The 57,671-nt window shown below is 52.0% G+C and carries 52 protein-coding genes, 1 tRNA gene and 1 pseudogene (1 of these 54 only partly in view); 32 read left to right on the forward strand and 22 right to left on the reverse strand.

The window, feature by feature from the left end; all coding sequences use genetic code 11:
• Positions 1-64 precede the first annotated feature (64 nt).
• Positions 65-1,006 carry a malate dehydrogenase gene (gene mdh / locus IEV97_RS16040; protein ID WP_188502511.1) on the reverse strand — a complete coding sequence of 314 codons (942 nt, stop codon included), beginning with the start codon at positions 1,004-1,006 and terminating at the stop codon, positions 65-67.
• A 185-nt stretch (positions 1,007-1,191) separates the two neighbouring features.
• Positions 1,192-2,523, reverse strand: a complete 1,332-nt coding sequence (tilS, locus tag IEV97_RS16045; protein WP_188502512.1) for a tRNA lysidine(34) synthetase TilS — start codon at positions 2,521-2,523, stop codon at positions 1,192-1,194.
• Between the two features lie 121 nt (positions 2,524-2,644).
• Here tilS and IEV97_RS16050 point away from each other — a divergent pair, with 121 nt between their 5' ends.
• From IEV97_RS16050 to IEV97_RS16085, 9 genes are all read left to right on the forward strand, one after another.
• Positions 2,645-4,489 carry an OstA-like protein gene (locus IEV97_RS16050; RefSeq protein WP_188502513.1) on the forward strand — a complete coding sequence of 615 codons (1,845 nt, stop codon included), beginning with the start codon at positions 2,645-2,647 and terminating at the stop codon, positions 4,487-4,489.
• Between the two features lie 85 nt (positions 4,490-4,574).
• Positions 4,575-5,369 carry an outer membrane protein assembly factor BamD gene (locus IEV97_RS16055; protein ID WP_188502569.1) on the forward strand — a complete coding sequence of 265 codons (795 nt, stop codon included), beginning with the start codon at positions 4,575-4,577 and terminating at the stop codon, positions 5,367-5,369.
• 11 nt (positions 5,370-5,380) lie between these two features.
• Positions 5,381-5,707, forward strand: a complete 327-nt coding sequence (locus IEV97_RS16060; RefSeq protein ID WP_188502514.1) for a DNA-directed RNA polymerase subunit omega — start codon at positions 5,381-5,383, stop codon at positions 5,705-5,707.
• A 5-nt stretch (positions 5,708-5,712) separates the two neighbouring features.
• Positions 5,713-6,273 (forward strand): flavoprotein, encoded by a 561-nt coding sequence (locus IEV97_RS20185; RefSeq protein WP_505802214.1) that lies wholly within the window; start codon positions 5,713-5,715, stop codon positions 6,271-6,273.
• Positions 6,257-6,916, forward strand: coding sequence for a bifunctional phosphopantothenoylcysteine decarboxylase/phosphopantothenate--cysteine ligase CoaBC (coaBC, locus tag IEV97_RS20190; protein ID WP_308419859.1), 660 nt, complete (start codon positions 6,257-6,259; stop codon positions 6,914-6,916). Before IEV97_RS20185 ends, coaBC begins: the two co-directional genes overlap by 17 nt.
• Positions 6,909-7,814, forward strand: a complete 906-nt coding sequence (porD, locus tag IEV97_RS16070; protein ID WP_188502515.1) for a type IX secretion system protein PorD — start codon at positions 6,909-6,911, stop codon at positions 7,812-7,814. Before coaBC ends, porD begins: the two co-directional genes overlap by 8 nt.
• A 69-nt stretch (positions 7,815-7,883) precedes the next feature.
• Positions 7,884-8,114 carry a hypothetical protein gene (locus tag IEV97_RS16075; RefSeq protein WP_188502516.1) on the forward strand — a complete coding sequence of 77 codons (231 nt, stop codon included), beginning with the start codon at positions 7,884-7,886 and terminating at the stop codon, positions 8,112-8,114.
• Between the two features lie 75 nt (positions 8,115-8,189).
• Positions 8,190-9,869 (forward strand): DNA repair protein RecN, encoded by a 1,680-nt coding sequence (gene recN, locus IEV97_RS16080; RefSeq protein ID WP_188502517.1) that lies wholly within the window; start codon positions 8,190-8,192, stop codon positions 9,867-9,869.
• Between the two features lie 198 nt (positions 9,870-10,067).
• Complete coding sequence (locus IEV97_RS16085; protein WP_188502518.1) at positions 10,068-10,886, forward strand: enoyl-ACP reductase FabI; 819 nt, start codon at positions 10,068-10,070, stop codon at positions 10,884-10,886.
• Between the two features lie 260 nt (positions 10,887-11,146).
• On the opposite strand, the gene IEV97_RS16090 is transcribed toward IEV97_RS16085, so the two are convergent.
• Positions 11,147-11,518, reverse strand: coding sequence for a cupin domain-containing protein (locus IEV97_RS16090; RefSeq protein WP_188502519.1), 372 nt, complete (start codon positions 11,516-11,518; stop codon positions 11,147-11,149).
• Positions 11,519-11,535: 17 nt separating this feature from the next.
• Entirely contained in the window at positions 11,536-11,766 is a 231-nt protein-coding gene (locus IEV97_RS16095; protein WP_188502520.1) for a Kazal-type serine protease inhibitor family protein, read from the reverse strand.
• Between the two features lie 179 nt (positions 11,767-11,945).
• Between IEV97_RS16095 and IEV97_RS16100 the strand changes: the two genes are divergently transcribed.
• The 3 genes from IEV97_RS16100 to IEV97_RS16110 all read left to right on the forward strand — a co-directional run bounded on the left by IEV97_RS16100 (position 11,946) and on the right by IEV97_RS16110 (position 13,598).
• Positions 11,946-12,347, forward strand: a complete 402-nt coding sequence (locus IEV97_RS16100; RefSeq protein WP_188502521.1) for a CsbD family protein — start codon at positions 11,946-11,948, stop codon at positions 12,345-12,347.
• 179 nt (positions 12,348-12,526) lie between these two features.
• Positions 12,527-12,856, forward strand: a complete 330-nt coding sequence (locus IEV97_RS16105; protein ID WP_188502522.1) for a YtxH domain-containing protein — start codon at positions 12,527-12,529, stop codon at positions 12,854-12,856.
• Positions 12,857-13,091: 235 nt separating this feature from the next.
• A complete protein-coding gene (locus IEV97_RS16110) occupies positions 13,092-13,598 on the forward strand; it encodes a YtxH domain-containing protein (protein WP_188502523.1) in 507 nt (168 codons plus the stop codon).
• Positions 13,599-13,687: 89 nt separating this feature from the next.
• Here IEV97_RS16110 and lysS read toward each other — a convergent pair whose 3' ends face one another.
• Both lysS and IEV97_RS16120 read right to left on the reverse strand, forming a co-directional pair.
• Entirely contained in the window at positions 13,688-15,214 is a 1,527-nt protein-coding gene (gene lysS, locus IEV97_RS16115; protein WP_188502524.1) for a lysine--tRNA ligase, read from the reverse strand.
• Positions 15,215-16,076: 862 nt separating this feature from the next.
• Positions 16,077-17,105: a hypothetical protein gene (locus IEV97_RS16120; protein WP_188502525.1), complete on the reverse strand. Its 1,029-nt coding sequence runs from the start codon at positions 17,103-17,105 to the stop codon at positions 16,077-16,079.
• 265 nt (positions 17,106-17,370) lie between these two features.
• On the opposite strand from IEV97_RS16120, the gene IEV97_RS16125 reads away from it, so the two are divergent.
• The 3 genes from IEV97_RS16125 to IEV97_RS16135 all read left to right on the forward strand — a co-directional run bounded on the left by IEV97_RS16125 (position 17,371) and on the right by IEV97_RS16135 (position 22,672).
• Entirely contained in the window at positions 17,371-18,531 is a 1,161-nt protein-coding gene (locus tag IEV97_RS16125) for a trans-sulfuration enzyme family protein (RefSeq protein WP_188502526.1), read from the forward strand.
• A 181-nt stretch (positions 18,532-18,712) separates the two neighbouring features.
• Positions 18,713-22,120, forward strand: a complete 3,408-nt coding sequence (locus IEV97_RS16130; RefSeq protein ID WP_188502527.1) for a choice-of-anchor J domain-containing protein — start codon at positions 18,713-18,715, stop codon at positions 22,118-22,120.
• A gap of 165 nt (positions 22,121-22,285) precedes the next feature.
• Positions 22,286-22,672 (forward strand): hypothetical protein, encoded by a 387-nt coding sequence (locus IEV97_RS16135; RefSeq protein ID WP_188502528.1) that lies wholly within the window; start codon positions 22,286-22,288, stop codon positions 22,670-22,672.
• 118 nt (positions 22,673-22,790) lie between these two features.
• Here IEV97_RS16135 and ggt read toward each other — a convergent pair whose 3' ends face one another.
• Positions 22,791-24,530 (reverse strand): gamma-glutamyltransferase, encoded by a 1,740-nt coding sequence (gene ggt / locus IEV97_RS16140; RefSeq protein WP_229733983.1) that lies wholly within the window; start codon positions 24,528-24,530, stop codon positions 22,791-22,793.
• Between the two features lie 88 nt (positions 24,531-24,618).
• Positions 24,619-26,733 (reverse strand): carboxy terminal-processing peptidase, encoded by a 2,115-nt coding sequence (locus tag IEV97_RS16145; RefSeq protein WP_188502529.1) that lies wholly within the window; start codon positions 26,731-26,733, stop codon positions 24,619-24,621.
• Positions 26,734-27,077: 344 nt separating this feature from the next.
• Here IEV97_RS16145 and IEV97_RS16150 point away from each other — a divergent pair, with 344 nt between their 5' ends.
• A complete protein-coding gene (locus tag IEV97_RS16150; protein WP_188502530.1) occupies positions 27,078-27,641 on the forward strand; it encodes an arylesterase in 564 nt (187 codons plus the stop codon).
• A 41-nt stretch (positions 27,642-27,682) separates the two neighbouring features.
• Here IEV97_RS16150 and IEV97_RS16155 read toward each other — a convergent pair whose 3' ends face one another.
• The 5 genes from IEV97_RS16155 to IEV97_RS16175 all read right to left on the reverse strand — a co-directional run bounded on the left by IEV97_RS16155 (position 27,683) and on the right by IEV97_RS16175 (position 31,763).
• Positions 27,683-28,267, reverse strand: coding sequence for a DUF4142 domain-containing protein (locus tag IEV97_RS16155; protein ID WP_188502531.1), 585 nt, complete (start codon positions 28,265-28,267; stop codon positions 27,683-27,685).
• 188 nt (positions 28,268-28,455) lie between these two features.
• The gene (locus tag IEV97_RS16160; RefSeq protein ID WP_188502532.1) at positions 28,456-28,992 is read right to left on the reverse strand and encodes a hypothetical protein; all 537 of its coding nucleotides are present in this window, start codon (positions 28,990-28,992) and stop codon (positions 28,456-28,458) included.
• A 207-nt stretch (positions 28,993-29,199) separates the two neighbouring features.
• Entirely contained in the window at positions 29,200-29,874 is a 675-nt protein-coding gene (locus IEV97_RS16165) for a fasciclin domain-containing protein (RefSeq protein WP_229733984.1), read from the reverse strand.
• Positions 29,875-30,042: 168 nt separating this feature from the next.
• Entirely contained in the window at positions 30,043-31,140 is a 1,098-nt protein-coding gene (locus IEV97_RS16170; RefSeq protein ID WP_188502533.1) for a S1 family peptidase, read from the reverse strand.
• 50 nt (positions 31,141-31,190) lie between these two features.
• Positions 31,191-31,763 carry an RNA polymerase sigma factor gene (locus IEV97_RS16175; RefSeq protein ID WP_188502534.1) on the reverse strand — a complete coding sequence of 191 codons (573 nt, stop codon included), beginning with the start codon at positions 31,761-31,763 and terminating at the stop codon, positions 31,191-31,193.
• 144 nt (positions 31,764-31,907) lie between these two features.
• On the opposite strand from IEV97_RS16175, the gene IEV97_RS16180 reads away from it, so the two are divergent.
• A complete protein-coding gene (locus IEV97_RS16180) occupies positions 31,908-32,111 on the forward strand; it encodes a hypothetical protein (protein WP_188502535.1) in 204 nt (67 codons plus the stop codon).
• 148 nt (positions 32,112-32,259) lie between these two features.
• Here the strand turns inward: IEV97_RS16180 and IEV97_RS20250 are convergent, their stop codons facing one another.
• Together IEV97_RS20250 and IEV97_RS16185 are read right to left on the reverse strand one after the other, a co-directional pair.
• Entirely contained in the window at positions 32,260-32,706 is a 447-nt protein-coding gene (locus tag IEV97_RS20250; RefSeq protein WP_373283837.1) for an immunoglobulin-like domain-containing protein, read from the reverse strand.
• 76 nt (positions 32,707-32,782) lie between these two features.
• Entirely contained in the window at positions 32,783-33,970 is a 1,188-nt protein-coding gene (locus tag IEV97_RS16185; protein ID WP_188502536.1) for a proline dehydrogenase family protein, read from the reverse strand.
• A 172-nt stretch (positions 33,971-34,142) separates the two neighbouring features.
• Between IEV97_RS16185 and IEV97_RS16190 the strand changes: the two genes are divergently transcribed.
• The 4 genes from IEV97_RS16190 to IEV97_RS16205 all read left to right on the forward strand — a co-directional run bounded on the left by IEV97_RS16190 (position 34,143) and on the right by IEV97_RS16205 (position 38,129).
• Positions 34,143-35,273, forward strand: a complete 1,131-nt coding sequence (locus tag IEV97_RS16190) for a bifunctional 3-deoxy-7-phosphoheptulonate synthase/chorismate mutase type II (protein WP_188502537.1) — start codon at positions 34,143-34,145, stop codon at positions 35,271-35,273.
• A gap of 67 nt (positions 35,274-35,340) precedes the next feature.
• Positions 35,341-36,378, forward strand: coding sequence for a 3-dehydroquinate synthase (aroB, locus tag IEV97_RS16195; protein WP_188502538.1), 1,038 nt, complete (start codon positions 35,341-35,343; stop codon positions 36,376-36,378).
• A complete protein-coding gene (locus tag IEV97_RS16200; protein ID WP_188502539.1) occupies positions 36,375-37,604 on the forward strand; it encodes a 3-phosphoshikimate 1-carboxyvinyltransferase in 1,230 nt (409 codons plus the stop codon). Before aroB ends, IEV97_RS16200 begins: the two co-directional genes overlap by 4 nt.
• A gap of 6 nt (positions 37,605-37,610) precedes the next feature.
• Positions 37,611-38,129 carry a hypothetical protein gene (locus IEV97_RS16205; protein WP_188502540.1) on the forward strand — a complete coding sequence of 173 codons (519 nt, stop codon included), beginning with the start codon at positions 37,611-37,613 and terminating at the stop codon, positions 38,127-38,129.
• Here IEV97_RS16205 and IEV97_RS16210 read toward each other — a convergent pair.
• The 5 genes from IEV97_RS16210 to IEV97_RS16230 all read right to left on the reverse strand — a co-directional run bounded on the left by IEV97_RS16210 (position 38,126) and on the right by IEV97_RS16230 (position 45,202).
• Positions 38,126-38,935, reverse strand: a complete 810-nt coding sequence (locus IEV97_RS16210; RefSeq protein ID WP_229733992.1) for an ABC transporter substrate-binding protein — start codon at positions 38,933-38,935, stop codon at positions 38,126-38,128. The two genes, IEV97_RS16205 and IEV97_RS16210, sit on opposite strands and share 4 nt — an antisense overlap.
• A gap of 92 nt (positions 38,936-39,027) precedes the next feature.
• The gene (locus IEV97_RS16215) at positions 39,028-40,098 is read right to left on the reverse strand and encodes a M42 family metallopeptidase (protein ID WP_188502541.1); all 1,071 of its coding nucleotides are present in this window, start codon (positions 40,096-40,098) and stop codon (positions 39,028-39,030) included.
• Positions 40,099-40,196: 98 nt separating this feature from the next.
• A complete protein-coding gene (locus IEV97_RS16220) occupies positions 40,197-41,756 on the reverse strand; it encodes an acyl-CoA carboxylase subunit beta (RefSeq protein WP_188502542.1) in 1,560 nt (519 codons plus the stop codon).
• A gap of 141 nt (positions 41,757-41,897) precedes the next feature.
• The gene (locus IEV97_RS16225) at positions 41,898-44,501 is read right to left on the reverse strand and encodes an ATP-dependent Clp protease ATP-binding subunit (protein ID WP_188502543.1); all 2,604 of its coding nucleotides are present in this window, start codon (positions 44,499-44,501) and stop codon (positions 41,898-41,900) included.
• 116 nt (positions 44,502-44,617) lie between these two features.
• Entirely contained in the window at positions 44,618-45,202 is a 585-nt protein-coding gene (locus tag IEV97_RS16230) for a WbqC family protein (protein ID WP_188502544.1), read from the reverse strand.
• 217 nt (positions 45,203-45,419) lie between these two features.
• Here IEV97_RS16230 and IEV97_RS16235 point away from each other — a divergent pair, with 217 nt between their 5' ends.
• Positions 45,420-46,310, forward strand: coding sequence for a lysophospholipid acyltransferase family protein (locus IEV97_RS16235; RefSeq protein ID WP_229733985.1), 891 nt, complete (start codon positions 45,420-45,422; stop codon positions 46,308-46,310).
• 164 nt (positions 46,311-46,474) lie between these two features.
• On the opposite strand, the gene IEV97_RS16240 is transcribed toward IEV97_RS16235, so the two are convergent.
• Positions 46,475-47,101, reverse strand: coding sequence for an L-threonylcarbamoyladenylate synthase (locus tag IEV97_RS16240; protein WP_188502545.1), 627 nt, complete (start codon positions 47,099-47,101; stop codon positions 46,475-46,477).
• A 210-nt stretch (positions 47,102-47,311) separates the two neighbouring features.
• Here IEV97_RS16240 and mltG point away from each other — a divergent pair, with 210 nt between their 5' ends.
• The 6 genes from mltG to IEV97_RS16270 all read left to right on the forward strand — a co-directional run bounded on the left by mltG (position 47,312) and on the right by IEV97_RS16270 (position 51,349).
• The gene (gene mltG, locus IEV97_RS16245; RefSeq protein WP_229733986.1) at positions 47,312-48,382 is read left to right on the forward strand and encodes an endolytic transglycosylase MltG; all 1,071 of its coding nucleotides are present in this window, start codon (positions 47,312-47,314) and stop codon (positions 48,380-48,382) included.
• Between the two features lie 102 nt (positions 48,383-48,484).
• Positions 48,485-48,898, forward strand: coding sequence for an acyl-CoA thioesterase (locus IEV97_RS16250; RefSeq protein ID WP_188502546.1), 414 nt, complete (start codon positions 48,485-48,487; stop codon positions 48,896-48,898).
• Positions 48,895-49,869, forward strand: a complete 975-nt coding sequence (locus IEV97_RS16255) for a YihY/virulence factor BrkB family protein (protein WP_188502547.1) — start codon at positions 48,895-48,897, stop codon at positions 49,867-49,869. The genes IEV97_RS16250 and IEV97_RS16255 overlap by 4 nt, the downstream gene beginning before the upstream one ends.
• Before the next feature lie 174 nt (positions 49,870-50,043).
• Positions 50,044-50,128, forward strand: a tRNA-Ser gene (locus tag IEV97_RS16260).
• A 252-nt stretch (positions 50,129-50,380) separates the two neighbouring features.
• On the forward strand, positions 50,381-50,719 hold the full coding sequence (locus IEV97_RS16265; protein ID WP_188502548.1) for an Arm DNA-binding domain-containing protein: 339 nt from the start codon (positions 50,381-50,383) through the stop codon (positions 50,717-50,719).
• Between the two features lie 168 nt (positions 50,720-50,887).
• Positions 50,888-51,349, forward strand: a complete 462-nt coding sequence (locus tag IEV97_RS16270; protein WP_188502549.1) for a DUF1016 N-terminal domain-containing protein — start codon at positions 50,888-50,890, stop codon at positions 51,347-51,349.
• On the opposite strand, the pseudogene IEV97_RS20255 reads toward IEV97_RS16270, so the two are convergent.
• A pseudogene (locus tag IEV97_RS20255) lies at positions 51,333-51,608 on the reverse strand (hypothetical protein); the annotation flags it as partial. The gene IEV97_RS16270 and the pseudogene IEV97_RS20255 sit on opposite strands and share 17 nt — an antisense overlap.
• Positions 51,609-51,722: 114 nt before the next feature.
• Here IEV97_RS20255 and IEV97_RS16280 point away from each other — a divergent pair.
• The 4 genes from IEV97_RS16280 to IEV97_RS16295 form a co-directional block, all read left to right on the forward strand.
• Positions 51,723-52,325 carry an RNA polymerase sigma-70 factor gene (locus IEV97_RS16280; protein ID WP_188502551.1) on the forward strand — a complete coding sequence of 201 codons (603 nt, stop codon included), beginning with the start codon at positions 51,723-51,725 and terminating at the stop codon, positions 52,323-52,325.
• A 72-nt stretch (positions 52,326-52,397) separates the two neighbouring features.
• Positions 52,398-53,342, forward strand: a complete 945-nt coding sequence (locus IEV97_RS16285; RefSeq protein ID WP_188502552.1) for a FecR family protein — start codon at positions 52,398-52,400, stop codon at positions 53,340-53,342.
• Positions 53,343-53,462: 120 nt separating this feature from the next.
• A complete protein-coding gene (locus IEV97_RS16290; protein WP_229733987.1) occupies positions 53,463-56,870 on the forward strand; it encodes a SusC/RagA family TonB-linked outer membrane protein in 3,408 nt (1,135 codons plus the stop codon).
• A gap of 10 nt (positions 56,871-56,880) precedes the next feature.
• Positions 56,881-57,671, forward strand: partial view of a SusD/RagB family nutrient-binding outer membrane lipoprotein gene (locus IEV97_RS16295; RefSeq protein ID WP_188502553.1) — the 5' portion only. It continues 799 nt past the right edge of the window; the window shows 791 of its 1,590 coding nt (coding positions 1-791); the start codon lies at positions 56,881-56,883; the stop codon falls past the right edge of the window.

A 57,671-nucleotide genomic window follows, 5' to 3' on the forward strand; every position in this document is an offset into this window, starting at 1 on the left:
AGACAAAAAAAACGCCGCTCCTTTGCAGAAGCGGCGCTTTCTTATCAATAAGCAGGTATAGCGATTAAGCTTTGGAAGCGTTGATGTTATCGAGCGCGTCCATTACTTCTTTCACGTGACCGCGTGACGTTTCGAGCAGTTGCTTTTCGTCTTCGTTCAGCTGCAGTTCGATGATCTTCTCGATGCCGTTCTTGCCCAGGATTACCGGAACACCCAGGTATACGCCGTCGATGCCGTACTCGCCTTCCAGCTTCACGCAAACAGGGAACACACGGCGCTGGTCGCGCACGATGGCTTCCACCATTTGAGCGGCTGCAGAACCCGGTGCATACCAGGCAGAAGTACCCATCAGTTTCACCAACTCGCCACCACCGTTCTTGGTGCGGTCCACAATCGCGTTCAAAGTTTCTTCGTCGATCAGCTCCGTAACCGGGATGCCGCCAACCGTTGTATAGCGTGGAAGTGGAACCATGGTATCGCCGTGACCACCCATCAATACTGCCTGGATGTCTTTTGGAGATACGTTCAGTGCCTCAGCCAGGAATGCACGGTAACGCGCAGTATCCAGGATACCGGCCATACCCATTACGCGGGTGCGTGGCAGTTTGGAAGTGATGTGCGCTGCGTACGTCATCACGTCGAGTGGGTTAGAAACCACGATGATGATGGCGTCAGGCGAGTGCTTTACGATATTCTCAGTTACCGACTGCACGATACCGGCGTTGGTAGAAATGAGGTCATCGCGCGTCATGCCTGGCTTGCGTGGCAGACCAGAGGTAATCACTACCACGTCAGAACCAGCAGTCTTGGTATAATCGTTGGTTACGCCGACAGTGCGCGTGTCGTATAGGTTGATGGGGGCTTTCTGCCAGATATCAAGCGCTTTGCCCTCAGCAAAACCTTCTTTAATATCCACTAAAACTACTTCGTTCGCGATTTCGCGGTAAGCCAATACATCGGCGCACGTTGCACCCACGTTACCAGCTCCAACTACGGTTACTTTCATTGTAGGATATACTTTAATTATGGTTTGAGATTCGGTTTACTTCCGTAAAATTAGAAAAATCTATTGTAAAAACTTCGTTTTGTATCAAGTATCACGACACACGTAGCACGACTTCTTAAATTAACAATTGCTACCTTAAAGGTAATCTTGCTACTTGATACGTGCTACGTGATACGGAAAAAATGCTACGAGATACGCTTTAAAGATATCTCCAGCACCTGCTCTGTCTTCTCCGTCACTTTAAAGCGGTTGTCGAGCCGCTGGCCCACAATCCAGGCGATGGACTGGTCTGATACCAATACCAGTGTTTTGGCCTTAAGGTTGGCCGGAACCTTCTTGTCGATCAGGAAATCGCTGATCTTCTTTTTGCCGTTCATGCCCAGCGGCACAAACCAGTCGCCCTCCTGCCACGGGCGCAGTTTCATCGGAAACTTGAGCAGGCCGGCGTCCAGGGCGGCCACATGGGGTTTGGTGTTGAGCTTGTATTCGCTGGCCGGTACATAGCGCAAAGTCAGCTGCACGTGCTCCTCGCTTACTTCGGTCTGGCCTTCTGCTATGGTGACACTTCCGAAGCGACTCAGGTTGCGGGACGTGATCACGAGCTGGTCGCGATCCTTCACTAAGGTATGGCTCGGTGATTCGAATTGCTTGCCCGAAAGTCCCTCCAGCGCCTCGACTAACTCCAGCACCACACTGTAGCTGAAGTTGAAGGGTCGCAGCAGCTCATGCAGCACCACCGGCAGGCCGGTGGCGTTTTGCAGCGGCACCAGCGACAGGTATACCGCGTCTTCCGCCTCCTTTATACTTTGCTGGCGCAGATTGTCGATGTAGGCGTGCACAATGGCCTCGGCCTGGCTCACCCGCTCTGCCGTGTGCTGCATGGTTTCTTCCAGATTCGGGTTGATTTCCTTGAGCACCGGAATTACCTCGTGCCTGATTTTGTTGCGCTGGTACTTGGTCGTCTCGTTGGAGGTGTCTTCGCGCCAGATCAGGCGCTGCTCGGTCACGAAGTCAAAAATATCATCTTTGGTGACAGTGAGCATCGGGCGGATGATGTGGCCGTTTTTGGCAGGTATACCGTGCAGCCCCGCTATACCTGTGCCCTTGGTCAGGTGAAGCAATATGGTCTCTGTCAGGTCGTTGCTATGGTGCGCTGTGGCAATATAATCGTAACCTTCCTGCTGGCGCACCTGTTCAAACCAGGTATAGCGCAGGGTGCGGGCGGCCATCTGAGTGGAGAGTTTCTCCTGCGCAGCAAAAGCACGGGTATCGAAATTTTCGGTAAAGAAGGGCACCTCGTACTTTTTGGCCAGCTTTTTGGCGAAGAGCTGGTCGGCCTCTGCGTCTTCGGCGCGCAATCCGAAGTTACAGTGCGCGATGGCAAACGTATACTTGAGTTGGTGCAGCACTTCGCAAAGCACCACCGAATCGATGCCGCCGCTCACGGCCGCCAGTATTTTGCTCTCGGGCTCGCAAAGGGAATGGGATTGGATGAAACCGGAAACTTTCTGTAGCATAAGGCAGCGGCTGGTATATTTTTTATAATTTTGAAGTTAAGAACAGGCAGAGGCTGCAGGTATAGGAACGTTGGAATGAAACGTCATCTCTGATCAAGCCCTTGTCTTTTGTCCATAAAGCATGAACATCACAAAATTAGTCTATTCTATTCTCTTTACGCTATTCTCGCTGACAGTTTTGGCGCAGGAGCAGAAGCCTCCGGTGAATCCGCGACAGGCGGCGCAGCAGGTACGGCCGCCGCAGCCGCCCAAGATCGTGCCGCTGCAACAGCCACCACGGCCGCGCATTAACCAGCCGCAGCAGGCACCCCAGCAACCCCGCACCAAACCACAGCAGGATACGGCGCGTCCGGTCCAGACGCCGGCGCAGGCCCAGCAAGGCCCGCAGCAGCAGGATCGGGTGCAACTGGAAAGCGCGGATGACCTGATCGGTACCACAATCAACGGGAAGCGGGTAAACAAACTGATTGGCAACGTGATCTTTAAGCAGAAGGAGACATTCCTGTATGCCGATTCCGTGTATCAATACCGCGACAGTGAGATATTGGAGGCTTTTGGCAACGTGCGCATCAACCAGGCCGATACCGTAACGATGACCGGCACGAAGGCGATTTACGATGGCGCCAAACGCACCGCCAAAATGAGCGGCGGTGTGACCATGCAGGACCCCAACATGACGCTTACGACTCCAACCCTGGATTATAACCTGGATTCACGCACGGCAGTTTATACCGAAGGTGGCACCATCGTGCAGCCCGAAAACCGCCTGCAGAGCCAGCGCGGTACATATGACACGAACTCCAAAGTCTTCACCTTCCAGCAAAATGTGAAGGTGTTCTCGCCAGACTATGAGATCACGGCGCAGAACATGCGTTACAACACGGAAAGCAAGGTGGTTTACTTCCAGGGGCCAACTTTTATCAAAGGCCAGAATGGTGACCTTTATGCGGAGCAGGGTACTTACAATACCGTCACCAAGGTGTCGCGCTTTGGCCGCAATGCTTATATATTAACACCGGAGTACCGTTTGGGAGGCGATGACCTGTACTATGACGAAGCCCGCGGCTACGGGGAGGCGAAAGTGAACATGACCATGCGCTCCCTCAAAGACGATGTGACCATACGGGGGCAGGTCGGTCGCTATTGGCGCGATCAGGGCGTGGCCAAGGTATGGGGCAGCCCGGTGATGGAGTCGATCATGGATGGCGACACGCTGTACATGGCCGCTGATTCGCTCATCTCCCGCGAGGCAAAGGCAGACGGACAGCCGAGTATGCTGTTCGCTTTCAACAACGTAAAAATCTACAAGTCGGACCTGCAGGGCACGTGCGATTCCCTCAGCTACAACCGTACTGACTCGCTCATGTACATGCACCGTAACCCGACGCTCTGGAGCGAGCAGAGCCAGATTGTGGGGGATACCATTCGCATCCACATGCGCAACAAGACCATCGACAAGATGTACGTCTTCAGCAACTCCTTTATCACCTCCGAAGACTCACTCCAGAACTACAACCAGGTGAAAGGCCGCAACATGGTGGCGCACTTCCAGGATGGCCGAATGCGACGGGTGAACGTGAACGGCAACGGCGAGAGCATTTATTTTGCGCTGGAGGGCGATTCCGTGCTGACAGGTATGAACCGGGCCGTGTGCAGCGACATGGTTTTAAACTTTGCAGAAAATAAACTCAAATCTATTTCGTTTCTTGTAAATCCGGACGCCAAGTTCATACCGCCGCACGAGTTGCAGGCCTCTGACCGAAGGCTGGAGGGTTTTGCCTGGCTGGAGGAACTCAGACCCGATAAGAAAGAAGTGTTGACCCCGCGTACACCGGTAAAAGCACCGACTACGCCCTCAAAAGCCGCTACGCCTGCCAAAGGCAAGGCATCGGGCACCAAGTCAAGTCAGTCCAAAGGCAAAAAGCCTGCTGCCGGCGCTGCCAAACCGACGCCGGTCCGCCAGTAAACACTGTATATTCACGCTTGTAAATCACAGGGATATTGTATAATTTTGCCCGTTCATGAACAGAGGAATCCTGCATACCGTCGTAATGTTGTGCCTGTTGGTTTTTGCAACCAGCTGCAGCAACTTTCAAAAGCTATTGAAAAGCAACGACGTTGACCTGAAATACAAAGCCGCGCTCGAATACTACGAGAAAGGAGACTACTACCGCGCCAACCAGCTGCTGGAGCAGGTGATGCCTCTGATGACGGGTAGGGAAGAGGCCGAGAAAGCCCGTTTTTACTACGCCAACACGCACTACCAGCAACGCGAGTACATGCTGAGCGCCTTCCAGTTCCGCACTTTCTACGAAACATACCCGCGCAGCGAGCTCGCTGAAGAGGCCATGTTCCTGCAGGCCAAGTCACTCTACAACGACTCGCCGGATTTTGAGCAGGACCAGACCAGCACCGTAACGGCCATGGAGTCGATCCAGGAGTTTCTGGTGCGCTACCCAACAAGCCAGTACGCGGCAGAGGCCAACACCATGTTCGATGATCTGAGCGCCAAACTGGATCGTAAGTCCTTTGAAAGCGCCCGTCTGTACCATAAGCTGCGTTACTACAAGTCAGCCGTGGTGGCGTTCACGAACTTCCTGCGCGAGAATCCGTCTTCCCCTTACAGCGAGGAGGCTTCTTATTTGAGAATAGACTCGCAGTACCGTTATGCGCTGGAAAGTGTGCCGGACAAGCAGCAGGAGCGTTTCACGGAGGCAATCGACTTCTACCAAGCCTTCATCGACCAGTATCCGGACAGCCGCTTCCTGCGTAGTGCCGAGCAGGTATTCGCCAGCACGCAGTCAGAGCTCGAGAAAATAAAGAAAACTAACCCAAGCAATTCATAAATTAAGTATATATGGCAATCGTTCCATCATCAATCGTTACCCGTAACATGGCCGACTTCGCTAAGCAGACTGGCAATGTGTACAAGTCTGTTTCGGTGATCTCTAAAAGAGCAAACCAGATCTCTGTGAAGCTGAAGGAAGAGTTGAACTCCAAGCTGGCTGAGTTTGCGACAACAGTGGATAATCTGGAGGAGGTATTCGAGAACCGTGAGCAGATCGAAATTTCTAAATACTACGAGCGCCTGCCAAAGCCAACTAACCTGGCGATCGAGGAATTCCTGGAAGGCAATGTTTACGTTCGTACACCAGACGTAGAGACTGACGAAATATCGCTGTAAGGCGCATGCTCCGGAATCGGAAAATAGTATTGGGAGTTTGCGGAAGTATAGCTGCGTATAAAGCAGCCATGCTGGTACGCCTACTCGTAAAAGCAGAAGCAGAAGTACAGGTGATCCTGACCACTTCTGCTTCTGCCTTTATAACCCCGCTCACACTGGCTACCCTTTCCAAGCGGCCTGTGCTCACGGAGTTTGTGCTCAACGAGCAGGGCGTCTGGAACAATCACGTGGAGCTTGGTCTTTGGGCCGATGCCATGGTGGTAGCGCCCGCGAGTGCCAACACGGTGGCCAAATTCGCCAATGGCTTTTGCGATAACCTGCTTTCGGCCACTTATCTGTCAGCACGTTGCCCGGTGTTTGTGGCCCCGGCCATGGACCTGGACATGTACCAGCACCCGGCCGTGCAGGCCAACTTTACCAAACTGCGCGGCTATGGCAACTTCATCATCGAAGCAGGGTATGGCGAACTGGCCAGCGGCCTGGTAGGGCAGGGGCGGATGGCAGAGCCCGAGGAAATTATTCGCGGACTAGAAAACCACTTTTCAGGCATTGGAAAAACTGTTTAAGGGTAAGACGGTTATCCTGACCGCCGGCCCGACATACGAACCCATTGATCCGGTGCGCTTTATCGGGAACCATTCGACAGGCAAAATGGGCTATGCGCTGGCCGAATGCTTTGCCCAGCGTGGCGCTCAGGTAAAGCTGGTGGCAGGCCCCACCAACCTGCAGGCGCAGCACGAAGGTATAGCGGTTATACCTGTCACGACGGCCGACGAGATGTATGCGGCCGTCAAGCAGCTGGCTCCCGCGGCTGACATCTGGGTGTTTGCCGCCGCCGTAGCCGATTACAAACCCAAAGTGGTGGCCGACCGCAAAATAAAAAAAGCCGGTGACGAACTGACCATCGAGCTCGTTAAGAACGTTGATATAGCAGCGGCACTTGGTAAGGAGAAGCGGGAAGATCAGTTTGCCGTAGGCTTTGCCCTGGAGACGGATAACGAGGCCAGCAACGCCCGCGAAAAACTGCAGAAAAAGAACCTGAACATGATCGTGCTGAATTCGCTCAACGATCCGGGCGCTGGTTTTAAGCACGATACAAATAAAATCACTATTATTGAGAAGGATACGGCCACCGCTTTTGAGCTGAAGCACAAGAGCGAAGTGGCGCAGGATATCGTCAACCTGATCTGGGAGAGACTCTATGTTTAAGCGACTGTTTGTTTTGCTGTGTGTGATGGTGATGGCCTTGGGAGCGCGTGCCCAGGAACTGCAGTGTGATGTGGTGGTTAACAGCGAACAGGTAGCGTTTACAGATCGGCAACTGTTCACCGAGATGCAAAACCGCATTTTCGAGTTTATGAACAACCGTCGCTGGACGAACCAGTCCTACCGGGTGGATGAGCGCATCAAGTGCCGCATCCTGATCAACCTGACCGAAATGCCCGAGGTGGGTACTTTCCGCGCCAACGTGCAGGTCGTGTCCGTAAGGCCGGCCTATGGCACGGGCTACGAGTCCACGCTGTTCTCCTTCATCGACCGCGACTGGCTGTTCCAGTTCAACGAGGCGCAGCCACTCGACTTTGCCGAAAACAACTTTACCGGCAACCTGTCGGCCATGCTCGCTTACTACGCCTACATGATCATCGGGATGGACAACGACAGCTTTGCCAAACTGGGCGGTTCTCCCGCTTTTGACCGTGCACGTGGCATCCTGAACCTGGCAGCCTCACAGAACTCCATCTTTCCGGGCTGGCGACCGTTTGAGGGCAACCGAAACCGCTACTGGATGATCGACAACATGCAGGACCCGGTATTTGTGCCTTTTCGGGAGGGCATCTATACCATGCACCGCCAGGGGATGGACCTGATGGTGCAGGATCCGGAAAAGGCCCGCAAGGCGACGCTCGACGTGTTACGAAACATCCAGAAGATATCGCAGCAGAAGCCCGGTGCGGCGGTGATCCGCTCTTTCTTTGAAGCCAAATCCGATGAGTTGGTGAATATTTTCAAAACCGCCGCTCCCGCCGACAAGCAAGCCGCCTATACCTTGCTCACGCAGGTAGACCCTACCAACAACACCAAATACGAAGTACTTCTCCAGCGCTAAGCCTTTTCCAAATTTCACAGAAAGCGCGTATCTTCACGGGGCGGATGGCTATACCTGTGCGCTATACCTATGGGCAAACGCCAGATCAGAATCAATCGAAACCAATTGGCCGACCACCTGCCCGACCTTTTGCAGCAGCAGACGGTGCAAGTGGTACTGAGAACCCGTGTGGTGGTGCAGGGCGTGCTGCAGCATGTCTTAGCCGAAGAACTGGAGTTGCTGGACGGCCGACGGCACAAGCATACCATACCTGTGGCGGAGGTAGAGGAAGTGATTTACGACATAGAAGCACCTTATTAAAATACACCCAAATTATCGAACTAAGTCCGGGCGTTAAGTCTTATACCTTGTGACGAACGTCTTGCATCCTGATATATGCTGATTGATCTTAAAATAAAAAACTACGCACTGATAGAGCAGTTGGAAATGAATCCATCGCCGGTGCTCAATATTATTACAGGCGAGACCGGTGCCGGTAAGTCCATTATGCTGGGTGCCATCGGGCTGCTGCTCGGTAACCGTGCCGACTCCAAGTTGCTTTTCAACCAGGAGCAAAAGTGCGTGATCGAGGGGGTGTTTGATATTTCGCAGTACAACCTCAAAGAGGTGTTTGTAGCCGAAGACCTGGACTTTGACGAGCAGTGCATCCTGCGCCGTGAGATCAGCCCGAGCGGAAAGTCGCGCGCCTTCGTGAACGACACACCCGTGACGCTCGACGTACTGCGCAAGATAGGGGAGAACCTGATGGACATCCACTCGCAGCACGACACGCTTCAATTGGGCGACACCAGTTTCCAGCTCAACATCCTCGACATCTATGCTGGTAACACCTCACTGGACATCTACGCGGGTAACCTCTCATACCTGAAAGACTACAACGAGACCTACCGCAGGTATAAGAAACTCGAAGGCGACTACAAAAAACTGACCGACCAACTGGCACAAGCCCAGAAGGAGTTGGACTACAATACGTTCCTGCTCAATGAACTCGAGGAGATCAACCTGCAACAGGACGAGCAGGAGCAACTCGAGACTGAACTGAAGGAACTGGAAAATGCCGAAGACATCAAGCTGAAGCTGACCCAGGCCGTGCAGTACCTGACTGAGTCCGAGTTCAACATCACCTCCGCCCTGAAAGACACCGTGCAGCTGATCAACCAGTTGGCGGCCTTCTCACCGAAGTACGAAGAGCTGCGCACGCGCACCGAGAGCTGTATGATCGAGCTGAACGACGTGGCCGGTGAGTTGGAAGACGCTGAGCGCAGAACGGAAGCCGACCCGGCCCGCACCACGGAGGTGCAGGAGCGCCTGAACACCATCTATACCTTGCAGCGCAAGCACCAGGTACAAACCATTGCGGAACTCCTCGAAATACAGCGCGAACTTGAAAACAAAGTAGGCAGCGTGCTTAACCTGGACAATGCTCTTTCCAGCACAGAGAAAGCCATGAAAGAAGCGGAGAAGGAAATGCTGGAGAAGGCTGCTGTGCTTTCAGAGCGTCGCAGAGCTTCGTTTGGACAGTTCGAGAAGGAGCTCTATACCTTGCTGGCCGAACTCGGCATGCCGAATGCCCGCATCGTTATTCAGCACAAAGCCGCCGCGCCAACCGCTACCGGCACCGACGAGATCAGTATTCTGTTCAGCGCCAACAAGGGAGCGCAGCCGCAGAGTTTAGTTAAAGCGGCCTCTGGTGGTGAATTCTCCCGCCTGATGCTGAGCATCAAGTACATGCTGGCCGACAAGACCGCCCTACCAACCATCGTGTTCGACGAGATCGACACCGGTATATCAGGTGAGGTAGCCGTGAAAGTGGGTAAGATGATGCAGCAGATGGCGCAGAAGCACCAGATCATTGCCATATCGCACCTGCCACAGATAGCAGCGCAGGGCAACTCACATTACTTTGTGTACAAGCACGACACCGAAGACCGCACGATCAGCCGTATCAAAAAGCTGAGCGAGAAAGAGCGTGTGGATGAAATTGCCCACATGATTGCGGGCGCCAACCCAAGTGCGAGCGCCTACAAGAGCGCCAAAGAATTGCTATCGTTATAAGTTCACCCGAGTTGCTCCTATACCGGGAATCCTACACCAGAAACAGGAAAGGGATGAACGGAGGAGCAGGCTTATGTGAATGATGGCTGCTTTGAACTTGAGTTATACCTAGTTATTGCTATATTGCTGCCTGATTTCCGCGGGCTATATCTAACTGGCGGAAATCATGAAATTTTAAAACATTAACCTGACAAATACATGTCTTATAATCTGCTTAAAGGAAAGAAAGGAATCATTTTCGGAGCGCTTGACGAAAAGTCTATTGCCTGGAAAGTAGCGATGCGTGCCAAGGAAGAGGGCGCTGAGTTTGTGTTGACCAACGCCCCGATCGCGATGCGTATGGGTGAGATCAACAAATTGGCTGAAGCCTGCAACGCGCAGATCATTCCTGCTGATGCTACCTCTGTGGAAGACCTGGAAAACCTGTTTGCCAAAGCGCAGGAGATTTTAGGCGGTAAGCTCGATTTCGTACTGCACTCCATCGGCATGAGCCCGAACATCCGCAAAGGCAAGTCTTACGGCGATCTGAACTACGAGTGGTTCCAGAAGACGCTGGACATCTCGGCGCTGTCTTTCCACAAAGTGATGCACGTGGCTGAGAAGCAGGACGCGATGAACGAGTGGGGTTCGATTGTTGCCCTTTCTTACATAGCAGCCCAGCGTGTATTCCCTGATTATACTGACATGTCGCATGCCAAGGCATTGCTCGAGTCGATTGCCCGCAACTACGGTCACCGTTTCGGTAACCTGAAGAAAGTGCGCGTAAACACGGTATCGCAGTCGCCAACTAAAACAACGGCCGGTACCGGCGTGGGTGGTTTCGACGCGTTCTATGACTATGCTGATAAGATGTCGCCGCTCGGCAACGCTTCTGCTGAGTCTTGCGCCGATTACTGCATCACCCTGTTCTCGGACCTGACCCGTATGGTGACTATGCAGAACCTGATGCACGACGGCGGCTTCTCTTACATGGGTATCTCTGAGGATGTGGTAGAGATGCTCAATAAGCAGTCTTAGTCCTTAAGATTTGGAGATTTGAAAATGTGAAGATTTGAAAATGAATCTCGCAAGTCCTTAAAATATGAAAAGCCCCTAGTGCTATATGCATCAGGGGCTTTTTTTTGATCTTTTGCTCATTTGAATTAAGTGGAAAGTAAGTAAAACCCAAAGTCACTTCTAGCTTTGCTTTAAAGCACGGCTATAAATCTCTATATCATTATACCTCCAAACTTTTGAATCTTCCCATCTTCAAATCTCCAAATCCACTCATCTCCAGATTAACCCTCCTCCCGGTGTACTTTGGTGAAATCGAACGCAGGGACGCAGACCGACCAGTACTCTGTTTCCTCGTCGTAAGGGTTGGAATAGCGGATGCGTGACCCGGCTTTGATCAGGATGGACTCGCCTGCTTCTACCACCACTTCCTCGCCATCAATCTCAATTAGCTTGCGGCCGCGCAGCACAATGGTGATCTCGTCGAACTCCGGCGTCTGATGTGGCTCTCCCCAGTGCGGAGGCGCTACCATGTGGGCCACGCTGAAGGTGTCGGTGTGGGTGGAGGCTTTGCCGAAGTGCTCCTCTATTAACTTGCCATCGGTGGTCGGCACCCGGAAGGGCTTGGTCTGTTTAAAGTATCTTTTCTCAGTCATAGGCTGGCAGGTATCGCTTAGGATTTAGTGGCGCACTCGCCTTTGGTATAGGAAGTCACACCTGAGCGGTCAGCTGTGCAGGCATTGCCATAGGTTTTCCCGTCGCAGCCGCACACCGGGTCGTACTGCATGGTACACATCCGGTCAGGGTCGATCTTCGCTTGATCGATGCAGGGTATTTCGCTGTTTTTGCAGGAGTAGAAGACACTCAGAGCCAGAAAGGCGGTTACGAACGCTGTTTTTTTCATGGTGTTTTATTTGTTGTGGTTTATACGCACTTATTGGCGGTCAGAGGGGAGTGATATGTTGCAAACTAAGTATGCACGGCCTCGTATGTAATGGAACGTAAAATAAATCGAATATAAGTATAAGGACGATACTTTCTATTTTAAGAAACCAAGCCTTATCAAATAAACAGCACCAGAACATGATAAACAACATGAACGACGAAAAAGGAAAGATTTTGCTGGCCACGCTGGCCGGTATTGGAATAGGCGTAGCGGCAGGTATACTGCTGGCCCCCAACAATGGCCCGGACACACGCGACAGTCTGAAAAGAACATTGAGCAAAGCCGGTGATGACCTGGAGCGCACCGTGAAAAATCTGATGGACAAGCTTGAGCGCAACAAGGTGACAGACGATGGCAGCAGCCTGGTAATGCGCGGCTCGTGGGACGACGTAAAAGGCCAGCTGAAGCAGAACTACGCAGAGCTCACCGAAGATGACCTGACCTATGTGGAAGGACAAGAGGATGAACTCTGGGGCCGTCTGCAGCAGAAATTAGGCAAAACCAAAAACGAGATCATGAAGGTGATCAGAGACTTGTAATAACCTCTGATCGTAATTAAAAGCTCAGCAAAGTGTTTTGCTGAGCTTTTTTTCGTTAATTAGGTGCAGTATAGTATAAAACTGTAGTATAGTTATAACTTAATACATGGCTTCCTCGTTATTAGGTCAACAGTTGAAATTAAAGAAACCAAATCCAACAATTTATAATAAACAGAACTATGAAAGATAATAGCGGAAAAGTAATGCTTGCCCTGTTGGCAGGCGCTAGCGCTGGCGTAATTGCAGGTCTACTGATGGCTCCGGACACAGGTGAGCAGACCAGAACTGGCATCAAAAAGTGGGCGAACAAACTGAGCAAAGACCTGGAGAAAAACCTTCAGACTGGCCTTGACGAAATCAAGAACATGAGCAGCGAAGCTATGAACAAAATGGGTGGTGCTAACAAAAACGGTGGCACTACCGGTGGCAACGCATCTTCTTCATCAACTGGCTCTACTGGTTCATCTGCTGGTACAAACGCAGGTGGCTCTTCAGTAACTAACGTTTAGTACATAGCCCCTTCAGGAACTATACGAAAAGCTTAGCTTAGGTCCCGGGCATGCGTGCCCGCTGAGGCGAAGACTAGCTTTGTAAAGATGAATGGCCTGTCCCTAACCGGGGCAGGCCTTTGTTTTTGGGGCCTTTTGAGCTGAATTGCGCTAACCTTCGGACTTTACTCCCGTTATTATTTTAGAGCATACCAGAAGTTGGCAAGAAAGAATTCACACAAAACCAAAGAAGACTATGAGAACGAAAATGGATTACAGCAGCCTGGGAGAGGCTAAAAGCACATACAGCAACACCCCGCGATCTTCCTCCACCCACAGCTACGTGGGCAGAGAATCGAGCGGAAACGTAACACATTCTTCTATTCGCGAGCCCAAGCACCAGCCGCAACCGCAGCAGCGCACCGTGTATAGCAGCGGCAGCCGCAAGGACTCTTCCTCCGGCTCGCATGGGGAGAGCAGCAGCACCTTGGGGGTCGCCATGGGCCTGCTCGCCGGCGCCAGCGTAGGTGTGCTGGCAGGTATACTGATGGCGCCCGACAGTGGCCGCATTACCCGTCGCCGCCTGTCAGACTCCGCCGCATGGGTAGGCCGCGGCATCAACGAGAAACTAGGCACTGGCAGGGTTAAAACCGAGTCCTGGATCAGCAAGGCAGAAGGAAGCCTGAAAGATGTGACAAATAAGGTGAAAAGCAGCCTGTCAGGCGAAAAAAGAGACAGGTACGAAATTGGAGACAGTTATTAAGAAACGGCTGGCGTTAAGTCGGCACCTATAAAACAGAAATGGCCCGCTAAGGTATAGCGGGCCATTTCTGTTTTATGTGGTGTCGTCTTTTACTCTTCTCTCTTCTCCGGCTTCATCTGTGGGAAGAACAGCACGTCCTGGATGGAGTGCGAGTTCGTCATGATCATGCTCAGACGGTCGATACCGATGCCCAGACCAGCTGTTGGCGGCATACCGTACTCCAGGGCACGCAGGAAGTCTTCGTCCAGTACCATGGCCTCCGTGTCACCGCGCTTGCCCAGTTCCAGTTGCTCCTCAAAACGGGCACGCTGGTCAATCGGGTCGTTCAGTTCGGAGAAGGCGTTGCAGATCTCCTTGCCGTTGCAGATGGCTTCGAAGCGCTCTACCAGACCCGGCTTGTCGCGGTGCTTCTTGGCCAGCGGGCTCATCTCTACCGGGTAGTCCGTGATGAAGGTCGGCTGGATCAGGTATGGCTCGCAGGTCTCACCGAATATTTCGTCGATAATCTTGCCTTTGCCCAGTTTCGGATCCACTTTTATACCTAGCGACTCAGCTGTCTGGCGCAGTTCCGGCTCTTCCATCTCCGAGATATCGATCTTGGTGAAGTGCTCGATAGCCTCAAACATGGTGAAGCGCTTCCATGGTCGCTGGAAGTTAATGATGTTCTCACCCACTTTTACCTCGGTGGTACCGTGCAGGTCCATGGCTACTTTCTCCACCATTTCCTCTACCAGGTCCATCATCCAGTTGTAGTCTTTGTAGGCTACATACAGCTCCACCTGCGTGAACTCCGGGTTGTGGAAACGGCTCATACCTTCGTTGCGGAAGTCTTTGGCGAACTCGAACACACCATCGAAGCCGCCTACGATGAGGCGCTTCAGGTATAGCTCGTTGGCAATTCGCAGGTATAGCGTCATGTCAAGCGTGTTGTGGTGCGTCTTGAACGGACGCGCCGCCGCACCGCCGTACAGTGGCTGCAGGATTGGCGTTTCCACCTCCAGGTAGCCTTTTTCAGTCAGGTACTGGCGCATGGAGTTCACCAGCTGCGTACGCTTGCGGAAAGTCTCACGCACATGCGGGTTCACGATCAGGTCCACGTAACGCTGACGGTAGCGCAGTTCTGGATCGGTGAAGCCGTCGTGTACGATCTCGTTGCCGTTCTCGTCGATCTCGCGCTTCACGATCGGCAGCGGACGAAGCGACTTGGTCAATACTTTCAACTCCGTCACGTGCACGGAGATTTCGCCCACCTGTGTAATGAAAGCGTATCCCTCGATGCCAATGAAGTCACCGATGTCGAGCATTTTCTTGAACACGGTGTTGTACATGTCCTTGTTCTCGCCAGGGGCAATGTCATCGCGGGAAACGTAGATCTGGATACGACCGGTGCTGTCCATTAGCTCAGCAAACGAAGCTTTGCCCATCACGCGGCGGCTCATCAAGCGACCAGCCAAGGTTACTTCCTGGTAGTTGTTCTTGTCCTTATCGAAATTCTCCTTTATCTCTTTGGCCGTGGCCGTCACTTCAAATGTTTCGGATGGATATGGGTTGATGCCCATTTTCTCCAGCTCTTCGCGCTCGTGGCGTCTGCGTAGTTCCTGTTCGCTGAGTTGCATGCGATTTTAGTACTAAAGGTGACTGTTATATATAAACTGCAAAATTGCTAAATAATCAGCAGCTTTTAAAAGGTTAATTGGTGATTGTTAAAGGTTAAGGGTGTTAGGGTAGGGAAATGGGGTAGGGGCTTGCAATTGTGCATGTGCTATGCTTTGTAGCGGCTGCCTGTTGCAGGTATAGCAAATGCTTCGTTTCATCGCTTCGCCTGTGCGGCGGGCAATGTCCTATGGCGCGAGCGTCCTCGCTCGTGACTAATATGGTGGGGCCTCTGGCCCAGGTATAGGCATAGGTATACCTGGCGTGGCTGCGGTTGTCTACACCTTAAGCTGATTTATTCTATAGCTTCGCCTGTGCGGCGGGCACTCACTTTTTTCCTTGATGAAAAAAGTAAGCAAAAAAATCAAGACGTTTTAAACTCGCTGACCGCTCAAACACAAAATCGTCATCAGTGCACCTGGCTAAGCTTTCTGCTTCGTAGGTTCAGTGCAAGTCAACTTTTCTCTATACCTGACAGCGGTGTGTGACGGTAACTACCACGCCTATACCTGTGAATTGGTGGCAGCAGAAAGTTCCCCTCCTGTTTTTAGGAGGGGCTAGGGGAGGTGATTCTCTTTGAAGGGGTAGGAGCCCTCTATAAAGGGAGGGGCAGGTATAATCAGAGGCAGCCCAAACTTCTAAATCTACAATGCTACTATACCTGTGATGGCCTTAGTCGAATAGTCCTCCTTAGGGCAGGGGTGGGTTAATCATGCACAGGAATCCTGTCAATTCTTAAATCCTGTAAATCCTGATTCAGACAAAAAAAGCCCCGGCAAGCAAAACTTACCGGGGCTCCCATATATGTAGTAGAACAAATTGGACTTAAGCAGCTGTGCGGAGTTGCTGCTCGTCGTCCTGCAAAAGCGGTTTTACTTTGTCTTGCAACCTGGCTGCCACAAAGGAGTTTTGCAGATAGGCCGGCAGTTCCTGCACAAAAGCTTCGTACTGCTGCAAACTCATGGCCTGGGCCACATAACACTCGTGTATACCATTCAGGTAGCTCACAATCTGGAGCAGCGAGTCGTGGAACAGCCTGAAGTCGATGTCGGACTGCACGAAACGCTCAATCTCGCGGTGTGAACTGGAGATGCGCAACCTGGCCAGCAAATCGAACAGGGTGGTATAACCCATACGCCAGGTCAGCTGCTGCCAATGCTGCGGACCAAACTTCTGCAACACCTCACCCGTGCGACTGCTGCGGATGGCGGTATTCGGGTTAGCCTGTACCTGCTGGCGCACAGATTTGGCCTTCATGCGACGCGTCGTCTTCAAAAACTGCCCGATCTGCGACTGCGCTTCGAGCTCTTTGCCCGCAATCTGCAAGCCCGGCTTGTAATGCGCCAGCGGCAAACGGTTGATGCGGAAGTCATCGTAATGCCCCGATGCATAAAAGCTCATGGCCTGCGGATAGGCATTCTTCACGATCAGGCGTCCCGCTTCGCGCATCACCAGCGACTCGTTGCTGGTCTTCATCTGGCGGGTATGCAGGAAAGCCTGCAAGCTCGCGAACACGGTATAGTAAGCCTGCGGGAATGTCCAGTGCAGCGCGTTGCGGATATAGTTCTCGTCGCCCAACTCGGCCGTGGTACGCAAAGCATACTCCGTGTTCCAGCTGTTCAGCAACAGTTTCTTCACCGCTTCCAGATCTTCTTCAGACAACGCAGCAGGCACATCCTTAAAATAGGCTAACTGCTGGAGACCCATACCTTCGTAGTGGTCGAGGTGGTAATTGATCGCGAAAAAGTAGTTTAGAAACACCTGCGCCGGGATGGATTTATACCATTCCTTGTCCAGCTGTTTCTGCTCTTCCGGATACATGGATATGATGTTTTCTTCTTCTTTCTCTTTCATGTATTTACAACATTTATAGCCTGCTAACAGTTGCAAATTTCAGTCATAAATGCAGTGTTTTAATGATTTTAATTAATTGAAAATCAATACGTTATAAAGTAATTGTAAAATATTTTTTGAGACAGTAAACAGCTGTTGAACCAGCCACTTTTAAAGGCCGTTTCTGGCTATACCTATACCTGTAAAAGATGGGTAAATGTAAGATGAGGCATTCATAACCTGAAGCTCAGAATAAGAGTACAAAAGGGGACAAAACCCTTGTACCATGGAGCTATCTTACATCCTGAACGAATTGGGCGAAGACCGCGAACTGTATTATAATGCTGTAACGCCCCCCATCCTGCAGACCAGCAATTTTGCCAGTAAAACGGTAGACGAGATGCGGCGCATGCTTCAGAATGAGGCGGAGTCCTACCTGTATACACGCGGCAATAACCCAACTGTGACCATGTTCGAGAAAAAGATGGCGGCACTGGAAGGAGCGGAGCATGCTATTGCTTTTGGAAGCGGTATAGCGGCAGTTTCAGCGGCGGTGCTTTCGCAGCTAAAAGCAGGTGACCATGTAGTGAGCGTCGATAAACCCTACGGCTGGACGAATGTGCTGATGAACCGCTTTTTGCCAAGGTTTGGCGTGGAGGTGACCATGGTGGACGGCACCAACACAGAGAACTACCGCCAGGCCTTGCGGCCCAACACAAAGTTGCTATACCTGGAGAGCCCGAACTCATTCACCTTCGAGCAGCAGGATATAGAGGCCATTGCGGCGCTTGCCAAAGCCCATGGCTGCAGCACCATCATTGACAATAGCTTTGCCTCACCGCTCAATCAGAATCCATTGCAGATGGGTGTGGACTTGGTTGTGCATTCCTGCACCAAGTACATCGGTGGCCACTCCGACACCATGGGCGGCGTGATCTGCGGGAGTCGCGACATGATCAACAGGATATTCCAGGGAGAGTTTATGACGCTTGGTGCCATTCTGGCGCCGCACGATGCCTGGCTGCTCCTGCGTGGCTTGCGCACGCTGCCCGTACGAATGGAACGCGTTGCAGAAACGACCCGAAAGGTGGTGGCCTGGATGGAAAACCAGGAGAAGGTCGAAAAGATTTATTACCCATTTCTGCCTTCGAACCCGCAGTATGAGCTGACCAGAAAACAACTGCGCAACAACACCGGGCAGTTTACGATTGCCCTCAGAACAGACGATATGCAGAAGGTGGAAGACTTCTGCAACAGCTTGCAGCACTTCCTAATGGCGGCTTCCTGGGGTGGACACGAGTCACTGATCTACCCGGCGGCCGCATACTATGACAAGGACTCAAACTACAAAGGGAAACTCCCTTTTAACCTGGTGCGCTTTTACATCGGTCTGGAGGATGCAGACTATCTGATCAAGGATATAGAGCAGGCATTAAGCAAGGTATAGCGCGTCTAAAATATAAAGTTGAAATTATATTAATGATTTGGTAACATTGGATTGGGAGCGTCTGCTTACCTTTGCATCCGATGGATCTTCATGCGCTCCCCTGTGCCCATATCCCATTGCACGTCAGTGCAGTACGCTTTCGTGCCCCCTACACGTCACAAATCAAATCTCTCTTATACCTATGTTTAAACATCTACAAAAAGCCTCTGCTTTTGTGCTGGCCTGTTGTGCCCTTTTGGCCGGCGGCGAAGCCTTAGCGCAGACAAACCCGCAGCCCCAATCGCTGCCCTACACGCAGGACTTCAACGGTCTGCCCCACAGTTCTACCGACTATCCGGAAGGCTGGCAAGGCTGGTTACTGTCTACTAGTCCCGGAGCGAGCTTCAGAACGACTCCGGCAACTGCTGACAGAGCCATGCTGGCTAACAGCACCTCCACCACCACCAATGGCGCCATCCACAACTACAATGGCAGGATAGGTTTGCTGAACAGTGGTTCTCTCGACCTGAGCATCGCCTTTGCCATCAACACCCTGCAAAAGACTGCTGTCAATGTGGCGTTTGATATGATGACGCTGCGCAACCCGTATGACGGCGGGAGCAACACCCGTATCAATGAAATCGTGCTGCAGTACCGCGTTGGTACAAGTGGTGCCTTTACCAGCATTGAGGGCTCACATTATCAAAACAATACGGAGAAGTGGGCTATAAGTGGGAATACCGATCCTCAGAAGGTAGAGTCCTTTACTGTGACGCTACCGGAGGCGGCTGAAAACCAGGAAGTGGTGCAGTTGCGCTGGGCTACGCGCCAGATCAGTGGCGGTGGCTCCAGACCAAGCTTTGCCGTGGACAACATCGCGGTGACCAGCCTCAGCGACAGCAAGAACCCCATCGTGCTGGCTCCAGCCACGCTTGCCTTTGGCGATGTGGTGTTGAACCAGGCTAGCGTTTCTTCCTATACCTTGTCGAGCGCCAACATTACCAGTAATGTGAAGCTGACTGCCACAGCAGGCTTCACGGTTTCAAAGCAGGCGACCGCTGGTTTCGCTGCCAGTATTTCTTTCTCTGCCGAGGAAATGGCCGCTAACCCTACCGTGTATGTGCGCGTGGTGCCAACTACAACAGGCGCTCTGTCCGGCACGATTTCGCATAGCGGCCAGGGTATAGCCACTGCTGTAACCGAGCTGACAGCCAATGCGGTTAGCCCGTTCGTGCAGAACTTCAACAGCTGCGGTACCACCCTGCCAGGCGGCTGGAAAGCCTATAGCGTAACCGGCGACCAGGTATGGGGCTGTACTACGTTTGGCAGAGAGACGGCTGAGAGCCCGCGCAACAACGGCGTGCAGATCAACGGCTTTGCCGGCAGCGCCCGCGAAAACGAAGACTGGATGATTTCTCCTGCACTGGACCTGTCTGACTTCAACATTGCCGCCCTTTCCTTCTGGACCAGAACCGCTTTCAAAGGCCCTGGTCTGAAACTGATGGTGTCCACCAACTACGACGGATCGAGTGCACCTGCTACAGCAGACTGGACAGAGCTGAACGGTGATTTCCCTGCTGAGGCTTCCGATGTATGGAAGCAGTCGGTTGTGAACCTCACGGCTTACAAAGGTGCTTCTGTGCATGTGGCGTTTGTGTATGCGTCTGAGGCTGAGACAGACAGAGCCGCCCGCTGGACCCTGGACGATTTTGCAGTAGAGAACGTAGACCAATTGCTCGCTACCAGTGATTTTAACGTAGATTTCGGAGTGGTGGAAGTGCCGAGCGCCTCTGCTCCCTATACCTTCAACTTCTCTGCTGTTGGCTACCCGCAAGGTATGACCCTGTCAGTAGGAACCGATTTCGAGCTTTCGAAGAATGGACAGACCTATGCCAGTTCTCTGAACTATACGGCGGCCGAGGCAAGCGTTTCTAACACGGTATACGTGCGCTACAAGCCAGCAAGCGTTAAACTGAAGTCATCAGGCAACATCACGTACACAAGCGGTGATTTCACTGTTGTAAAAGGAACCATGACTGGCTCTTCACTGCCCAAGAGCAGCACCCTGGACATCGTGTCCTGGAACCTGGAGTGGTTTGGCGCTGACAAAGACGACAGAGGCCAGGAACTTGGCCCTAATGACGAAGAACTGCAGTTTGCGAACGCTAAAAAGGCACTACAGGCACTAGACGCCGATATCGTGGCTTTCCAGGAGATTGCAAACGATGCCGCTATGGCCAGCCTGATGGCGGAGTTGCCGGCGTATGACTTCGTTCGCTCTGATGTGCATTCTTATTCCTGGGATCCAAGCCGTAACCTGGTGCCTCAAAAGCTTTACATCGCCTACAAGAAGGACGTGGTAAAAGTGAAGAGCCAGAAAGTGCTGCTCCACAAACTGTATCAGGATGTGCTGGCCGGTACAGCTAACTTGCCAAATTATCCTGCTGCGCAGACCAGCTTCTGGGCCAGCGGCCGCCTGCCACTGCTGGTGGAGTTGGAAGCCACCGTAAACGGCGTGGCGCAGCAGATCTATGTGGTGAACCTCCACACGAGAGCCAACTCCGGTACCAACGTGACGCCATACAACCAGCGCAAGTACGACGTGCAGGTGCTCAAGGACAGCCTGGCAGCACAGTACCCGAACGTCAACCTGGTGATGCTGGGCGACATGAACGACGATGTGGACATCTCGGTGGTGAATAACCTGCCATCTTCCCTGGACCCGTTTGTGCAGGATGAAAACTACAAAGCGCTGACGTACGACCTGAGCGTAGCAGGTGGCTATACCTACGCGAGTGGCTCTTTCCAGAGCTTCCTGGACCACATCATCGTGTCCAGGTCTTTGGTGGATGAGTACATCGAGGAATCTGTTACAATTGAGAACCAACTGCTCAGCCTGATCCCAAGCTACCGTAATACAACGTCCGACCACGTACCGGTATCGGCCCGCTTCAGTTTCAGCACTACGCCAACTGTTGCCTTCTCAGCGCCAAGCCTGACCAAAACCGAGGGTGATGAACCGTTTGCCGTAAACCTGAACATCTCAGCTGCACAGCCAAAAGCGCATACCGTATACCTGACGGTAAAGGATGGCGCTACTGCCACTGCAGTAGATTATACCACGGCACCTGTCGCGGCAAATAATGTGATTGCCGTCGAGGTGCCAGCATATGCTACTGCTGCGTCTTTCGAGGTGAGTATTGCAGACGACAAATTGGTGGAACCAACGGAGCATGTTACGTTCCATATCAACGGTGTAACCACTGACCTGGGTATAGCCGCTACAGCCCGCAGCTTCACACTCGCCATCCGCGACAACGACTTCCCGGCAGGTATAGCCAATGGTCAGGATCTGGCTTTCCGCCTGTATCCGAACCCGACGCAAGGCCCTGTGGTGAACATCTCTTTGCCAGTGGAAGTATCGGTAATGGATGAGATGACATTGGAGTTGCGTTCTGCCAACGGCACGAAGATGTATGAACTGAACGGTAACCTGAGCAGCATGCAGCAGCAGCTGAACGAGAAGGTAGCCGGCCTGCGCAACGGCATGTACTACGTGCAGGTGGCGGTACGGGGCAAGGTATATCAGGCCAAGCTGGTAAGAAACTAACCAATTACTGATAACAGGAGCGGCCTTCTACCTTGTAGGAGGCCGCTTTTTTATGGGCATTTTTTTATAGACAGGTATAGCGGTTTATAAGCCAACAGCGTTCGTATAGGTATAACCAAGACAAAGGGCAACCGGTATTTAATAGACAAATCAATGGAAACGACTATGACAGACAAACCGCAAATTATAAACAACGTGCACGCCGCCACCCTAATCGGAACAGGCCTGAGTAGTTATTTTATGAACGAGAAGCGACCCAAGACGGCGCTTATACCTGCAGTGGCCGGAAGCGGGCTGCTGCTCTTGAGCAAAAACCTGGAAAAAGGTGACCAAACTATGGCGCATGTGGCCGTCGGCATCACCGGACTTCTGCTCGCCCAGACACTCCGCTCGTTCCTGCAGGCTGCCGTGCCGAACGCCGAGACAGAAGCCAAGTTTGACACAGCTACCTTAAACCGCCGGAAGCTGATGTTCGGTCTGATGAGTACCACAGGTATAGCGGCCTTGGCCACCTACATTGGCGGATTTATCGAAAAGCGTAGGAACAGCTAAGGTATAGCACAATGAAAAAGGCGAGAGCCCGCAGGTGCTATACCTACAGGCTCTCGCCTTTTATTGAGGTTTGTGCAAATAATCGGCCTTCGTCAAAATGCCTGTTGGCTATACCTGTTTAGAAGCCAACTGCAGTGTCGTCACCGCGCGGATCGGCACCACCTTCCAGTTTGCCGTTAGGCAGCACCAGTATACCTTCCACCGCGCCATACTTGCCTCTTTGCTTCAGCTTATACCCTTTGCCCTCCAGAACGGCCCGCACTTCAGGAGAGATGGCGTCTGGCTCGTGCTGGATCTCTTCAGGGAGCCACTGGTGGTGGAAGCGGGGAGCGGCTACGGCTTCCTGCATGGTCATGCCGTGCTCCACTACGTTCAGGATGGTCTGGAAAACAGAGGTGATGATGGTAGAGCCGCCCGGCGTGCCCACTACCATGAAGAGTTTGCCGTTTTTCTCCAGAATGGTCGGTGTCATGGCACTGAGCATGCGTTTGCCGGGCTGCACGGAGTTTGCTTCGCCCCCAATCAGGCCAAACATATTCGGGACACCTGGTTTCGCGCTGAAATCGTCCATTTCGTTGTTGAGAAGGAAGCCGGCGCCTTCTACCATGACCATAGAGCCATAGCCACCATTGATGGTCGTGGTGATGGAAGCGGCATTGCCGAACTGATCCACGATGCTGAAGTGGGTTGTTTGGTCTGATTCGTAGATGGGCAGCTTTCCTGCTTTCACTTCTGAAGATGGCGTAGCACGCTCCAGGCTCACGTTCTGCATGCGCCCCTGCAGGTAGCTGCGGTCCAGCAGGCCATTGCTCGGTACTTTGTAAAAGTCCGGGTCGCCGAGGTAGGTGGCCCGGTCAGCGTATACGCGGCGCTTGGCCTCCGTCATGATCTGGATGGTCTGGGGCTGCTGCCAGCCAAAGCTTTTCAGGTCATAGGGCTCTACCATGGTGAGCAGCTGCATCAACGCGATGCCTCCGCTCGAGGGCGGCGACATGGAGGTCACTTTCAGATCTTTGTACTGACCCGTAATCGGGGTGCGCCACACGGCATTGTAATCGCGCAGGTCCTGGTGCGAAACCAGTCCGCCGCCGCGCTGCATTTCTTTCACAATCAGGTCGGCTGTTTCACCGGCGTAGAAGCCATCGCGCCCTTTGTCGCGGATGCGCTCCAGGGTACGCGCCAGGTCCAGGTGATAAAGCGTGTCACCGGGCTGCCAGGCATGCTGACGGGTGAGGTAGGGAGTGTGCTTGTTATACCTGATCATCTCCTCCCGGGCATTGTTCAGCATACGGGCTTCGCGCGCTGTCAGCACCACGCCACGGCGGGCCAGATCGATGGAGGGCTGTACGAGTTCGGCAAAAGGCAGGGAGCCGAGCTTTTCGTGCAGCTTGATCATGCCGTCAACCGAGCCGGGTACGCCTGCTGCCAGGTGGCCGAGCAGGCTCAGGTCAGGTATCACATTGCCCAGCGAGTCGAGGTACATGTCGCGGTGCGCGGCGGCAGGGGCTTTCTCTCTGAAGTCAAGCGCGCCCGTTTCGCCGGTGTGGTGACGGTACACCAAAAAACCGCCGCCTCCGATATTGCCTGCCACCGGATAGCATACCGCCAGCGCAAATTGTGTGGCAATGGCTGCGTCGTAGGCATTTCCGCCTTTGCGCAATATCTCCAGGCCAATGTCAGAAGCATCGGGGTGGGCAGATACCACCATGGCCTTGTCGGCTACGACGCCTCGCTTTCCGGCTTCGGATTGCGTTTGAGGGCGGGGAGCACAACTGGAAAAGGCGAGGAGCACGGCGGCCACACAAGACAAGGTATAGCGCTTCGATCGGAAGCCCTGCATTAGGTTGAAGTGTTTCATGAGTTGGGTTTGGGTAAGGCTAAGCTGCAAAATAAAAAAAAGCCGGCTATCTACATAGCCGGCTTCTATTATTGTCAATTAAGAAGAATTACTTAATATCGTTTTTGATGATCGCTACCGCTTCCTCTACATACAAGTCTTTCTGCAGCGACTTCATGAAGTCCTTGTTGCGGGCCATTTTGGCAGTGTCTCCAGCTATGGTCTGCAAATCAGTTTTCAGGCGAGACACGTTCAGCACCGGAATGTTTTTCTGAGCGTCTTCCAGTTGCTTGTTCGCCACTTCGCTCTTTCTCTCTTCTTCCATGTACTTCTTCAGACTCAGGGAGCGGGTGGTAATGTCCACCTGCTTTTTCAGCCTTTCGCCGCTCTGCTGAATAATCTTGAAGCTCTCGTTGCCCGAAACTCGGCTCTTGCTGCTGGCCTGTATTGCCGGGATGTTCAACTTAGAACGTGTCCAGGGCTTGTATCGGGCCGGAGAGATCTCATCGAATGGCAGGGCGTATTCCTGCTCTTTCTCACCGAACTCCAGGTAGCTGTACGCGTCCGGCAGAATCACGTCAGGTGTCACGCCACGCAACTGGGTTGTGCCGCCGTTGATGCGGTAGAACTTCTGAATGGTGAGTTTAAGCGCTCCAAAGGGCTTGTAGGGGTCAAACTGCGAAGGCAGGGCTTCGTCGATTTCAACGAACTGCTGCACAGTGCCTTTGCCGAAAGTTGGCGTACCCACAATCACGGCACGCTTATAATCCTGCATCGCTGCCGCCAGAATCTCAGAGGCGGATGCACTGTTAGAGTTCACCATGATCACCAGCGGGCCGGTGTACTGTACTTCCGGGTCACGGTCATCAAGCACTACGGTTTTGCCGGCAGACGTGCGGATCTGAACGATCGGGCCCTGGTCAATGAACAGACCAGCCATCTCAACAGCGTCGGCGAGTGAACCGCCCCCGTTGTTGCGAAGGTCCAGCACGAGGCCCTGCATACCGGCAGCTTTCAGTTTTTCAATCTCTGCCTTCACGTCTTCGCCGCTGTTACGGCCGCCTTTGCGCTCGAAGTCGGCATAAAAACCAGGAAGCTTAATGTACCCGATCTTCTGCTTTTCATCAATCATCGCGCTCTGGGCGTAGGTCTCTTCAAACACGATCACATCACGCACGATCGGGATAATACGGGTGCTGCCATCTGGCTTACGAACGGTCAGGCGTACTTCAGTTCCTTTCTTACCGCGGATCAGTTGGATGGCATCGTCCAGGCGCATGCCTTCTACCAATACCGGATCACCGCTGCCCTGGGCCACTTTCTGGATCGCGTCGCCCGGCTTCAGATCGCCCTGCATGTAGGACGGGCTGCCCGGCACAATTTCCATCACCTTGATCTGTCCGTCCTTTTCCTGCAGTGAGGCGCCTATACCTTCCAGTCGGCCTGTGAATTCAATGTCGAAGTCTTTTTTGGCTTTGGGAGGGAAGTAGCCTGTATGCGGATCGTACACGTTGGCCACCGCGTTGATGTAAGTCGAACGGCGGTCGTCGCGGGTCACCTGGTACAGGCGCTTATAGAGCTCGTTGTAGGCTGTCAGCACTTTTTCGCGCGCTTCGGCTTCCAACTGTTCCATGGTCTTGCGCGGCTCCTTGCTGGCAGCACTGGCGGTGGCTTTTTCCTGCTGTTTCTGCATGTCGGCCAGGCGCACCAGCGTCTGGTACTTCAGCTGCTTTCGCCAGGCTTCCTTCAGCTCGTTTTTGTCTTTGGCGTATTTCAGCTTCTTGCCGTCCAACTCAATGCTCTCCTCTTTCGAGAAGTCGAATGGCTTGCTCAGTATCTCTTTATAGAAAGCTTCTGATTCTTTGGTGCGCTTCTCGATCAGGTCTGCCGAGATGTCGAAAAACTCGAACGAACCGGCGCGCAGCTGGTCATCCAGCTGTGTCTCGTACTGGCGCAGCATGGCCACGTCCGACTCTAAGAGAAATTTCTTGTTAAAATCGAGGCGGTCCAGGTATAGCCCAAAAGCTTTTTTCGAGAAGTTGTCGTCCACCTTCTCGGGCTTGTAGTGCATCGTGCTCAAACCCTGCATCAGGGCTTTGATCAGTATCTCATTTTTCCCGGCAGGCGTGCTGTTGTTTTTGCTGTACAGGATAAAAGAGCCCGTAAGCAGGACCACGGCCAGTACAGAAAGGAATATTTTTAATCTGGTTGTCAAGGATAGCATCTAATTTAGTTAGTTGGACCACACATTGTCTACGCAAAAGTAGTGCCGCAGATGAGGCCACGGGCATTTCTTTTAAGGCGAGTCCTAATGTAGTATAAATATCGCTTTATCGCAAAGCAGCGCGTCGGCTCAGCATAAACAAACAGTTCGCCTGCTTGTTTTACGCAAAGCCGCACTTCTTCATATAACTGTTCTGACTTTTTTTTCGTTTCCCGAGCATGCCTAAACCTTGCGGCCTGACCCAGGGTGCTCTCACCTGGTGTGCAGCGCTTTTGCTCTCTTTCGCACAGGTATAGCTGTTGCGGCGGCGGGTGCTCAACAAGGTATAGTAGGACCAAACGACTATGAAGACACTACTTTTTTTCGGAGATAGCCTGACAGCAGGGTATGGGTTGCCGACGGCACAGGCCTATCCGTCGCTGATACAGGAGAAATTGAAAGCGGAAGGATACGAAGGCTATACCGTGATCAATGCAGGCATCAGTGGCGATACCACGGCAAGTGGCTTGTACCGGCTGGACCGCTGGCTGTCTGCCCCAATCGATGTTTTTGTGCTGGCACTCGGGGCCAACGACGGACTGCGGGGCATACCTGCCCGGGAAACGTCACAGAACCTGCAGCAGATCATAGACAAGGTCAAGCACAAGCATCCGGATGCACAGATCATTCTGTCAGGTATGGAGATTCCTGATATTGTGCCAGGGCGCTACGCGGAGGAGTTCCGAAAACTGTTTCGGGAGCTGGCCATCAAAAACAATGTAGCCTTCGTCCCTTTTCTGCTGGAGGGTGTGGCCGGCATGCGCCACCTCAACCTGCCCGACGGCGTGCACCCGAATGCGGAAGGGCAGAAGCTACTGGCCCGCCATACCTGGGCGGTACTGGAAGGCGTACTGAAGCAAGGTATGTAAACAGAACGGGCAACGCTGTCAGCGCCGCCCGTTCTGTGTGTTTAGTTTTTGTGATCTTGCCTGAACCGCATGGCGTTTTCCATCTGCGCCCGGATTTCCTTCCCCATATTGCGGGCCCACAGATTAAACGTGGTGTTGTCTGTCTCCTCTATGTCCTTCACGTTATCCTCAAACGCCTCGAGTGCTTCTTTGTGGGCTTCTACCTCGGTTTCCCAGTAGGCTCCGTCAAATTCCTCTGTGTTTTTATCGCGCAGCTCCTGTACACGTCCGGCATGGTCTTCTTCCATTTGCTGCGGCAACGTGGCGCTGTACCGCTTTGAGATATCCTGCAGCTCGTCCAGTTTTTTGGAGTATATGTCCACCATCTGCTGGCCATAGTCACGCACCTGCTGGGTTGTGCCTTTTTCGACTGCCAGTTTGCCCAGTTCGACCTGCTGCGTGCTGATGCTGTGCGCCTTCCCTAAAAATTCGCGCTTGTCTTCGCTCAGGGTAGAATCCACTGGGGTGGTAGTGTTCATTTCGGTGTCCACCTCGGCGGTGGTGTTGGTTTCCTGCTTATCGGAACTGCAGGATGCAAAGGCAAGCGTGCCCAGTGTGAGGGTGGCTGCCATCCATAGGTTTTTCATAGTCTTATTTTTTGTTTTTCGATAGATGTAATTGCTATAAGGGGATACGGAAGAATGATCAGTATATGTTTATTTTATTGTATACCGGCCTCTTCCGTATCACCATCAAGGTAGGATATAAAGACAAAGGCTCGACTTCGCCACAAGGGAAAAGCCAAGCCTCTGATTTTATTTAAGGCAGTTAGGCCTTAGTAATAGATGTGCTCTCCGCGGTGCTTCTGGAAATGCTCCTCGAAGTAACGGGCATCTTCTGATGTGCGGGGCTTAAAGCCCAGCACGATGTTACCTTCTTTCACGCCTTCTTCATACACCTTGGCGCGTTCTTCAGGTATACCGGCACCCACCAGGGCACCAATCAGGCCGCCTGTCAGGCCACCAGCACCGGCACCGGCCAGGGCAGCAGCCAACGGACCTGCCACTACCAGACCCAAGCCAGGTATAGCTACGGAAGTGCCTATGGCTGCCACAGCACCCACAATAGCACCAAGCGTACCGCCGATGGCCGAGCCGGCCCCGGCTCCCTCCAGCGATTTATTACCCAGTTCAGTATCGCCGTCACGGTCCAGATCACCGCTAAAGTGGCGCTTGCGTCCCTCATCCGACAATACTACGTTGATATCATCTTTGTCATATCCGCGTGCACGCAGTTCTTCATAGGCGCGTTCTGCGCTGTCACGGTCCCGGAACATGGCTGTCATCATGTTCGTATTGCTTGCTCTTTCCATAGTTGAATTTTTAAGTTTGTATTAGTATAATGTAAGGATGCCTACTTTTTTGCAGACTAGTTTATTGTAACGGCTCACCTACTCTATGGTTGCAAAATGAAGTCAGGCAGTGCGCGTTTCCTCTACAATAAGCGGGTTTTTCGAAGGCTGATCATGAAAAAGCCTTCCGTGGAGGAAGGCTTTTTCAGTATGTTATAATGCTGTCGGTTATTCTTTTTCAGTTACGGCGTCAGCAGTTACCAGTACACGGTCCACCACATGGATCACACCGTTGTTGGCCTCAATGTCAGACTCTACAATGTTGGCTCCACCAATAGTGAAAGAGTTAGGGGCAGCGCCTGCGCTCGCTACTTCGATATAGTCATCCTGACCCACCTGGATACGCTGGTTCGCCTGTAGCTGGCTTGTCATCACTTTACCCGAAATGATGTGGGCTTGCAGCACCTTGATCAGTTCATTTCTGTTTTCTGGTTTTTTCAGGAAATCCAGCTGACCGGCAGGGAGTTTCTCAAAGGCCTCGTTAGATGGGGCGAAAATGGTAAACTCACCTTCCTGCTCAAAAGCTTTTGAAATATTGGCCGCCTGGATTAACTCCATGAAAGTAGAGATTTCGCTTTTTGTTCTGGCAGCATCCAATATAGCCATAGAGCTGGTCTCTGCAGTGACATCCATGGTGGAAGAAGTATCCATGTCAGTGGTAGTGGTCTCAGTTACTTCTGTTTCTGTGGTAGTCGCATCATCACCGGCCATGGTGGTGGTCTCGCTCATGGTCGTGGTTTCGTCCATGGCAGTAGTATCCATTGCGTCGTTACTGCTGGCACAGCTGTATAAAAAGCCTGCAGCAAAGAAAACGGCAAGAGGTTTTAGCATTCGCATTTTCATAGTTGTTACTTTATGGTTCATGATTAAACAAATTGTACATCTTTTGTCGGGATATACATGGTTTATTTAACTGTATCTTTTTAAAAAAGTTATAAAAAAAGAGGACTATCTGCGCTTAAATGACAGATAGTCCTCCATAGTGTTGCAATAAAGCAATATTCCCGTGCCTTAGTTATACACTTTCACGACGAAAATATAGTCCTGAAGTTTCTTTAATTGCTGTGTACGCGAAGTTCCGCTCAGGTTATTTTGCTGCGGAAGGCTCACTGCCGCGCCATTTTCCCGTTCTTTCATTTCCCTTACCATTTGCATCAGGTAAGAGGATTTCACTGCAAAAGCGGCACCTTCCTGACCTGCCTGCTTGCCGTTGATCACGCCGATGACGTTGCCTTTGTCATCGAGCAGCGGGCCGCCACTGTTACCCGGGTTGAGTGGGATGGAGATCTGATAAGAAGTGGTGTCGCCCTCGAAACCGGAAGCGGAGCTCAGCGAGCCCTCACCAAACACGATGTCCTCGCGCGGGAAGCCCAGGGTATACACACGCTCGCCCAGATCGGAAGTAGCTGTCTTAAAGGTATAAGGCAGCTTGCCGAAACCAGCAAAGGAAGGGTCTTCTACTTTCAGGATGGTCAGGTCGTAGTCGGTGTTGCGGTGCACTTCGGTTACCTTATACTTCAGACCGGCTTTGTTTTCGATCAGGATAGAGTCGGCCCCCTGGATGACGTGCGAACTGGTGACAATATACCCGTCCGGGCTGATGGCGAAACCGGTGCCACTGAAGCGTGCCGAACGCGGAGCCGGTGCGGCGGCATCCGCGCTGGCGATGCCATTGATGATGGCACGCTGTTCTTTTTTGATCTTCTCCACCTCGCGGCGGAGCTCAATATAACGGGCTGCCTGCTGCTGTACAGGCTTCTTCATTTGCTGCACGCTCCAAAGCGTTCCGAAAACGGAAAGCAGCGAAACGCTGGCGGCAACTGCCATGGTCTGAGCGTGCTTCTTAAAGAAGACTTTCCAGGCTATCAGCTCGCTGTTGGCAGTTTGCGAACCGGATTCCATTTCTGTATGGATGCTGTTTAATTTATGGCGCAATTGCTGGCGCTTACCATAGTGCTGCATGGCCTGCAGCACCTGGCGGTGCTCCTGTACCTGATCGGCAAGCCGCGGGTCGGAGAGCAACAGCGCCTCAAAGGAAGCTTTCTCCTCGGCCGGCAAGGTGCCAGCCAGGTAGCGCTCTATTTGCTCGTATATGCGGTGGTCAAACATGGTTATCTAAAAATACCTTTCACAAGGTGCTAAAATTCATTTCGTCTATGCTATACCTCTGGTTTGTAAGAGGTGAAGAATAGCTTCTTGAGGCGTTGCAGGCACTTGTACTTCTGGTTTTTGGCCGTGTCGGTGTTCGTGTAGCCAAACTTCTCCACAATGTCCTGCATGCCCTGCGACCGGATGTAGAAGTCCTCCAGCAAGGTGCGGCAGGGCTCACCCAACTGGTCAAGCGCCTCAGCCATGACGCCGAACTGCCTTTCGTTCTCCTCGTGCTGCGGCACATCCTCCTCCAGCGACAGGTAGTTTTCAGAGTCCTCTATGCGGTTGGCGTAGCGGCCTTTCTCTGCCAGTCGCTTGAGCCACAGCCGGCGGCACACGGAGTAGAGGTAGGTCTTGATCTGGCAGCTGAGCTCCAGGCTGTTGCCCTTGATCTTCTCGTAGAAGACGATCACGCCTTCCTGATAAATGTCTTTCGCCTCGTCATCAGTTCCACTGTTGCTGATGATGAAATGAGAGATCATCGGGAAGTACAGCTTATACAGATGTGCGAGTGCGCGGTCATCGTCATTCCGGATTCCCTCCATGATCGCCTCATCCGTCTCATACAAACTCTTCCTCATGCCGTTCTGATTTTAATACGCCAGGCCGCTTTTTGTAACCCAACAAAAAAATATTTTAAAAAAATAAAAAATACCGGGTTACCTATCCGGGTTTCCGGTATGAAGTTCAAATTCGAAACCAAAACACTTAATCACAAACACAAAATGAAAAAATTGTTCAAATTCGCTTTCGTAGCGTTCGCCCTGGTAGCTTTCACAGCTTGCAACACTGAAGAAACTGCAACTGAAACTGAAGCTGTTGAAACTGAAGTAACTACTGAAGAAGAAGTTGTTACTGAAGAAGTTGAAGCTGACTCTACTGTTGAGACTACAACTGTTGAGACTGACTCTACTGTAACTGTACAGTAATCAATAGCAGAACTACGGATAATACCTTATAGTTCTAAACACATAAGAAGGCCCTGCAGCAATGCAGGGCCTTCTTATTTTTTGTGCTGGTCGGGTTCAGGTAGCAAATCTCACCATCAGAAAGTCCATCGTTGTTTCCTGTATCCGGCTATTCAACTCTTACTACATATGGCTTGGTCGTGGAACTGCACTCCCAATCCCCTTGTCTATCATACCTATATTTATAAACTACTCTGAAGGATCTTTCTTTTAGCTTGCTTTTCGCAAACCACCTGTACAAGCCTATCTTAAATTTCTTACTCTTATGAGCTTGTAATTCGTGTATTTGAGTACGTTCTGACCCAATTTTTTCTAAACCCCCATCTATCTGGTACCACCTACCTTCATCTTCCTTCATTACCTGGAGATAAGCTATGAAATAGGTGGCGTCCTTGCCCGTATTCTGAAACGTTACCTCCAATGTGTCATGAGTACGGTATTCACTTTTTATACCTTTTACCTGTAGCTTATTACAGCTCCCATTCGGACTGTAGTCCGCTGTAGACGTAGCAGGTGACAATAGTATTAGGCTAATCAAAAAAATGAACAGGTTCATATAATTAGAATTAACAGTCTAAACTACGCTACTACTGCCTTCTGAAGGTATAGCTACAGGGCTATGCAGGTATAGTCTACCTTTTCGACTTTTTACGGCGCTCCATCTCCTTGCTGATCAGCCCGAACTCTCGGCTGCTCTGCCCGGCAATAGCTGTGTTCTCGTTGGCGCGGCGCAGCAGGTAGGGCATCACCGACTCCACCGGACCGTAAGGCACGTACTTGGCTACGTTGTATCCTGCGTTGGCCAGGTTGTAGGACAGGTTGTCGCTCATGCCAAAAAGCTGGGCGAAGAACACACGCTCATCGTTGGGCGCTATACCTTTCTCCTCCATCAGTTCCATCAGCAGGTAGCAGCTGGCTTCGTTGTGCGTGCCGGCGCAAAGCGATATGCGGTCGATGTGCTCGATGCAGAAGCGGAGGCCATCGTTGTATAGTTTGTCAGAGGCTTCTTTGGTCGGGTTGATCGGGCTTGGATAGCCTTGCTCTTCGGCACGCCTGCGCTCTTTTTCCATGTAGGCACCGCGCACGGGCTTGGCTCCGAGTATATAGTTTTTGGCTACGGCATTCTCATAATCGCGTGCCAGTGCGTCGAGGCGGTCGTGGCGGTAGAGCTGGTACGTGTTGTACACGATGGCTTTCTCTTTGTTGTAGAGTTCCATCATGTCGTAGGCCATGTTGTCGATCGTGTCCTGAAACCAGCTTTCCTCGGCATCCACAAACACGCGCACGTCGGCTTCATGGCAACGCTGGCAAATGTCCTGCACCCGCTTCAGGCCACGCGCATAGGCGGCTTGCTCTTCAGCAGTGAGTTTTTCGCCTGCCTGCACTTTCTCCAGGAGCGCTGTGCTCAGCAGGCCTGTCACCTTAAACACCGAGAATGGGATGTTCTTGTTGCCACGGGCCTTCTCTACGGTGCGCAGGATCTCATCGCGTGTATCATCGAAGCTCTTTTCGGAGCCCTCGCCCTCTACCGAGTAGTCGAGGATGGTGCCGATGTTGTATTTGGCCAGTTCGCGGATGGCGCGCTCCGATTCCCCGATCGTTTCGCCGCCGCAGAAATGGTTGAAAATAGTAGGCTTGATGATAAACTTAACCGGCAGGTGCAGTTTGAGCGCGAAGTTCAGCAGGTTGCCGCCCACTTTTACAAAGGTGTTGCTGTTCATGGATTTGAACAGCAGGTACATTTTATAAAGCTCAGCGTCGGACTTGGAAGAAAAAGCGACAGCTGTATCGTCGAAAGAAACGTTGGTAACCGGGTTCATGTAATGGTGTGTTAATTGCCGCAAAGATAAGGTATGCGGTAACGTTTTACACCATAGAAGCCTGGTACCCAAGATTTATTTTGTACTGTTTTTCAGGGCAGCCATTCCCTTAAACCAGATCCGCTGCATAACTGTTGTAATTGTCGTACCTTTGTATGGACAATTGACACCGATGGATTTCAAAAATAAAGACACCTATTTCGCTGATTTGCTGGCTGAGCGCGGCAGGCCACTGGTGATTGCCGGTCCCTGCAGCGCTGAGAGTGAGCAGCAGGTCATGCAGACCGCCGAGGCCTTGAAAAAGCTGAATGTGCACCTCTTTCGGGCAGGTATCTGGAAGCCGCGCTCCCGTCCCAACACCTTTGAGGGGGTAGGGCTGCAAGGACTGGCGTGGCTGGCCCGCGTGAAGCAGGAACTGGGCATGCGCGTGACGACCGAGGTAGCCACCGGTCGCCATGTGGAGGAGGCCCTGAAACAAGGTATAGACGTGCTGTGGATTGGCGCCCGCACCACCGTGAACCCCTTTGCCGTGCAGGAAATAGCCGATGCCTTGAGTGGGGTGAATATACCTGTGATGGTGAAAAACCCTGTGAACCCGGATCTGGCGCTCTGGATCGGAGCGATCGAGCGTATTTACCAGGCAGGTATAACCGACCTGGCTGCCATTCACCGTGGTTTCTCCTCATACCAACCTTCCAAGTACCGCAATGCGCCGGTATGGCAAATTCCGATTGAGCTGAAAGCGCGTTTCCAGAACCTGCCCGTGATCGTGGACCCAAGTCACATTGGCGGTACCCGCGACTTGATCTATCCTCTGTCGCAGCGAGCACTTGATATGGGCTGTGATGGTGTGATGATCGAGACACACCCGAATCCGGCGGAGGCCCTGAGCGACGCGGAGCAGCAGGTGACGCCAGCCACTTTGGCTGATATACTGAGCAAGCTGCAGGTGCGCAAAACGAATTACGACGACGCGGAGCTGGTGAACCGGGCTGAGGAACTGCGTTTAAAGATTGATGCTGCCGACCACGACCTGATCGGGGCGCTGGCGCAGCGCATGGCCTTGGTGGAGCAGATAGGGGAGTATAAAAAGCAGAACAACGTGCAGGTGCTGCAGCTCGAGCGCTGGAAGGAGATTTTCCGGACCCGCGCCGACTGGGCCGCTGAGGCAGGTATCAACCCGGCCTTTGTGGAAGAGCTCTACAAACTGATCCATGTGGAGTCCATCCGCAAACAAACCAGCATCATGCAGGCCGGGAATCCGGAAACAAAACCTAACACTGAGCCGGAACAGGCCTCGTAAGCGTATACCTGAACGCCGGTTTAAAGCCGCCGTTGTTATACCTATACCTGACGAAACAAAAATCATCGTGACTGAAAGCATATACATCGGGCGAGATGTGCTGCCGCAACTGAAAGCGGTGCTGCAGAACCTCGCCTTCTCTAAAATAGCCGTGCTGGTGGACGAGAACACCCTGCACCATTGCTATCCGCAGGTGAAGCCCCATTTGCCCGAGCATGACATCATACAGATACAGAGCGGCGAGGCGCATAAAACGCTGCAGACCTGCGAGCATATCTGGCAGCGTATGACTGAGCTCAACCTGGACCGATGGTCGGTGCTGGTGAACCTGGGTGGCGGCGTGATAGGGGATATGGGCGGTTTCTGTGCAGCCACGTTTAAGCGCGGGATGTACTTTGTGCAGGTGCCCACCACGCTGCTGGCGCAGGTGGATGCCAGCGTGGGCGGCAAAACAGGTATAGATTTCCACGGACTCAAGAACCACATCGGGGTATACAAAGAGCCGAAAGCCGTCATCATCGACCCGACTTTTCTGAACACGCTGCCACAGCGCCAGCTCAAGTCAGGCTATGCCGAGATTATCAAGCACTGGCTAATCGCCGACGCGGCGGCCTTTGAGGAACAGCGCCATATCGGACTTTTCACTGAAGACTGGGACGCGCTGATCCGTCACTCGGTAGGTATAAAGTCAGCCGTGGTGGAGGCCGATCCGCTGGAGGGCGGCTACCGCAAAGTGCTTAACTTCGGCCATACCGTGGGCCACGCCGTAGAAAGCTACCTGATGGAGAAGCCCGGCCGAGAACTGTTGCATGGCGAGGCCATTGCCGTGGGGATGCTCTGCGAGGCTTACCTTTCCGTGAAAAAAGAGTTGCTCACCAAACGGGAGCTGGACCAGATCGAGATGTTTATGGTTTCGATCTATGAGAAAGTAAAAATTACCGAAGAAGATATCCAAAGCATGGCTAAACTGGCTTTGCAGGACAAGAAAAATACGCATTCTACCATTAATTGCACCTTGTTGCAAGGTATAGGCAGGGCCGTTTGGGACCAGCCTGTTACCCTTGCCGAAATACAGGAAGCCTTGCGCTACTACCAGCTACTATGATTAAAACTCTTACTCTTTCGCACCCGACAGGTATACTGAAGGGTCGTGTACAATTACCGGCCTCTAAAAGCGAAGCCAACCGCGCCTTGATCATCGCGGCCCTGGCAGGCGGGGAATCCGAATTGCAGAACCTCTCCGAAGCCAACGATACTCAACTCCTGCAAAGGCTCCTGAAAAGCGACTCGGAGACCATTGACGCCGAAGACGCCGGCACGGTCATGCGCTTCCTGACGGCTTACTATGCCGTGACTGGCCAGCAGAAAACGCTCACCGGCACCGAACGCATGTGCCAGCGGCCGATCAAAGTGCTCGTGGAGGCCCTGCAGGAACTGGGCGCAGGTATAACCTATCTGGGTGAGGAAGGTTATCCGCCCCTCCAAATCAGCGGCTTTAAAGGCAGTGGTAAAAAGCACCTGAAAGTGCGCAGCGACATCAGCAGTCAGTATGTTTCGGCTTTGCTGATGGTGGCGCCCTTGCTGCCGGAAGGGCTGGAACTGGAACTGGAAGGCAAGATCGGCTCACGGCCTTACATCGAAATGACCTTGGCTTTGATGAAGCATTTTGGGGTGGAGGCCAATTTTGAGGGCAACACGATCACGGTGCCGCATCAGGTATACCAGCCAGCGACGTTTGCGGTGGAATCGGATTGGTCGGCGGCCAGTTATTGGTACAGCATGGTGGCTTTAGCCAAAGAGGCGGATATTACCCTGCTCGGTTTGCGCGAAGACTCTCACCAGGGCGACAAAGCCATCGTGGACATCATGCGCCGCCTGGGCGTGTATACTGAGTTCAAGTCAGAAGGAGTGCGACTCACCAAGAAGCATGCGGAGAAAAGAGTAGCGTTTGACTTCAGCAACTGCCCGGATCTGGCGCAAACCATCGTGGCGCTGTGTGCCGCATCCGGCGTGGCCGTCGAGATGACCGGGCTGGAGAGCCTCCGCATCAAAGAAACGGACCGTATTCAGGCCCTGCAGATCGAGGTGCTGGCGATGGGCGCCTCCCTGGACGAGCGGACGCCAGGCATTTTTCAGATGAACCCGACGCTGATGATCAACCGGGAATTGAATTTCAGGACGTACCAGGACCACCGCATGGCCATGGCTTTCGCTCCGATCGCTTTGCTGCAGCCTGTCCAGATTCAGGATCCGGAAGTGGTGCGCAAGTCCTACCCACGGTTTTGGGAGGATTTGGAGAAAATGGGGTTTGAGGTAAGGTATAACGATTAAGGATTGATGGAAAAGCGCTATTTGTACGGAGACGCCGGCCTGATCGAGGTGCTGTTGCCACAGTTTGAGCTGATGGAGACCTCTGCCGGTGGGTATGCTGCCGTTTACAGAGACCCGCTTTCCAACTCCTTTTGGCTGAAGTACTACGCGACCGCAGCCGCGGACGGAGGAGGCTACCTCACGCTCATGCGGCTGCCAGCCCCTTCCACCGAAAAGCTGATCAACATTGCCATTCGCACGCTTTTCGAAGACGAAGCAGTGGCTGCCGTTTTGCGCCTGCTTGACGAAGAGGCAATTGAGAAGAAAGAATTCCGTGAATTACTGATCGAGGAACTGGAGCAGGCAGTTGAAAAAGGCGAACTGCAACCCGATCGTGCCTTTCAGATTATCAAATTCGCGAACCTGGCTGACCCGATGAACAAACGGGAAGTGGTGGGGAAAACCAGTACAGCCGTGCAGGCAGATGCAGCCTATTTTGCAGGTATAGCCGAGCGGGCGGAGCGGTTGCTGAAGCGCCTTTCTTAGTGCGCTATACCTTGCTTGACTTCTTTCACAACCTCCTGCAAATACGCCGGTGCCTTTAGTAAGCGACTGCCATACCAGCTGAACATTTCCCCATCCACTACTTTGATGACCGCCTCCGGGCACATTTCCTGAAACTCAGCAAAGTGCTTTTCCTGAAAAGGGTAGGGCTCGGATGACAGCAAGATCAGCTTGGGATTAGTAGCCTGCAACTGCTCCGGCGATACCTCGGGATAGCGGGGCTGATTGGCGAAGACATTACAAAAGCCGCAGCGCTGCAGCAGGTGGTCGATGAAGTTGTTGTTGCCCACGGCCATGTAGGGATTGCGCCAGATAAAGTAGGCGGTAGGGATAGCTGGTTGCACGGGTTGCAAAACATCGAAGCCAGCCGCTATACCTTGCACCAATTCCTGAGCCTTAGCCTCCGTTCTCGTCAACTGACCAATTTGACTGATCATTTCCAATGCGTCCTCCAAGGTATAAATATCACTCATCCAGACTGGATACTTCTCCTGCAGACTGGCTATACCTTCTTCGTAGTTCTCTTCTTTGTTCCCAATAATCAGATCAGGCTGAAGCTTATCAATCACCTCCAACTTAAAGTTCTTGGTGCCACCGATAATGTGCTTTTCTTTCACCTTCTCTTCTGGATGGATGCAAAACTTCGTGACGCCTACAAGGCGGTCTTGCAGCCCTAAGTCGAATAGGAGTTCAGTTTGAGAAGGCACCAGCGACACAATGCGCTGCGGCAAGTGCGGCAGCGTAACGGTACGGCCCATCTGGTCGGTGAAGGTATAGTGGAAGCGCATATCCAAAAGTAAACAATTAGGGATGGCTTTAAAACAAAAAACCACACAAGCCGCTCAGGGCTGTGTGGTTTCTCTAAGGCTAAAAGTGATTTCTATTTCAGGTACCGGAAGTCCTGTTGGTCCTCAATTTTTAGCAGTGTTTCGTATATCAGTTTCGTCACGTTCTCTACGTCGTCTTTATGCACCGTCTCTACGGTCGTGTGCATGTACTTCAGTGGCAGGGAAATCAAAGCCGAAGCTACCCCCGCGTTAGAGTATGCAAACGCATCGGTGTCGGTTCCGGTTGCACGTGAAACAGCGGAGCGCTGGAATGGAATCTCTTTTTCCTGTGCGGTATTGATGATCAGGTCACGCAGGTTGTTCTGCACCGCCGGGCCATAGGCAATCACCGGGCCTTTGCCGCAGTGGATGTCGCCGCTGTTCTTTTTGTCGTACATCGGCGACTGCGTATCGTGCGTCACATCCGTGATGATGGCCACGTTCGGGTTGATGCGGTGCGCGATCATCTCAGCGCCGCGCAGGCCAATCTCTTCCTGTACCGAGTTCACGATGTACAGACCGAAAGGCAGTTTGTGCTTGCGCTCGTGGATCATACGGGCCACTTCAGCGATCATAAAACCACCCACGCGGTTATCCAATGCGCGACCTACGTAGAACTTGTCGTTCATCACCGTAAACTCGTCCTCGAACGTTGCCACGCAACCTACGTGTATACCCATTTTCTCCACTTCTTCACGGTTGCTGGCGCCACAGTCCAGGAACACCGTCTCGATGGTAGGAGCTTTGTCGTTCTCCACCTTACGCACGTGTATGGCCGGCCAACCGAAAACAGCTTTCACAATGCCTTTTGAGGTATAGATGTTTACTCTTTTGGAGGGAGCGATCAAAGCGTCGGAGCCACCGTTACGCTTCAGGTATAGGTATCCTTCCGGCGTAATGTAGTTCACAAACCAGGAGATCTCGTCGGCGTGTGCTTCGATCACCACCTTGTACTCTGCCTCAGGGTTGATCACACCCACCACCGTACCGTACGTGTCAACAAAATAATCCTCAATGTAGGGCTTTATGTACTCCAGCCAAAGCTTCTGGCCTTCTGACTCGAAGCCGGTAGGAGAGGAGTTATTCAGGTATTTTTCTAGAAAATCGAAAGATTCTTTTCTCATCAGGTTTTTATCAGTAATGTATACACAATGGTTGTTAAACATAACGAGCATGTGTAGCCAGATGTTCTATGGCTGCACATGCCCGTTGTTCAATCCAGTTAAAGCGGAATATTTCCGTGCTTCTTACGTGGCAATGTGACGGCTTTGTTCTCCAGCATCTTGAAAGCTTTGATCAGCTTAGCGCGAGTTTCGTTCGGCATGATCACCTCGTCGATGAAGCCACGGTGCGCGGCGCGGTATGGCGTCGCGAACTTGTCTTTGTACTCCTGCACCTTCTCGGCCAGTTTCGCAGCCGGATCTTCGGCTTCAGCGATCTCGCGCTTAAAGATGATCTCGGCAGCACCCTGCGCACCCATCACCGCGATCTCGGCAGTTGGCCAGGCGTAGTTCATGTCGGCACCGATGTGCTTCGAGTTCATTACGTCATAGGCACCACCGTAAGCTTTGCGTGTAATCACCGTGATGCGCGGTACGGTCGCCTCGCAGAATGCATACAGCAACTTAGCTCCGTTGGTAATGATGCCACGCCACTCCTGGTCGGTACCTGGCAGGAAGCCCGGAACGTCTTCCAGTACCAGTAACGGCACGTTGAAGCTGTCGCAGAAACGCACGAAGCGGGCGGCCTTGGTACTAGCGTTGATGTCGAGTACGCCGGCGAGTACGGCAGGCTGGTTGCCCACGATGCCGATGCTGCGACCACCCAGACGGGCAAACCCTACCACGATGTTCTCACCGAAGTTCTTGTGTACCTCGAAGAAAGAGTCCGCGTCAATGATACCTTCGATCACCTCACGCATGTCGTAGGGCTGGTTCGGATTTTCAGGTATAATGGTGTCGAGCACGGCACGGGTTTCGTCCGCTTTTTCCTCGTAAGGTATAGACGGAGGTAGCTCCTCGCAGTTCTGCGGAATATAGCTCAACAGCGTCTTGATGTAGTTGATGCACTCCACTTCGTTGGCGCAGGAAAAGTGCGTCACGCCGCTCTTGGTGCTGTGTGTGCTGGCGCCACCCAGTTCTTCAGACGTCACGTTCTCGTGTGTTACCGTTTTCACCACGTTTGGTCCGGTCACGAACATGTACGACGTGTCCTCCACCATCATGATAAAGTCGGTAATGGCAGGGGAGTACACCGCGCCACCGGCGCATGGGCCCATTATAGCCGAAATCTGAGGTATAACGCCAGAGGCCAGTGTGTTGCGGTAGAAGATATCCGCATAGCCGCCCAGCGATACCACGCCTTCCTGAATACGGGCACCCCCGGAGTCATTCAGACCGATCACCGGAGCACCGTTTTTCATAGCCAGTTCCATGATCTTCACGATCTTCTCGGCATGGGTTTCAGAAAGTGAACCGCCCAGCACAGTGAAGTCCTGCGAGAAAACGTATACCAGGCGGCCGTTGATGGTGCCGTAACCGGTCACCACGCCGTCGCCGAGGTAGTACTGCTTGTCCAGACCAAAATCCTTGGAGCGGTGCATCACAAACTTGCCGATTTCCTCGAAAGAGTTCTCGTCCATCAAAAGGTGAATGCGCTCGCGGGCCGTCAGCTTGCCTTTTTTGTGCTGTGCTTCTATTCTGTCCTGTCCGCCGCCTAGCAAGGCTTCGGCGTTTTTGCGCTCCAGCGTTTCTATCTGGCTATTTCTGATTTCTCCTGCCATGAAATGGGGTATATCTATTTTATCTGAGACTGATTGATTAATTGTCAAATTTAAAAACTATCAGCCGAAAACAGCTATAAACCAGACAAAAAATAAGGGCTGCCCCACACGGGACAGCCCTTATACCTTAGGTCTTATACCTTATTTGTCAGTTTTCTCACCGTCGCCCGTAGACTTGGTTGGCTCGGTCTCTTCCTCTTCTCCGTCGTTGGCCATGCCTTTATTCTTTTTGCCATTGCCTTTTTTCGACGCGAAAGTTAGTTTCTCTTCGCCTTCCTTGTAGTCCACCAGCATCGTGTCGCCTTGTGCGATCTCGGCTTTCAGTATCTCTTCCGCAATCGGGTCTTCGATATATTTCTGAATAGCACGGTTCAGCGGACGGGCACCATACTTCGGATCATAGCCTTTCTCAGCCACGAAGTCCTTCGCCTTGCTGGTGAGCTCGATCTTGTAGCCAAGTGCATCAATACGCTTGAACAGCTTGTTGAGAGACAGTTCGATGATTTTGTGCATGTCCTCACGACCAAGTGAGTTGAACACGATCACGTCATCCAGACGGTTGAGGAACTCCGGCGAGAACGTCTTCTTCAGCGCGCTCGCAATCGTACCTTTCATGATATCATCTACGTTCTCCTGCTTGCTTTTCGACATGAAACCGATACCGGCTCCGAAGTCCTGCAGGTCGCGTGCACCAATGTTGGAGGTCATGATGATGATCGTGTTACGGAAGTCTACCTTGCGGCCCAAACCGTCCGTCAGGATGCCATCGTCGAGCACCTGCAGGAGCAGGTTGTACACATCCGGGTGCGCTTTCTCGATCTCGTCGAGCAGCACCACAGAGTATGGCTTGCGGCGGATCTTCTCCGTCAGCTGACCACCCTCTTCGTAGCCCACGTAGCCCGGAGGCGCTCCCACCAGGCGAGATACGCTGAATTTCTCCATGTACTCACTCATGTCGATGCGCACCAGTGCGTCGTCCTTGTCGAACAGGTAAGTGGCCAGCACTTTGGCAAGCTCCGTTTTACCTACACCAGTCGGGCCCAGGAACACGAACGAGCCAATCGGCTTCTTCGGATCTTTCAGACCAACGCGTGTACGCTGGATGGCTTTCACCAATTGCTTGATGGCTTTTTCCTGACCAATCACTTTACCGCTCAGTTCATCGGCCATATTCAACAGCTTCTGACCTTCGTTCTGGGCGATACGCTTCACCGGTATACCTGTCATCATGGCAATAACCTCTGCCACATTTTCCTCTTTTACCGAATAGCGCTTCTTCTTGGTCTCTTCTTCCCAGTTCTTTTTAGCTGCTTCGAGCTGGTCGATCAGTTTTTTCTCTTTGTCGCGCAGTTGGGCAGCCTCTTCGTACTTCTGGCTCTTCACCACGCGGTTTTTCTCCACCTTGATGTTCTCGATCTGCTCTTCGAGCTTCAGGATATCCTCCGGCACCACGATGTTGTTGATGTGCACGCGCGCACCTGCCTCATCGAGGATGTCGATGGCCTTATCCGGAAGAAAACGGTCGCTCATGTAGCGGTCCGAAAGCTTCACACAGGCCTCAATCGCCTTGTCGGTATAGTTCACGTGGTGGTGATCCTGGTACTTGTCTTTGATGTTGTGCAGGATTTCCATGGTCTCCTCTGGCGTGGTAGGGTCTACCATCACGATTTGGAAACGACGGGCCAACGCGCCATCTTTTTCAATGTACTGGCGGTACTCGTCAAGCGTAGTCGCGCCGATGCATTGGATCTCGCCACGGGCCAAGGCCGGCTTGAACATGTTGGAGGCATCCAGCGAACCGGAAGCGCCACCAGCGCCCACAATCGTGTGCAGCTCGTCAATGAACAGGATCACGTCCGGAGACTTCTCGAGCTCGTTCATCACGGCTTTCATACGCTCTTCGAACTGACCACGGTACTTTGTACCGGCCACCAAAGAGGCCAAATCAAGGGTAACTACACGCTTGTTGAAGAGCACGCGGCTTACCTTTTTCTGCACAATGCGCAGGGCAAGGCCTTCAGCTATAGCGGTTTTACCCACGCCAGGCTCACCTATCAGGATCGGGTTGTTCTTCTTGCGGCGGCTCAGTACCTGGGCCACGCGTTCGATTTCTTTCTCACGGCCCACAATCGGGTCGAGTTTGTCGTCTTCTGCCAGTTTGGTCAGGTCGCGGCCAAAATTGTCGAGCACCGGAGTGCGCGATTTTTCGCCGGGCTTCTTGCTCGAACTGCTGCCAGCGCGGGAAGAAGAGCCGAATAGTTTGTCAGAATCATCGTTATCGTCTGTGTCAGACGATGCCAGTGGATTATTGCTGTGATAATCCAGGGAGTCTCTTATCGCTTCGTAGTTCACGTTGAATTTCGCTAGGATTTGTGAAGAAATATTGTCCTCATCCCGAAGGATGGATAATAAGAGATGTTCAGTACCTATTATATCACTCTTGAAGATCTTGGCCTCCAGGTAAGTAATCTTAAGCACCTTCTCAGTTTGCTTGGTAAGCGGGATGCTGCCGGTGATGTTGCTGTTCTGTGAAGCGGTGTTTCGTGTAGCCTGCTCCAAAGCGTACTTCAGTTCATCTATCGAAACACCCAGCTTCTTAAGCAAGGCGATGGCAGTTCCTTCTCCTTCGCGGATCATGCCCAACACCAGATGCTCAGTGCCAATATAGTCATGTCCGAGACGGATAGCTTCCTCACGGCTGAGTGAGATCACCTCTTTCACTCTGTTCGAGAATTTAGCTTCCATGTATACTCTTTAAAAAATGTAAAGGTCTAAAAATGTTGTAACTCGTTGAGGCTAACAGGAAAAGCCTCTGATTGTTAACAAGCCCGAGTCAGCAAAGGTTTAGTTTTGCCGGGGCATTATTGTAAGTAGGAAAGCGACTTCGGACCCTGTGTAAACAACAAGTCAATTATACTAAGGTCTTGTACAAATTGTTTGCCAAATACTTGTGTATAGGGTTGTACGTACAAGTTGTCAGGAATGATTTTAGGATGTATCCTATTTCTGATGTCGAGCACCCCCTCCGGTTGCTCTGTCTGATAGCTGTCCGTGAACCCGATTGTCCGATCCAGTTTCAGAAATTTAAGATAAAGCCGCAATAAATCAACGTTCAGGTCGAATAAATATTTCGGCTGCCGCTCATATACCGCCTTTATATAATCACTGTAAAATTCAAAATAAGGCGCCCGGCCATAGGCTGCCTGTATCGTGCGCCAATGCACGTTATACCATTTCTGGCTGTAGTCAATCTCGATTTCGGTGATCAGGGTTTTGTCCTTGCTATTGCCCCGCAGCACCGGCACGCTCAGCGGCACCATGCCCTGCGCCGTGAGCACATGACAGCGGCTGCGGTAGCTCTGCTTCACGTAGTTCTCGTGATTTTCTATCAGCAAACCATCCGACCGCAGCGCCTGAGCGAAGAACTGGAGGGGCGGGTGGTACATTGTTTCAGTAAGGAGAAGCAAGACAGTTTGGAAGTTAGAAAGTTAAAAAGTTAGACAATGGACTTTGTGACAAAGAATAAAAGACCGGGTAAATTCAAAAAAATTCCTTTGCATTTTGTCAAGGGATCTTTTGTCTGGAGTTACCTGCGAAATAAGCACGATTTCTTTAATTTCATAATGCAAGTATAGGTCGTACCTTTGCAGGCGATCTATACCTGTGAAAAAATCCCCGAACATACCCACGCTCTACTACCCGCTTTGGTGGCTGCTCAAAGGCCTTTCTTTGCTGCCGCTGCCTGCCCTATACCTGCTCGCCGACTTTTTGTATGTGCTCGTGTACTATGTGGTCGGCTATCGCAAAAAAGTTGTGCTGCAAAACCTGCGCAATTCCTTTCCCGAAAAATCAGAACAGGAGATTAAAGGTATAGCCAAGGCCTTTTACCGTCAGTTCCCTGACCTGATCGTGGAGATTCTGAAACTGGCCTCGATGGACAAAGCCGAGATGCGCCGCCGCATCGTGTTTTCGAACCAGGAGGTGCTCGACGATTATGTGCAACGAGGCGGAACGGTCATCACGATGGGCTCCCACTCGGGCAATTGGGAATGGGTCTTGTCAGCAGGTGCGGTGCAGTTCAGTTTTCCGGCAGAAGGGGTGTACAAACCTCTCAAGAATGAATTCTTTGAGGAGTTTATGCTATACCTGCGTGGCCGCTTGGGTGCCCGCCTGATCAAGATGAAAGACACGATGCGCGACTTTGTGCGAAACAGAAAGACGCCGCGCGTGGTTGCCATGCTCTCAGACCAGACGCCTCCTTACGGCGAAATTCAGTTCTGGACCACCTTCCTTAACCAGGATACCCCTTTCTTTGTCGGCGCTGAAAAACTGGCGCATGCCTTTGGCTGTCCGGTGCTGTTCCTGGATGTGGAGCGAATCAAACGCGGCCATTATCGCCTTACCTTTGAAGTACTATCCGACGGCAGCACCAAGCCCGAAGAAGGCACCTTCCCGATCACCGAGGCCTTCGCCCGCAAACTCGAAACCTCCATCCGCCGCAACCCGGCCAACTACCTCTGGACCCACAAGCGCTGGAAACACAAGAGAGTTTAAGAGTTGGGGAGTTTAGGAGTTTAAGAGTGATTTGTGCTTTATCTCAAATGAAATTAAAACGCTTATGTACTTCCTAGCCAAAGGCTCTAAGTTCATCCCTGCAATTAAATTCAATAACTTCTACCTCTGAATTCTTAAACTCCTAAACTCCTAAACTCCCAAACTCATAAGTATTCCTCAATATCTCCCGCGCCTTCCCGCAGCACTTCAAAATTATTGGCAGCGTCTACCACAGTGGAGGCAATGTTGTTGCCGGGGCCGCCGTCGATCACGGCATCTACCAGGTTGCGGTATTTTTCATAGATCAGTTCGGGGTCGGTACTGTACTCCAGCACTTCATCTTCGTCGCGGACGGAGGTGGAAAGAATGGGATTGCCGAGTTCCTGCACCAACGCCAGAGCTATTTTGTTGTCGGGAACGCGTATGCCTACCGTTTTCTTTTTGCTGCCGGCATAGCGCGGCACACGGCTGCTGGCGTCGAGCACGAAAGTAAAAGGGCCGGGCAGCGCCTTCTTCATTACTTTATAAGTTGGCGTGTCGATCTTGGCATAGTCAGAGATGTGCGTGAGGTCGGAGCAAATAAAGGAGAGGTTCACCTTGTCCGGCTTCACGCCTTTGATCTGGCAGACGCGCTCCACGGCTCTTGTATTGTGGATGTCGCAGCCGAGGCCATAGATGGTATCGGTCGGGTAGATGATCACACCGCCGTTGCGTAGTATCTCGACCGCTTCCTGAATTCTTTTGGGCTGTGGGTTGTCCGGATGTATCTGGAGGAAAACAGCGTTGGCCATAGTTTTATCGTGTAAAGTTGAGTAGTAGGTAGGACATACTGAATAAAAGCCCGCTGCGTTGCAGGTATAGCCTTTCAGACTGGTGGATGAAGCGCTTCGAACAGATGCCGGCTCAAAATTAGTCAGATAAGAAAGATTAGTGTTATTTTTGTAGCCTAAACTATACAGGTTCGGAACCTGACATCCTTTTCCGGGCTCATTATTTGTATTATGGCTAACGAAGTCACCCCACGCAGACGCGTCAAAAAAGAGAAAAGCATGTGGCTACCCGGCATTGTCGTGCTGTTGCTGTTCCTTTTTGTGAGCTTTTCCTACTATGCCTACCAGATCGTGTATACGGCCAACGTAGACACCAAAGGGCAGGATACTTATGTCTACATCCCGACCGGCGCCAGCTACGAGCAGGCACTCGACTCGGTAGAAGCCACCGGCACCATCATCGACCGCCTGTCGCTCCGTTTCATGGCCAAGCTCATGGACTACGACGAACTGGTAAAGCCGGGTAGGTATAAAATTGAGGATGGATGGGGCAACCGCCAGCTCATCGGCGTGTTACGTCTGGGCGAACAGGCACCGCTCAAGCTTACGTTCAATAACATTAGGCTACGTAGCCAGTTAGCCGAAAAGCTGGCTGCCGCCGTAGAGCCGTCAACTGAAGAAATCGACAGTCTGCTCAACGACCAGGAGTACCTGCAAACGCTCGGCTTCGACACAACCACAGTGGTAAGTATGTTCATACCGAACACCTACGAGGTATACTGGACCATCAAGGCGCCGGAACTCATGCAGCGTATGAAGACCGAATACGACCGCTTCTGGACGGCTGAGCGCAAGGCCAAAGCCGAAAAGATGGGGCTTTCTCCGAAAGAAGTATCCACGCTGGCTTCTATCGTGCAGGCCGAGACGATCAAGAACGACGAGAAGCCCCGTGTGGCAGGCGTATACCTGAACCGTCTGCAGAAAGGTATGAAGCTAGAGGCTGATCCGACGGTAGTGTACGCTGTTCGTGACTTCAGCATCCGACGCGTGCTCAACGTGCATCTGCAGCACGACTCTCCTTACAACACGTACCGCTATGCCGGCTTGCCTCCGGGCCCGATCAATGTGCCTGACATCTCCAGCATCGATGCAGTACTCAATCCGGAGCAGCACAAGTACATCTACTTCTGCGCCAAGGAGGACTTCTCCGGCTACCACAGCTTCGCCGTGACACACTCCGAGCACATCGCCAATGCCCGCCGCTACCAGCGAGCCCTGACAGAACGGAATATTTTAAAGTAGATTGTTTAATTGCTGCATTGTTAAATTGTTGATTCGCATGTGTAATAAATGCTTGCAGAAGGTCAACCATTTAACAATTTAACCATCCAACCATTTAAACAAATGTTCGAATCAGAAGTACAGATACGCGTGCGCTACGCCGAAACCGACCAGATGGGCTATGTCTATTATGGCAACTATGCGGCTTACTACGAGGTGGCACGTACGGAGGTGTTCAGGAGGCTAGGTATACACTACAAGGAGATGGAGGCGACCGGTACCATGATGCCTGTGCTCGAGCTCAAGTGCAAGTACATTCGCCCGGCCAAGTACGACGATCTGCTGACGATCAAGCTCTTCCTGAAGCACAAGCCGCACGGCTCGCGTATAAAGTTTGAGTACGAGGTGTATAACGAGGAGCAGACGCTTCTGAACGTGGGTGAAACCACCATGGTGTTTGTGGACATGAAATCAGGCCGCCCGACGGCTATACCTGCGATCATACACCAGAAGTTGGACGGATACTATAGCGAATGAGGCTGAACCAGCAATATCTGAAGCGCCGCAGAGCGTATCGCAAATTCATTGTTTTCCTGAAGAGGTGGCGTTTCAACAACGGCCGGTCTTCGGTATACGAGGTGGCCGACGTGCTGCTGGGCGAACTCAGGCTGGACTCTATAACAAAACGCGCCTCGTACATGGCCTTCAACTTTACGCTGGCCATCTTCCCGACCATCATCTTCCTGTTCACGCTCATCCCTTACATGCCCAGCATCCTGTCGCTGGATTTGGGCGAGAGCATTCTCAGCTTTCTGGGTGAGATACTGCCGGAGGAGATGTACACCGTGGCCTATAGCACCATCGATGACATTGTGAACAAACCACGCGGGGGACTGCTGTCTTTCGGTTTTCTGTTTGCCCTGATCCTGTCCACGAATGGCATTATGTCGCTCATGGATGCCTTTGATAAGAAGTACCATACCTTCTACAAAAGGCCCTATTTCAAGAAGCGGGTGATTGCCACAGTGCTGACCATTGCGCTTTCCTTCATCCTGTTGCTAGCAGTGGCTGCGATCTTCTTTGGGCAATGGATCCTGGATGTGCTGGTCTTCTACGAGATCGTGACCGAGACCTATACCTATACCTTGATCGTGATACTAAAATACGTGGCTATTATCCTTCTTTTTCTGTTGGCTACTTCGCTTATCTATTACTACGTGCCGGCCATACAAGATAAGTGGCCTTTCATCTCGGCCGGTGCTGTGGTGGCCACGATTCTGATCTTTCTGGTGTCCCTTATCTTTTCGCTCTATATCAGCGCCTTCGATACCTACAACAAGTTCTACGGATCCATCGGCGCCCTCATCGGTCTCATGATCTGGCTTGATTTTGTATCGATGATCCTGATCCTGGGTTTTGAGATCAACGTGAGCATCGACACGGTGACCAAGCGCCTCACCCGCAAGACGGCACAAAGCGAAGCAAAAGCTGCTTCGGCTGCAGCCTGAGGAGCTGGCAAGCTGGTATAAGCGACTGTTGCAAGGTATAGCAGCTCGATGCTTGAAAATTTTGAGCTTCTAAATCAGCTGCTTATACCTGAAATGCTCCAACCGTCGAAAAATATTTGCGTATAGCTTTGAAAATTCAGCGCGGCACTATACTTTTGTGCTCGATTCAATTACAGAGAGTTGGCGGAGTGGTCGAACGCGGCGGTCTTGAAAACCGTTGACTGTAACAGGTCCGGGGGTTCGAATCCCTCACTCTCTGCGGAGTAACTTATCAGTTAGCATAAAAAGCCCTTAAATCAGCGATTTAAGGGCTTTTTTGCTTTTAAGCCCCACCTGAATTTTACATTTTCTCTCCTTTCTGAGGCAGCAAATTCGGGTACCCGAAGCTGTTGCGATTCCGGGTACCCGAATTGAAGATTAACTAGCTGGCTGTAAGTAAGATGTACAATATTTTTACATCTTGTGCAGCCTTCGATTGATTGTTAAATTCAAGCATAAAAGGAGGAGTTGTATGGACACCAAGATCAGTGTCCTGTTCTACGGCAGGAAAGCCAAGACCACCAAAGACAACCTTGTGCCGATCTACCTGCGCGTCACGCTGCAGGGCAGGCGGCTGGAGCTGAGCACCCACCGCTACGTCTCTCCAGAGCGCTGGTCGGCCGAGGCGGGCAAAATGAAGGGCAGCTCGGCCGAGGCCCGGAGCGTGAACGCCTACCTGGACACCCTCAGGACCAAGGCATACGGCCACCACCGGGAACTGCTGGAGGACTTGGTAAAACTGATCGGAAAGCAGCAGACTGAGGCACCGAAAAAAGTACTCAAGTCCGCCGAGGTGCGGCGCATGCTGTAGGTCTCCCCCTCCACGCTGCAGAAGCTGCGGGTGGAGGGTACGCTGCCCTCGGTCAAAGTCGGGGGCACGCACTACTATCGCTCTAAGGATATCACCAAACTCCTGAATGGAAAGGGGGGACGGCATGACATTGGCTCTGCCTCTTAAGGGCGATTACAGGCAAGCGGGGTGACGGGCGCGTGCGCCTCCCGCACCTGTTCCGCTTACAAGGGCTACTGGCCAGTGCTGTTGCGTTGGAACATCATCCTGGCGCAGCAGCAAACTAAAGGTTGGGGATCCAAAGTGTTTCAGACGCTCTCTGATGACATACGCAAGGAATTCCCGGAGCTGCAGGGCTTCTCTTGCCGGAACCTGCTGTATATGCGGCAGTTTGCCTCTGTTTACCCCGGCTCTGAGTTGACGCAACAACCGGTTGCGCAATTGCACTGGGCACACTATGTGGTGTTGCTGGGTAAGAACAAGGTTGTCGCAGAGTACGCCCTGAAGAACATTGATAAGCCAATAGGGATTTCGGAGTACCAGCCTACAGAGGCAATACCAGAAAACCTTCAGGGCAAGATCGCGCTTGGCCTGCACATGGCGCTGCTTGAGCCGCTCCAGGATACCGCCAAGATCAACTCCGACCAGTAGGTGATGCGCAGTACTCGCTGCCGCGGCACTTCATGGCCGACTGTATCAACCTATCACGGAAGGTAGGCAAATAGTCCAAAGGCTTGACCACCATGCCCTCGCCAATGGCGGCTGTCAGCTCCGTCCACCAATTTACGACGGCTTTTACGCTTGCCTCATCCTCCAAGTCCACGAGCAGATGACTGAGGAGCAGCGGGAGGCATTCGTCCTGGCGGCAGATGCTGCTGATCTGCTCCAAGTGCCAAGGGTTTGGAAGTTCCTTGTATACTTTGTCTCCTTAGATACAATTATATCAGAGGATTAACACTCTGTTAACGCTGGCTTAATGTAGGGTCGTTTTCTTTGTGGGCACAGAATGCTTACATGACCAATCATGCTTCAGAATTATACAGATGACATGTTGCTTGTGCTGATACAGGGTTCGGATGAAGACGCCTTTACAGAGTTGTTTCAACGGTACTGGAAACAGCTTTATGCCACCGCTCTAAAGCGGATGGCAAAAGAGGAGGAAGCAAAAGACTTGGTCCAGGAATTATTTGTCAAGCTGTGGATGAGGCGTAGCACTATCCCGGAAGATGCAAAAGCGGCTGAGTACCTCTATACCGCATTACGCTACCGAATCATCAACTACTTTCAGGCTGACCAGGTTCGGCTGAAGTATGCCAACACCCGGTTAGCAGAACAGGATTATTTTACCAGCTCCACGGCTGAGTCCAGCATCGCCCTGGAGGAACTCGAGTCGGTTATTGAGCAGGCAATGGCCGATATGCCTGCGCGGATGCAGGAGATCTTTATGCTCAGTTATAAGAATGGCTACACGCCAAAAGAAATTGCCCTGCAGCTTTCACTTTCGGTCCAGACCGTTAAAAATTACCTGACCCATGCCCGTACCCTGCTGAAAGGAAGATTGATGGGCCAGAATCCGGAGCTATACGCACAGCTACTGCTGTTAGGTGCGGTGTGGACTGTTTCTTAACATAACCTTAATCTAATTCTTAGGTACGCCCGGCCCGGTTAGCTGATATACAGGTAAACACACCGATACCCAGTGAACCTGAACAAACAGCAAGAATTACTCAGCAAGTACCTGCAAGGAACGGCCACGCCGGAAGAAAGTGCCTGGGTCGAAAAGTGGTACTGCTCCTTTGATTCACTTCAGCCAGCGTCTAGTGAGCAGCCCATTGATCAGGCCGTCGGGGAGGTGATGATGTCCGGTATTCTGAAAAAGATCAGAAGAGGAAAGGTCATCCAGCTCTGGCAACAGGTCGGGAGTGCTGCCGCCATCCTGCTCATAGTCCTGTTTGGTTCCTGGTATTATTACCAGCTAAATAGCTCAGATTCTCCCATCACATACAGCTACATCACCGCCGCTCCGGGACAACACATAAAAGTGCTGCTGCCAGATAGCTCCACACTCTGGCTCAACGAGCAGACGACTGTAAGGTATACCAAAAGCAGCTTCGGGGAAAAAGCCCGTGAAATATGGCTGGAGGAGGGAGAGGCATACTTTGAGGTAAAGCCGAACAAACAGCTACCTTTTATTGTAAACAGCGGGCCACTGAAAACCAGGGTGCTGGGTACGGCTTTCAATATTAAAAAGGCAGCCAGCTACGACGAGGTTCAGGTTAGTGTCACACACGGAAGAGTAGCGGTAAGCACTGCAGGGAGGTCGCTGGCCCACCTGACACGGGGCAACCAGCTAACTTACCACAAAAGTAGCGGTCAATCCACCACCCGTCCCATCAACCCAGCTTATACCACCGCCTGGCAGCAGGGCAGCGTGGAGTTGCAAAATGCTTCTTTCCAGGAGTTGAGTGAAGCTTTCTACAGCCTCTATAACACCAGGCTTAAGGCCGGGAAGAAGGAAATAGAGGAGCATACCTATACGATTACCTTAGCCAGAAGCCAGCCCCAAGCGCAGGCTGTGGCTGTCATTGCGGCCATCCACGAACTAAGTTATACAATAGAAAATGGGACAATAGAACTGTACTAGGGCAAAAAAGCAGCCGCTGTTAGTACCAGTAACAGCGGCTGCAGGAAGACGAGCGCCTGTGCCCAGGGCCAGAGCTCGCTCCAGGATTCTGATTGTTAAAAAAACAACATGTACAAAATTATGAATAAAAAGTTACACAGGGGCATTTATATTCCTGTTTTACTGATTGCCTCGGTCTTGTTTTCCTTCTTTTCAACGGAGGAAGTGCACGCCCGGGCTACTTACAGAGATGGTGTCATGGAGCAAAGCATCACCATTTCCATCCAGAAAGAAAGTCTGGAAGCAGCCATTGAAAAGATCCGCAGTCGAATCGACGTGCGCTTTGCATACGATGCCAAAAGCCTGTGCTTATCGGATCACTATACTTCAGCCCTTGATTTTAAAGATGTTCAACTGGGCCAAGTCCTGGACAGACTCCTGACGCCTGCCGGCATCACTTACAAGGAAGTAAACAACACCATAATCCTGCAAAAGAAACCTGAACCGGTTAGACAGCAGGAAAGAACTGTTTCCGGTAAAGTGACGGACGACAAAGGGGAGTCGTTGCCCGGCGTAACGGTCATCATTAAGAACACCCAAACGGGCACGGTGACCGATAAGGAAGGTAATTTTAAAATAGACGTTCCGTCACCGGACGCCGTGCTGGTGTTCAGCTTCGTTGGAATGTTATCACAGGAGGTGCCGGTTGGGAACCAGGCTACCCTGAACGTTCGGCTGGATACCAATACCCATGGACTGAGCGAAGTGGTTGTTACAGCGCTCGGTATTAGTCGTGAGGCAAAGTCTCTCAGTTACAGCACGCAGCAAATAAATACGGAAGCCCTTAACGAGACCAAGGAGCCTAACATTATTAACTCCTTATCGGGCAAAGTGGCTGGTGTGCAAGTGGTTCCCTCCGGCTTCAATACAGGCTCTGCCCGCATCGTCATCCGGGGTAACAGTTCTCTGACTGGTAATAACCAGCCCTTGTTTGTAGTAGATGGCATGCCCATTGACAATGCTCCCGGTGACGGAAGCCTGGACTATGGTAACAATGCGGCAGATATTAACCCGGCTGATATAGAAGATATTCAAATCTTGAAAGGCCCTAATGCGGCGGCACTCTACGGGTCCAGAGCGGCCAATGGGGTGGTACTGATCACGACCAAAAGAGGTTCGGATAAATTCAAGGTTTCCCTCAACTCAAGTACGATGTTCCAGACGTTGACGGAGTTCCCGGAATACCAGAATGCTTACGGGGTAGGTACTTCCTCCTACATTGACAACCGGAACCGACTGCCTAAAGCCAATGTGAACTACAGAAGCTGGGGATCGCCTATGCTGGGGCAGCCTTACATTGCCCTGAACGGGGAGGAAAAGGCATACCTGCCACAGCCAAACAATGTGAAAGACTTTTATACGACGGCTCATCTTCTTACCAACTCCATCAGTGTCGAAGGGGGAAGTGCCAAAAATAACTACAGGCTGTCCTACACCAACCTGGAAGGAAACAGTGTTGTGAAAGGCTTCAATGAAAATAGCAGAAACACCATTGCCCTGGCGATGCAGAACAAACCTTCTGACTGGATCACCTTTAACAGCAAGATAAACTTTATCCGCAATGCAGTAGAAAACCGCCAGTACACAAACGGAAATGGGCGCAACCCCACACTGATGTACACGCACATGGCCAGAAGTACCGATTTGGCAGAGCTGCTGCCTTACAAAGATGCGGTTACAGGAGAAGAAATCGGGACACACCGAAACTTCAGTAATCCCTATTGGATCATCAACGAGAACCCCAATCGGGATGTAAAGGACCGGGTCATTGCCTCCTTTAATCCGGAAATTAAACTAACCGACTGGCTTAAGTTTACCGGCCGTTTGGGTGTGGACGTGCATTGGTGGGAAGGATATGAATTTAATAACATCGGATCCACGATCGGCAGTAACCGCGAAGGTTTCATGCGCACGTTTAATACCCGCCAGCAGCACTTTAATACGGAAGGTTTATTGTCTGTAAACAAGGACTTTGACCGGTTTTCGGTGGTGGCTATTGCCGGTGCCAGCAGCTTCAGCTCCGACTATGAGAAAAGGGAGCAACGGATAAATTCACTGCTGCAGCCGGGCCTGATCAACCTTTCCAATGCAAAGGAACCCGCTACCGTGTCACAGAATCTCTCCAAAAAAAGTATAAACTCAGTGTTCGGGTCTGTTTCCCTGGGGTATAATGATTATGCGTTCCTTGACGTGACAGGTCGTAACGACTGGTCGTCCACGCTTCCCGAGGGCAACAATTCTTACTTCTATCCGTCTGTGGGAGGTTCCCTGGTTATCAGTGAAATGTTCGACTACAACAAGAACCTGTTCAGCTTCGCCAAGCTAAGAGGCTCTTACGCCAGAGTCGGCAATGACACAGACCCGTACAGACTCTACCAAACCTACTCCTTTGACGGCTTTTTTGACGGTGCGACCCTGGCTTCTTTGTCCACGACCATGAATAACCCGGACCTAAAGCCTGAACTGACTTCCTCTGTAGAGTTCGGAGTTGACCTGAAGTTTCTGCAGGACAGAATCTCACTTGATGCGACCAAGTATACAGCTACCACCACCAACCAGATTATCCGGGCACAGTTGCCTGCCTCGAGTGGATATACCAGCCGCCTGTACAATGCCGGAGAGATCAAGAACTGGGGATTTGAGGCCAGCCTGACTGGCCTGGTGATTCAAAAGCCGAAGTTCAGCTGGGAAGCGCAGGCCAACTTTGCCAGGAACAACTCTGAAGTGGTCGAGCTGCTGGGTGACATTACCCGTTTCCAGTTAGGAGGAGACAGCCGCTTAGGCGTGTATGCCGAAGTGGGCAAGCCCTATGCCTACCTGCGCGGGCTCGGTGTGAAGCGGGACGAACAGGGTAGGATGCTGCTGCAGGATGGGGGAGGAAAGCTGCAGGAGGACAACGACATGGCTTTTGGGACTGCTACCCCAGATTACCTGGCTTCCCTGCGTAATACCTTCCGGTTCGGAGGTTTCGACCTAAGCTTTTTACTGGACTATAAAAAAGGGGGAATTCTTTATTCCCAAAGCATGTCCCTGATGCTGGTGAACGGTGTTCATGCCGAAACACTTCAGGGACGCGATGACTATTACCTGCATTCCATCATCTATGGTGAAAGTGATTCTGAACTAACCGGTGGCGCCATGTGGGATGCCTACTTTGCTGACGGCACGAAGAACAACCGCTACATGTCCCCGCAAAACTACGAATACGCACGGCCGAACTACGCTGAATTCGTCATATACGACGCTTCCTACTTAAAGCTCAGGGAGCTGGTATTAGGGTATAACCTGCCGGCAAACCTGCTGGCTAAAACCCCAGTCAAATCTGCCAGGATATCCTTGGTAGGCCGAAACCTGGCCATACTTTACCGAAACACCCCGCGTGGGATAGATCCGGAGGCAACCTCTACTTCAGGAAACGCACAGGGCATCGAAAGAGGGGCGCTGCCTCCTAATGCCATCTATGGATTCAATGTCAATCTCAATTTCTAAGGTTACTGTCATGAAACTTAAAATTATCTTCTTACTTGTCCTTTTAATTGGATTTTGTTCCTGTACCGATGACTTCGAAGAAATCAACCGGAATCCGAATGATCCGACAGAAGTGGAGCCGGATTACCTGCTGACGACTTCCGTCTTTGAAACCCTGAACCAATTCGGCGGGCAGATGAACCGGGTCGTGTTTTTCAACTACACCCACCATTTCTCTGGTTTCCAGGGCCAGTTCCAGCGCTACACGTTTGACCCCAGAGAACTTGACAACTACTGGCAACGCATTTATGTAAACTGCCTGCAGCCTGTCCACCAGATCGAAGAGAATTACGGGGGTGATCCCAATTACCAGAACAGAGTAGCCATTGCCCGGATCTGGAAAGCCTATATTTACTCCAACGCTGTTTCAATATGGGGTGGCATCCCTACAAACGATGCACTGAAAGGATCTCCGGGTGTGGCCTATGAAAAAGAGGAAGAAGTGTATTATGCCCTTCTTGATGAGTTGAAAGTGCTGGCAGCATCCATTAACCCGGAAGGTGACAAGTATAGCGCCGCTGCCGACAAAATTTACGGGGGTGATCTGGTGAAGTGGAAGAAGTTTGCCAACACCCTGCGCCTGCGTCTGGCCATGCGCATCTCGGCTGCGAACCCGGCTGTGGCAAGGGCAGTGGTGCAGGAGATTTACCAGGACGAGCAGAACACCATTACCAGCCTGAATGAAACGGCCGCTGTCAACTGGGGTCTCACCAGCGATACCTGGAGCGACTTATACAACCGGGCGGTTTTCAACTTTACAGC

Origin of the sequence: Pontibacter amylolyticus, from assembly GCF_014638845.1 — a bacterium.
In the GTDB taxonomy this organism is placed as follows: domain Bacteria; phylum Bacteroidota; class Bacteroidia; order Cytophagales; family Hymenobacteraceae; genus Pontibacter; species Pontibacter amylolyticus.

Excerpts from the sequence above, each read along its gene's own strand:
- mdh (WP_188502511.1), bottom strand. The coding sequence starts at position 1,006 with ATGAAAGTAACCGTAGTTGGAGCTGGTAACGTGGGTGCAACGTGCGCC.
- tilS (WP_188502512.1), bottom strand. The coding sequence starts at position 2,523 with ATGCTACAGAAAGTTTCCGGTTTCATCCAATCCCATTCCCTTTGCGAG.
- IEV97_RS16050 (WP_188502513.1), top strand. The coding sequence starts at position 2,645 with ATGAACATCACAAAATTAGTCTATTCTATTCTCTTTACGCTATTCTCG.
- IEV97_RS16055 (WP_188502569.1), top strand. The coding sequence starts at position 4,575 with ATGTTGTGCCTGTTGGTTTTTGCAACCAGCTGCAGCAACTTTCAAAAG.
- IEV97_RS16060 (WP_188502514.1), top strand. The coding sequence starts at position 5,381 with ATGGCAATCGTTCCATCATCAATCGTTACCCGTAACATGGCCGACTTC.
- IEV97_RS20185 (WP_505802214.1), top strand. The coding sequence starts at position 5,713 with ATGCTCCGGAATCGGAAAATAGTATTGGGAGTTTGCGGAAGTATAGCT.
- porD (WP_188502515.1), top strand. The coding sequence starts at position 6,909 with ATGTTTAAGCGACTGTTTGTTTTGCTGTGTGTGATGGTGATGGCCTTG.
- IEV97_RS16075 (WP_188502516.1), top strand. The coding sequence starts at position 7,884 with ATGGGCAAACGCCAGATCAGAATCAATCGAAACCAATTGGCCGACCAC.
- recN (WP_188502517.1), top strand. The coding sequence starts at position 8,190 with ATGCTGATTGATCTTAAAATAAAAAACTACGCACTGATAGAGCAGTTG.
- IEV97_RS16085 (WP_188502518.1), top strand. The coding sequence starts at position 10,068 with ATGTCTTATAATCTGCTTAAAGGAAAGAAAGGAATCATTTTCGGAGCG.
- IEV97_RS16090 (WP_188502519.1), bottom strand. The coding sequence starts at position 11,518 with ATGACTGAGAAAAGATACTTTAAACAGACCAAGCCCTTCCGGGTGCCG.
- IEV97_RS16095 (WP_188502520.1), bottom strand. The coding sequence starts at position 11,766 with ATGAAAAAAACAGCGTTCGTAACCGCCTTTCTGGCTCTGAGTGTCTTC.
- IEV97_RS16100 (WP_188502521.1), top strand. The coding sequence starts at position 11,946 with ATGATAAACAACATGAACGACGAAAAAGGAAAGATTTTGCTGGCCACG.
- IEV97_RS16105 (WP_188502522.1), top strand. The coding sequence starts at position 12,527 with ATGAAAGATAATAGCGGAAAAGTAATGCTTGCCCTGTTGGCAGGCGCT.
- IEV97_RS16110 (WP_188502523.1), top strand. The coding sequence starts at position 13,092 with ATGAGAACGAAAATGGATTACAGCAGCCTGGGAGAGGCTAAAAGCACA.
- lysS (WP_188502524.1), bottom strand. The coding sequence starts at position 15,214 with ATGCAACTCAGCGAACAGGAACTACGCAGACGCCACGAGCGCGAAGAG.
- IEV97_RS16120 (WP_188502525.1), bottom strand. The coding sequence starts at position 17,105 with ATGAAAGAGAAAGAAGAAGAAAACATCATATCCATGTATCCGGAAGAG.
- IEV97_RS16125 (WP_188502526.1), top strand. The coding sequence starts at position 17,371 with ATGGAGCTATCTTACATCCTGAACGAATTGGGCGAAGACCGCGAACTG.
- IEV97_RS16130 (WP_188502527.1), top strand. The coding sequence starts at position 18,713 with ATGTTTAAACATCTACAAAAAGCCTCTGCTTTTGTGCTGGCCTGTTGT.
- IEV97_RS16135 (WP_188502528.1), top strand. The coding sequence starts at position 22,286 with ATGACAGACAAACCGCAAATTATAAACAACGTGCACGCCGCCACCCTA.
- ggt (WP_229733983.1), bottom strand. The coding sequence starts at position 24,530 with ATGAAACACTTCAACCTAATGCAGGGCTTCCGATCGAAGCGCTATACC.
- IEV97_RS16145 (WP_188502529.1), bottom strand. The coding sequence starts at position 26,733 with ATGCTATCCTTGACAACCAGATTAAAAATATTCCTTTCTGTACTGGCC.
- IEV97_RS16150 (WP_188502530.1), top strand. The coding sequence starts at position 27,078 with ATGAAGACACTACTTTTTTTCGGAGATAGCCTGACAGCAGGGTATGGG.
- IEV97_RS16155 (WP_188502531.1), bottom strand. The coding sequence starts at position 28,267 with ATGAAAAACCTATGGATGGCAGCCACCCTCACACTGGGCACGCTTGCC.
- IEV97_RS16160 (WP_188502532.1), bottom strand. The coding sequence starts at position 28,992 with ATGGAAAGAGCAAGCAATACGAACATGATGACAGCCATGTTCCGGGAC.
- IEV97_RS16165 (WP_229733984.1), bottom strand. The coding sequence starts at position 29,874 with ATGAAAATGCGAATGCTAAAACCTCTTGCCGTTTTCTTTGCTGCAGGC.
- IEV97_RS16170 (WP_188502533.1), bottom strand. The coding sequence starts at position 31,140 with ATGTTTGACCACCGCATATACGAGCAAATAGAGCGCTACCTGGCTGGC.
- IEV97_RS16175 (WP_188502534.1), bottom strand. The coding sequence starts at position 31,763 with ATGAGGAAGAGTTTGTATGAGACGGATGAGGCGATCATGGAGGGAATC.
- IEV97_RS16180 (WP_188502535.1), top strand. The coding sequence starts at position 31,908 with ATGAAAAAATTGTTCAAATTCGCTTTCGTAGCGTTCGCCCTGGTAGCT.
- IEV97_RS20250 (WP_373283837.1), bottom strand. The coding sequence starts at position 32,706 with ATGAACCTGTTCATTTTTTTGATTAGCCTAATACTATTGTCACCTGCT.
- IEV97_RS16185 (WP_188502536.1), bottom strand. The coding sequence starts at position 33,970 with ATGAACCCGGTTACCAACGTTTCTTTCGACGATACAGCTGTCGCTTTT.
- IEV97_RS16190 (WP_188502537.1), top strand. The coding sequence starts at position 34,143 with ATGGATTTCAAAAATAAAGACACCTATTTCGCTGATTTGCTGGCTGAG.
- IEV97_RS16200 (WP_188502539.1), top strand. The coding sequence starts at position 36,375 with ATGATTAAAACTCTTACTCTTTCGCACCCGACAGGTATACTGAAGGGT.
- IEV97_RS16205 (WP_188502540.1), top strand. The coding sequence starts at position 37,611 with ATGGAAAAGCGCTATTTGTACGGAGACGCCGGCCTGATCGAGGTGCTG.
- IEV97_RS16210 (WP_229733992.1), bottom strand. The coding sequence starts at position 38,935 with ATGCGCTTCCACTATACCTTCACCGACCAGATGGGCCGTACCGTTACG.
- IEV97_RS16215 (WP_188502541.1), bottom strand. The coding sequence starts at position 40,098 with ATGAGAAAAGAATCTTTCGATTTTCTAGAAAAATACCTGAATAACTCC.
- IEV97_RS16220 (WP_188502542.1), bottom strand. The coding sequence starts at position 41,756 with ATGGCAGGAGAAATCAGAAATAGCCAGATAGAAACGCTGGAGCGCAAA.
- IEV97_RS16225 (WP_188502543.1), bottom strand. The coding sequence starts at position 44,501 with ATGGAAGCTAAATTCTCGAACAGAGTGAAAGAGGTGATCTCACTCAGC.
- IEV97_RS16230 (WP_188502544.1), bottom strand. The coding sequence starts at position 45,202 with ATGTACCACCCGCCCCTCCAGTTCTTCGCTCAGGCGCTGCGGTCGGAT.
- IEV97_RS16240 (WP_188502545.1), bottom strand. The coding sequence starts at position 47,101 with ATGGCCAACGCTGTTTTCCTCCAGATACATCCGGACAACCCACAGCCC.
- mltG (WP_229733986.1), top strand. The coding sequence starts at position 47,312 with ATGGCTAACGAAGTCACCCCACGCAGACGCGTCAAAAAAGAGAAAAGC.
- IEV97_RS16250 (WP_188502546.1), top strand. The coding sequence starts at position 48,485 with ATGTTCGAATCAGAAGTACAGATACGCGTGCGCTACGCCGAAACCGAC.
- IEV97_RS16255 (WP_188502547.1), top strand. The coding sequence starts at position 48,895 with ATGAGGCTGAACCAGCAATATCTGAAGCGCCGCAGAGCGTATCGCAAA.
- IEV97_RS16265 (WP_188502548.1), top strand. The coding sequence starts at position 50,381 with ATGGACACCAAGATCAGTGTCCTGTTCTACGGCAGGAAAGCCAAGACC.
- IEV97_RS16280 (WP_188502551.1), top strand. The coding sequence starts at position 51,723 with ATGCTTCAGAATTATACAGATGACATGTTGCTTGTGCTGATACAGGGT.
- IEV97_RS16290 (WP_229733987.1), top strand. The coding sequence starts at position 53,463 with ATGAATAAAAAGTTACACAGGGGCATTTATATTCCTGTTTTACTGATT.